At 69.3% G+C, this 57671-nt stretch carries 48 protein-coding genes (1 of these 48 running past the window's edge); 30 read left to right on the top strand and 18 right to left on the bottom strand.

Annotation, left to right across the window (positions count from 1 at the left end; genetic code table 11):
• The 6 genes from CHC08_RS17380 to CHC08_RS17355 form a co-directional block, all read left to right on the top strand.
• Positions 1–2629 carry the final stretch of a non-ribosomal peptide synthase/polyketide synthase gene (locus tag CHC08_RS17380; protein ID WP_143653250.1) on the top strand. The gene continues 21047 nt to the left of window position 1, outside the view, so the window shows 2629 of its 23676 coding nt (coding positions 21048–23676); its start codon lies off the left edge, out of view; it ends in the stop codon at positions 2627–2629.
• A gap of 123 nt (positions 2630–2752) precedes the next feature.
• Complete coding sequence (locus CHC08_RS17375) at positions 2753–2959, top strand: MbtH family protein (RefSeq protein ID WP_089208342.1); 207 nt, start codon at positions 2753–2755, stop codon at positions 2957–2959.
• A 403-nt stretch (positions 2960–3362) separates the two neighbouring features.
• Complete coding sequence (locus CHC08_RS17370; protein ID WP_089208341.1) at positions 3363–4403, top strand: cupin domain-containing protein; 1041 nt, start codon at positions 3363–3365, stop codon at positions 4401–4403.
• A gap of 217 nt (positions 4404–4620) precedes the next feature.
• Entirely contained in the window at positions 4621–6351 is a 1731-nt protein-coding gene (locus tag CHC08_RS17365; protein WP_089208340.1) for an L-aspartate oxidase, read from the top strand.
• 290 nt (positions 6352–6641) lie between these two features.
• On the top strand, positions 6642–6881 hold the full coding sequence (locus CHC08_RS17360; protein ID WP_089208339.1) for a hypothetical protein: 240 nt from the start codon (positions 6642–6644) through the stop codon (positions 6879–6881).
• An 89-nt stretch (positions 6882–6970) separates the two neighbouring features.
• A complete protein-coding gene (locus tag CHC08_RS17355) occupies positions 6971–8767 on the top strand; it encodes a ferritin-like domain-containing protein (protein ID WP_089208338.1) in 1797 nt (598 codons plus the stop codon).
• A 143-nt stretch (positions 8768–8910) separates the two neighbouring features.
• On the opposite strand, the gene CHC08_RS17350 is transcribed toward CHC08_RS17355, so the two are convergent.
• The 3 genes from CHC08_RS17350 to CHC08_RS17340 all read right to left on the bottom strand — a co-directional run bounded on the left by CHC08_RS17350 (position 8911) and on the right by CHC08_RS17340 (position 13922).
• Entirely contained in the window at positions 8911–9987 is a 1077-nt protein-coding gene (locus CHC08_RS17350) for an iron-siderophore ABC transporter substrate-binding protein (protein WP_089208337.1), read from the bottom strand.
• A 213-nt stretch (positions 9988–10200) separates the two neighbouring features.
• Positions 10201–12171, bottom strand: a complete 1971-nt coding sequence (locus CHC08_RS17345; RefSeq protein ID WP_245878377.1) for an ABC transporter ATP-binding protein — start codon at positions 12169–12171, stop codon at positions 10201–10203.
• Positions 12172–12227: 56 nt separating this feature from the next.
• Positions 12228–13922 (bottom strand): ABC transporter ATP-binding protein, encoded by a 1695-nt coding sequence (locus CHC08_RS17340; protein WP_089208336.1) that lies wholly within the window; start codon positions 13920–13922, stop codon positions 12228–12230.
• A 455-nt stretch (positions 13923–14377) separates the two neighbouring features.
• Here CHC08_RS17340 and CHC08_RS17335 point away from each other — a divergent pair, with 455 nt between their 5' ends.
• Positions 14378–15175, top strand: coding sequence for an SDR family NAD(P)-dependent oxidoreductase (locus CHC08_RS17335; protein ID WP_089208335.1), 798 nt, complete (start codon positions 14378–14380; stop codon positions 15173–15175).
• Positions 15176–15266: 91 nt separating this feature from the next.
• Here CHC08_RS17335 and CHC08_RS17330 read toward each other — a convergent pair whose 3' ends face one another.
• The 3 genes from CHC08_RS17330 to CHC08_RS17320 form a co-directional block, all read right to left on the bottom strand.
• Positions 15267–16169: a rhomboid family intramembrane serine protease gene (locus tag CHC08_RS17330; RefSeq protein WP_089208334.1), complete on the bottom strand. Its 903-nt coding sequence runs from the start codon at positions 16167–16169 to the stop codon at positions 15267–15269.
• Positions 16170–16441: 272 nt separating this feature from the next.
• On the bottom strand, positions 16442–20515 hold the full coding sequence (locus CHC08_RS17325) for a discoidin domain-containing protein (protein WP_089208333.1): 4074 nt from the start codon (positions 20513–20515) through the stop codon (positions 16442–16444).
• Between the two features lie 304 nt (positions 20516–20819).
• Entirely contained in the window at positions 20820–21704 is an 885-nt protein-coding gene (locus tag CHC08_RS17320; RefSeq protein ID WP_089208332.1) for an SMP-30/gluconolactonase/LRE family protein, read from the bottom strand.
• Between the two features lie 67 nt (positions 21705–21771).
• Here CHC08_RS17320 and CHC08_RS17315 point away from each other — a divergent pair, with 67 nt between their 5' ends.
• The 12 genes from CHC08_RS17315 (at position 21772) to CHC08_RS17255 (ending at position 33012) form a co-directional block, all read left to right on the top strand.
• Entirely contained in the window at positions 21772–22209 is a 438-nt protein-coding gene (locus tag CHC08_RS17315) for an Lrp/AsnC family transcriptional regulator (RefSeq protein ID WP_089208331.1), read from the top strand.
• 262 nt (positions 22210–22471) lie between these two features.
• A complete protein-coding gene (locus tag CHC08_RS17310; protein WP_089208410.1) occupies positions 22472–23059 on the top strand; it encodes a TetR/AcrR family transcriptional regulator in 588 nt (195 codons plus the stop codon).
• Positions 23060–23122: 63 nt separating this feature from the next.
• Positions 23123–23824 carry a M23 family metallopeptidase gene (locus CHC08_RS17305; RefSeq protein ID WP_089208330.1) on the top strand — a complete coding sequence of 234 codons (702 nt, stop codon included), beginning with the start codon at positions 23123–23125 and terminating at the stop codon, positions 23822–23824.
• Positions 23825–24176: 352 nt separating this feature from the next.
• On the top strand, positions 24177–24440 hold the full coding sequence (locus CHC08_RS17300; protein WP_143653249.1) for a hypothetical protein: 264 nt from the start codon (positions 24177–24179) through the stop codon (positions 24438–24440).
• Between the two features lie 305 nt (positions 24441–24745).
• Positions 24746–26008: a M20/M25/M40 family metallo-hydrolase gene (locus tag CHC08_RS17295; RefSeq protein WP_089208328.1), complete on the top strand. Its 1263-nt coding sequence runs from the start codon at positions 24746–24748 to the stop codon at positions 26006–26008.
• A complete protein-coding gene (locus CHC08_RS17290; RefSeq protein WP_089208327.1) occupies positions 26005–26796 on the top strand; it encodes a FadR/GntR family transcriptional regulator in 792 nt (263 codons plus the stop codon). Before CHC08_RS17295 ends, CHC08_RS17290 begins: the two co-directional genes overlap by 4 nt.
• Positions 26793–27752 carry an ABC transporter permease gene (locus CHC08_RS17285; protein ID WP_089208326.1) on the top strand — a complete coding sequence of 320 codons (960 nt, stop codon included), beginning with the start codon at positions 26793–26795 and terminating at the stop codon, positions 27750–27752. The genes CHC08_RS17290 and CHC08_RS17285 overlap by 4 nt, the downstream gene beginning before the upstream one ends.
• A gap of 2 nt (positions 27753–27754) precedes the next feature.
• Positions 27755–28609, top strand: a complete 855-nt coding sequence (locus CHC08_RS17280; RefSeq protein ID WP_089208325.1) for an ABC transporter permease — start codon at positions 27755–27757, stop codon at positions 28607–28609.
• The gene (locus CHC08_RS48295) at positions 28606–29589 is read left to right on the top strand and encodes an ABC transporter ATP-binding protein (RefSeq protein WP_179282084.1); all 984 of its coding nucleotides are present in this window, start codon (positions 28606–28608) and stop codon (positions 29587–29589) included. The genes CHC08_RS17280 and CHC08_RS48295 overlap by 4 nt, the downstream gene beginning before the upstream one ends.
• Positions 29586–30584 (top strand): ABC transporter ATP-binding protein, encoded by a 999-nt coding sequence (locus CHC08_RS17265; protein ID WP_089208324.1) that lies wholly within the window; start codon positions 29586–29588, stop codon positions 30582–30584. Before CHC08_RS48295 ends, CHC08_RS17265 begins: the two co-directional genes overlap by 4 nt.
• A gap of 12 nt (positions 30585–30596) precedes the next feature.
• Entirely contained in the window at positions 30597–31397 is an 801-nt protein-coding gene (locus CHC08_RS17260; RefSeq protein ID WP_089208323.1) for an alpha/beta fold hydrolase, read from the top strand.
• Between the two features lie 13 nt (positions 31398–31410).
• On the top strand, positions 31411–33012 hold the full coding sequence (locus CHC08_RS17255; RefSeq protein WP_089208322.1) for an ABC transporter substrate-binding protein: 1602 nt from the start codon (positions 31411–31413) through the stop codon (positions 33010–33012).
• 113 nt (positions 33013–33125) lie between these two features.
• Here CHC08_RS17255 and CHC08_RS17250 read toward each other — a convergent pair whose 3' ends face one another.
• The 3 genes from CHC08_RS17250 to CHC08_RS17240 form a co-directional block, all read right to left on the bottom strand.
• Positions 33126–34034 carry an SDR family oxidoreductase gene (locus tag CHC08_RS17250; RefSeq protein WP_089208321.1) on the bottom strand — a complete coding sequence of 303 codons (909 nt, stop codon included), beginning with the start codon at positions 34032–34034 and terminating at the stop codon, positions 33126–33128.
• Positions 34031–34639, bottom strand: coding sequence for a TetR/AcrR family transcriptional regulator (locus tag CHC08_RS17245; protein WP_089208320.1), 609 nt, complete (start codon positions 34637–34639; stop codon positions 34031–34033). The genes CHC08_RS17250 and CHC08_RS17245 overlap by 4 nt, the downstream gene beginning before the upstream one ends.
• Before the next feature lie 90 nt (positions 34640–34729).
• The gene (locus CHC08_RS17240) at positions 34730–35572 is read right to left on the bottom strand and encodes a LysR family transcriptional regulator (protein ID WP_089208319.1); all 843 of its coding nucleotides are present in this window, start codon (positions 35570–35572) and stop codon (positions 34730–34732) included.
• 72 nt (positions 35573–35644) lie between these two features.
• Between CHC08_RS17240 and CHC08_RS17235 the strand changes: the two genes are divergently transcribed.
• Complete coding sequence (locus CHC08_RS17235; protein ID WP_089208318.1) at positions 35645–36871, top strand: MFS transporter; 1227 nt, start codon at positions 35645–35647, stop codon at positions 36869–36871.
• Between the two features lie 402 nt (positions 36872–37273).
• On the opposite strand, the gene CHC08_RS17230 is transcribed toward CHC08_RS17235, so the two are convergent.
• Together CHC08_RS17230 and CHC08_RS17225 are read right to left on the bottom strand one after the other, a co-directional pair.
• On the bottom strand, positions 37274–37915 hold the full coding sequence (locus CHC08_RS17230; RefSeq protein ID WP_089208317.1) for a response regulator: 642 nt from the start codon (positions 37913–37915) through the stop codon (positions 37274–37276).
• Positions 37912–39147 (bottom strand): sensor histidine kinase, encoded by a 1236-nt coding sequence (locus CHC08_RS17225; protein WP_089208316.1) that lies wholly within the window; start codon positions 39145–39147, stop codon positions 37912–37914. Before CHC08_RS17225 ends, CHC08_RS17230 begins: the two co-directional genes overlap by 4 nt.
• Positions 39148–39360: 213 nt before the next feature.
• On the opposite strand from CHC08_RS17225, the gene CHC08_RS17220 reads away from it, so the two are divergent.
• The 4 genes from CHC08_RS17220 (at position 39361) to CHC08_RS52925 (ending at position 44384) form a co-directional block, all read left to right on the top strand.
• Positions 39361–40395, top strand: a complete 1035-nt coding sequence (locus CHC08_RS17220) for a hypothetical protein (protein WP_089208315.1) — start codon at positions 39361–39363, stop codon at positions 40393–40395.
• A 97-nt stretch (positions 40396–40492) separates the two neighbouring features.
• Positions 40493–42187: an RHS repeat domain-containing protein gene (locus tag CHC08_RS17215; protein ID WP_179282083.1), complete on the top strand. Its 1695-nt coding sequence runs from the start codon at positions 40493–40495 to the stop codon at positions 42185–42187.
• Positions 42109–44013 (top strand): polymorphic toxin-type HINT domain-containing protein, encoded by a 1905-nt coding sequence (locus CHC08_RS17210; RefSeq protein ID WP_089208313.1) that lies wholly within the window; start codon positions 42109–42111, stop codon positions 44011–44013. The genes CHC08_RS17215 and CHC08_RS17210 overlap by 79 nt, the downstream gene beginning before the upstream one ends.
• Positions 44010–44384, top strand: a complete 375-nt coding sequence (locus CHC08_RS52925; RefSeq protein WP_420823570.1) for a DUF7674 family protein — start codon at positions 44010–44012, stop codon at positions 44382–44384. Before CHC08_RS17210 ends, CHC08_RS52925 begins: the two co-directional genes overlap by 4 nt.
• Positions 44385–44782: 398 nt before the next feature.
• Here the strand turns inward: CHC08_RS52925 and CHC08_RS17205 are convergent, their stop codons facing one another.
• A complete protein-coding gene (locus CHC08_RS17205) occupies positions 44783–45211 on the bottom strand; it encodes a hypothetical protein (RefSeq protein ID WP_143653246.1) in 429 nt (142 codons plus the stop codon).
• A 64-nt stretch (positions 45212–45275) separates the two neighbouring features.
• Here CHC08_RS17205 and CHC08_RS17200 point away from each other — a divergent pair, with 64 nt between their 5' ends.
• From CHC08_RS17200 to CHC08_RS50715, 4 genes are all read left to right on the top strand, one after another.
• Positions 45276–45830: an RICIN domain-containing protein gene (locus tag CHC08_RS17200; protein ID WP_179282082.1), complete on the top strand. Its 555-nt coding sequence runs from the start codon at positions 45276–45278 to the stop codon at positions 45828–45830.
• 119 nt (positions 45831–45949) lie between these two features.
• Complete coding sequence (locus CHC08_RS17195; protein ID WP_218825346.1) at positions 45950–47305, top strand: NF041680 family putative transposase; 1356 nt, start codon at positions 45950–45952, stop codon at positions 47303–47305.
• Positions 47306–47883: 578 nt separating this feature from the next.
• Positions 47884–48387 (top strand): hypothetical protein, encoded by a 504-nt coding sequence (locus CHC08_RS17190; protein WP_218825345.1) that lies wholly within the window; start codon positions 47884–47886, stop codon positions 48385–48387.
• A gap of 448 nt (positions 48388–48835) precedes the next feature.
• Positions 48836–49006, top strand: coding sequence for an Imm49 family immunity protein (locus tag CHC08_RS50715; RefSeq protein ID WP_275937181.1), 171 nt, complete (start codon positions 48836–48838; stop codon positions 49004–49006).
• Positions 49007–49283: 277 nt separating this feature from the next.
• Here CHC08_RS50715 and efeO read toward each other — a convergent pair whose 3' ends face one another.
• The 4 genes from efeO to CHC08_RS17165 form a co-directional block, all read right to left on the bottom strand.
• Positions 49284–50426, bottom strand: a complete 1143-nt coding sequence (gene efeO / locus CHC08_RS17180) for an iron uptake system protein EfeO (RefSeq protein WP_089208309.1) — start codon at positions 50424–50426, stop codon at positions 49284–49286.
• Between the two features lie 7 nt (positions 50427–50433).
• Positions 50434–51267 carry an iron uptake transporter permease EfeU gene (efeU, locus tag CHC08_RS17175; RefSeq protein ID WP_089208407.1) on the bottom strand — a complete coding sequence of 278 codons (834 nt, stop codon included), beginning with the start codon at positions 51265–51267 and terminating at the stop codon, positions 50434–50436.
• A gap of 351 nt (positions 51268–51618) precedes the next feature.
• Positions 51619–52914 carry an endonuclease Q family protein gene (locus tag CHC08_RS17170; RefSeq protein WP_245878376.1) on the bottom strand — a complete coding sequence of 432 codons (1296 nt, stop codon included), beginning with the start codon at positions 52912–52914 and terminating at the stop codon, positions 51619–51621.
• Positions 52915–53159: 245 nt separating this feature from the next.
• Positions 53160–54011, bottom strand: coding sequence for a helix-turn-helix transcriptional regulator (locus CHC08_RS17165; protein ID WP_089208308.1), 852 nt, complete (start codon positions 54009–54011; stop codon positions 53160–53162).
• A gap of 195 nt (positions 54012–54206) precedes the next feature.
• Between CHC08_RS17165 and lgt the strand changes: the two genes are divergently transcribed.
• Positions 54207–55163: a prolipoprotein diacylglyceryl transferase gene (gene lgt, locus CHC08_RS17160; RefSeq protein ID WP_338055680.1), complete on the top strand. Its 957-nt coding sequence runs from the start codon at positions 54207–54209 to the stop codon at positions 55161–55163.
• A 114-nt stretch (positions 55164–55277) separates the two neighbouring features.
• Entirely contained in the window at positions 55278–55589 is a 312-nt protein-coding gene (locus CHC08_RS17155; protein WP_089208306.1) for a hypothetical protein, read from the top strand.
• A gap of 762 nt (positions 55590–56351) precedes the next feature.
• Here the strand turns inward: CHC08_RS17155 and CHC08_RS17150 are convergent.
• Together CHC08_RS17150 and CHC08_RS52920 are read right to left on the bottom strand one after the other, a co-directional pair.
• Entirely contained in the window at positions 56352–57200 is an 849-nt protein-coding gene (locus CHC08_RS17150) for an NAD-dependent epimerase/dehydratase family protein (protein WP_089208305.1), read from the bottom strand.
• 256 nt (positions 57201–57456) lie between these two features.
• Complete coding sequence (locus CHC08_RS52920; RefSeq protein ID WP_420823572.1) at positions 57457–57639, bottom strand: hypothetical protein; 183 nt, start codon at positions 57637–57639, stop codon at positions 57457–57459.
• Between the last annotated feature and the right edge of the window lie 32 nt (positions 57640–57671).

Raw genomic sequence — 57671 nt, 5'->3', positions numbered from 1 at the left:
CTACGGCCCCACCGAGGCCACCGTGGACGCCCTGGTCGCCCGGGTCCGCGACAGCGAGACTCCGCTGGTCGGCCGCCCGGTCGGCAACACCCGCGCCTACGTGCTCGACGCCGCCCTGCGGCCCGTTCCTCCGGGGGTCACCGGTGAGCTGTACCTCGCCGGTGCGGGCCTGGCCCGTGGTTACCTCGGCCGCCCGGGCCTGTCCGCCGAGCGGTTCGTCGCCGACCCGTTCGGGCACCTGTCCGGTGAGGCGGGCGCTCGCATGTACCGCACCGGTGACCTGGCCCGCTGGAACGCCGACGGGCAGTTGGAGTACGGCGGGCGCGCCGACGACCAGGTGAAGATCCGCGGTTACCGCATCGAGCTGGCCGAGATCGAGGCCGTACTGGACCGGCACGAGTCCGTCGCCCAGGTCGTGGTCGTCGCCCGCGAGGACCGGCCCAGGGTCAAGCAGCTGGTCGCCTACGTGGTCCCGTCCGAGGAAACCGCGTCTCCTCTCCTGACCGGGAGCGGGTCTCCGGACCCGGCCGACTGCACCGGACTTCCGGACTCGGCCGAGAACGGATCTCCGGACTTGGCCAGGGGAACCGCGTCCCCGGACCCGGCCGCTCTGCGGGTGTTCGTGGCGGCGGTCCTGCCGGACTACATGGTCCCGGCGGCGGTGGTGGTCCTGGAGAGGCTGCCGCTGCTGTCCAACGGCAAGCTCAACCGCAGGGCGCTCCCGGTGCCGGACTTCACGTCCGCCGGCGGACGCAAGCCCGCGGGCGACGTCGAACGCGCACTCTCCGCGGTCGTCGCCGAGGTGCTCGGCGTGTCCGAGGCCGGCGCCGACGACGATTTCTTCGCCCTCGGCGGTGACAGCATCGTCGCGATGCAGTTGGTCAGCCGGGCCCGCGCGGCGGGCCTGAGGATCACCCCGCGCGAGGTCTTCCAGCATCGCACGGTCGCGGCCCTGGCCGCCGTCGCCGTCACGCCGGGCTCGGACGCCGGAAGCGGGGCGCACGAGGGTACGGGCACGATCCCGCTGACCCCGATCATGCACGCCCTGCGGGAGCGCGGCGGCCCGCTCCGGGGCTACCACCAGGCGGCACTCCTGCAGACCCCCGCGGCTCTGGACGAGGCCGGGCTCAGGTCCGTGCTCCAGGCCGTGGCGGACCGGCACGACATGTTGCGGGCCCGCCTGGATCGGACCCGTACCAAAACCTCCTCCGGCGGGGACGGCGCCGAGCGGTGGTCGCTGCGGGTGCCCGCCCCGGGCGCGGTGGACGCGGCGTCCTGGCTCGTCCGGGTCGACACGTCCGCACTTGGTACGACAACCGATGCGGCCAACAAGACGGCCGATGCGACGGCCGGTGGAACAGGCGGCACCGACACGACGGCCGGCAGGGCGAGAGACGAGACGGCCGATGCGACGGTTGAGGAGACGGCAGCCAGGACGATTGACGAGGCGGCCGATGCGACGACCGGCGGAACAGGCGACAAGGCGGCCGAGGAGACGGCGCTTCGCGCGGTCATCGCCGAGCATGCTCGCGCGGCCCGGTCCCGTCTCGATCCGGAGACGGGTGACATGGTGCGGGCGGTCTGGTTCGACGCCGGCCGCGACCGTCCGGGACGGCTGCTCCTGATGATCCATCACCTGGCGGTGGACGGCGTGTCCTGGCGCATCCTGCTGCCCGACCTCGCCGCCGCCTGGCAGGACGTCGTGAACGGCAGGCCGGTGGAGCCGGCGCCGGTCGGGCTGTCGTTCCGCCGCTGGTCGGAACTGCTCGGTGAGCGGGCAACGGACCCTGTTCGCGAGGACGAGCTGCCGCTCTGGACCGCGATCCTCTCCGGTGGCGACCCGCTCCCCGTGGCGCGAGTCCTCGACCCGGAGCGGGATGTGGTCGCCACCTCGCGGCAGCTGTCCCTCACCCTGCCCGCGGACCGTACGGCGCCGCTGCTCAGCCGGGTGCCCGCCGCCTTCGGCGCGACCGTCAACGACGTGTTGCTGACCGCTCTGGCGCTGGCCGTCGCCGACTGGCGTCGCCGGGCGGACGTGGCGAGCCCCGGCAACTCGGTGCTGGTTGACCTGGAGGGCCACGGCCGCCAGGAGGAGCTGGTGGGCAACGCGGACCTGTCGCGCACGGTCGGCTGGTTCACCAGCGTCGTCCCGGTCCGCCTGGACCCGGGCGCCGTGGACCTGGCGGACGCGTTCGCCGGGGGGCCCGCGCTCGACGAGGCACTGGCCCGGATCGGGGAGCATCTGGCCGCCCTGCCGGAGGCGGGCATCGGCCACGGCCTGCTGCGGCACCTGAACCCGGTGACCGGGCCGGAGCTGGCCCGCCATGGGGAGCCGCAGATCCAGTTCAACTACCTCGGCCGCTTCGGCCTCCCCGAGGCGACCGACTGGTCGTGGGCGGCCGAATCCGAGGCGGCGGATCTCGGCGACGATCCGGAGACGCCCATGTCCCACGCCCTGACCGTCAACGCCCTGACCGAGGACCGGACCGGAGGCCCGGAGTTCGTCGCCTCCTGGTCCTACGCCTCCGGGGTGCTGACCGAGGGGGCCGTCCAGGATCTTGCCGAGACCTGGTTCCGCGTGCTGCGGGCCCTGGTGGACCGCGCCGAGGCGCTGGAGGCCGACCGCTAGACCACGCAGACAGCTAGACCACGCAGACCGCTGGACCGACACGTTTCCGTGCACGACGCTGGATCAACATATTTAGATGCAGCTAGATCAATTTATTTGAGCACAAGAGGAGAGGAAGCCGATATGAGCAACCCGTTCGAGAACCCCGACGGTGTCTACTCCGTCCTGGTCAACGACGAGGGACAGCACAGCCTGTGGCCCGAATTCGTCGAGATCCCCGCCGGCTGGACCGTCGTCCACGGCCCCGGCACCCGCCAGGAGTGCCTGGACCACATCGAGGCCAACTGGACCGACATGCGCCCGAAGAGCCTCGTGGAACAGGAGGGCTGACCGCGGAGCGCGCGTACCCGGAAAAGGGGCGCCGCGTACCAATGCCGCTGTCACCGGCGCCCATAGCCCCACCGGCGATTCGCCGGTGGGGCTTTTGGCGGGGGTGAGAGGCATCGCCCGCCGTGAGCGGCCGAGAGGCACCTGGCGGATCCGGTGCCTTCCCCTGCTCCGCGTCCCCGCCTCAGGGAAGTACTCATAAAGATTGCGAAAGGTCGGGAACGGGCGACACGCCGCAGCACAACCCCCTACAGCAGACACTTACTGCTTAACCTGGGGAAACGGGAGCAGACGAAGGTCAACTCGTATCTCACCGGCGTGGGCGTGACCCTGCGGCTCGGATGAATTTCGAGAGCGGCACGCATTCGACCATGACCGCGCGGGTTGCGGCAACGAAGGGGAAGTCATGCCCAGTACCTCGCCACACATCACCTCCCTGGCAACCGCGCCGCCCGCGTTCGAGAACGAGCTCGGATCGGTCACCTTGGTCGACGCCACCGTGCTGCCGATCCTCAACCGGCTCTCGATCAAGCGTCTCGTCCTCGAACCCGGCGCGATCCGCGAGCCGCAGTGGAACGTCAACGCCAACCAGCTCGGCTACTGCCTTTCCGGCACGGTCCTGGTATCGATCCTCGGCGACGCCGACGTCTTCTCCTCGTTTGTCGTCGGCGCCGGTCAGATGTATCACGTCGAGTCCGGCGCCGTTTATCACATCGAGAACATCGGCGCCGAGCGCGCCGAGTTCGTTCTCGCACTACGCAACGAACGCCCTCAGCATTTCTCGCTGCGCGACAGCTTCAACGCCATGACCGACGCGGTGCTCGGTAACACCTACGACCTGCCCGGCTCGGCGTTCGCCGCCTTCGACCGGTCTCCGGCGCAGCAGATCGTCCGCCGCACCGGTGCCGCCGATGTCCCGTCCACGGCCGGACTGCCCAACGCCCACCTGTTCGATGCCGAAGGCCAGCATCCGCCGCTGTCCTACGCCTACGGTGAGGCTCGCCTCGCCCGTAAGCAGTATTGGGCCGCCCTGGAGGACATCTCCATGTACTCCCTGCGCATCAGGGAGAGCGGAATGCGCGAACCGCACTGGCATCCGATCACCGGCGAGATGGGATACGTCGAAAAAGGTCATGCCCGCATGCGCGTTCTGGATCCCGACAACACCCTCGACGAGTATTTGCTCAGCCCGGGTGACGTGTATTTCGTGCCACGAGCCTTTCCGCACCACATCGAAGTCCTCGGCGAAGAAGACATTCACTTCCTCATCTTCTTCGATCAGCCCATGCCCGGCGACATCGGATACCGGGCCACCGCGTCGGCGTTCTCCCGCGAAGTTCTCGCCGCGAGTTTCGACATTTCCGAGCGCGACCTTCCCCGGTTCCCCTTCACGCCGATCGATCCCCTCATGGTCGCCCGAGCCAACCCTCGCGACCCGGTTCGCTGAGGAGCGGAGTCGCCGCGGCGAGTGCGAGCGCGGTGCACGTGAGCATCGGCGTCGGGGCGAGCCGTGCGGGCGCGCCGGAGACGCCCAGCCGACGGTCGACTCCGCGCGCGGCCCTGGGACCGGCCACTCGCACCGGTGACGGGGATGTCACAAATCATGCCGCTGTCCGGTCGTGTTTCCCGGAACTGCTTTCACTCGATGCGGCCGAAGGAACACCATGCACTCATCAGAGAAACGGATCGCCACGTCGGTCCTGGTCATCGGCACGGGAGGATCCGGGTTACGGGCCGCCATCGAACTCGCCGAACGCGGGGTCGGCGTCCTGGCGGTGGGCAAGCGGCCGAAGGCGGACGCGCACACCTCGCTCGCGGCCGGCGGCATCAACGCGGCGCTCGCCACGATGGATCCCGAGGACAGCTGGCAACAGCACGCGGCGGACACCCTCACGGAGAGCTACCTCCTTGCCAACCCCCAGACGGTGCGCATCGTCACCGAGGGGGCCGCACGGGGCATCGAAGACCTCCAGCGCTGGGGCATGCCGTTCGCACGTGAGGAGGACGGGCGGATCTCGCAGCGCTTCTTCGGCGCCCACACCTACCGGCGCACCGCCTACGCGGGGGACTACACCGGACTCGAGATCCAACGCACCCTGGTCAACCGGGCGACGCAACTCGATGTCCCGATCCTCGACACCGTGTACATCACGCGCATCCTCGTCCGCGACAACGCGGTCTTCGGCGCGTACGGTTTCGACCTGACCGACGGCAGCCGCTACGTCATCCATGCCGATGCGGTGATCCTGGCCGCCGGCGGCCACACCAGGATCTGGCGGCGCACCTCCTCCCGAAGGGACGAGAACACGGGCGACTCGTTCCGCCTCGCCGCCCTCGCCGGCTGCCGCATCCGCGACCCGGAGCTGGTGCAGTTCCACCCGTCCGGTCTCATCGCACCCGAGAACGCGGCGGGCACCCTCGTCTCCGAAGCGGCCCGGGGTGAAGGTGGAATCCTGCGCAACCAGCTCGGCGAGCGGTTCATGGCGCGGTACGACCTGGAGCGGATGGAGCTGTCCACGCGTGACCGCATCGCCCTGGCCGCCTACACCGAGATCAAAGAGGGCCGCGGGAGCCAAAACGGCGGTGTGTGGCTTGATGTGTCGCACCTGCCGAGACAGACGATCATGACGCGGTTGCCTCGCGTCTACCAGACGCTGCTGGAACTGCAGATGCTCGACATCACCAAGGACCCGATCGAGGTCGCACCGACCGCGCACTACTCGATGGGCGGGGTCTGGGTGCGACCCGAGGACCACGGCACGGGCGTCGACGGCCTGTACGCGATCGGGGAGGCGGCGAGCGGCCTGCACGGGGCGAACCGCCTGGGCGGCAACTCGCTCATCGAACTCCTCGTCTTCGGCCGCATCGTCGGACAGGCGGCGGCCGAGTACTCCGCGGGTCTCGACGCCCAGCGCCGCTCGGCCGAGGCGCTCGACGCGGCGCGGGCAGAGGTGGACGAGCTGCTCGCGGCCGACGGTCCCGAGAACGTTCGCTCACTGCAGCGAGCCCTCCGCGACATCATGACCGAGCATGCCGGCGTGGTGCGCGACGAGAGCGGCCTGCTGGAAGGCCTCGCCGAACTCACCGCGGTGGAAGCGCGCATCAACGACGTCGGCGTGCACCCGGACATCGCCGGTTTCCAGGACCTGGCCCACGCCTTCGACCTGAAGTCCGCAGCGCTCGCCGCGCGCGCGACGATCGAGACCGCGCTTGAGCGTCGCGAGACCCGCGGCTGCCACAACCGCTCCGACTACCCCGACCTCGACCCCGCGCTGCAGGTCAACCTCGTGTGGTCCGGACCCGGCTCCGTGGAGAGGGAGCCCATCCCGCCGATTCCCGTCGAGATCGCGGCGCTCATGCGCGAGGTCTCCACCGGCGGCAAGCTCGTCGAGTAGCGACCGCCGATGTGGCCGCAGGGTGGCGACGACATCGAAGCCCGAGCTCGGGGGTACGGCGGTCCAGCCCGCCGCAGGTCGATGCCACGGGTGGGCAGACATTTTGATCATTGGTGACGGCTTCATCCGCGGTGTGAAAAAGAATTTCGCGGCGGTTGTCACAAGTCTGGAGGCTGCCCTGTCTTAGTTGGCGGCCGGTCGGCGCACGGATGCCTCGGCGGACAGGAATCCCCGCCCGAATGATCCACGCGGTCTGCCGGACATCCACGCACGCCACGTATGGAGGAAAGATGAGCGCTCCGAGCGGAGAGAACGAGTTTCTGTACGAGCTCAAGATCGAGGTCGAGGAGGAAGTGATCCTGGTCGGGGAGAGCCATCTGGAGGAGGCGGCAGATCTGCCGATCACGGACTGGCTGTTCGATCCGACGGACGCCGAGCGCGAGGAAATCGGCCTTCGAGGCCTGCTCGACGCGGTCGAGGCGCTGGAGGGCGACTCCCGACCCGGCGAGCACGGCACGGCAAATGCCTGAAACACCCGTTCGGGCCCTTCTGGCGCCGGTGGAATGCGATCCTTCCGACAGCCGAGGCAAGACACGCATGAAATCGAGGCAGGACACGTATGAAACGCTCGCGACCGCAGGAGCTCGCCGTTCCTGATCCTTCGGCCCGGATCGTCACGCTCGACAGCCTTCGTGAGCATCTGCAGTGGGCGATCGAGCTGGAACACGCGACCCTGCCGCCGTATCTGTACGCACTGTACTCGCTGGATCCGGAGCGCAACCCCGAAGCCGTCGAGGTGGTGGGCGGCGTCTTCATCGAGGAGATGTTGCACCTGGCGCTGGCGGCGAACCTGCTCAACGCCGTCGGCGGCCGGCCGCGGCTGGACACCCTGCAGATGTTGCCGCCGCATCCCCGGCGGTTGCCGCATGGTGATCGCTCGCTGGAGGTGGCGCTGGTGCCGTTCGGGCCCGAGGCGCTGGAGATGTTCCTGCGCCTTGAGCGGCCGGCGCCGCCCGGCGGGCCGGCCGAGGGCGAGGACTACGAGACGATCGGGCAGTTCTACGCCGCGATCGAGCAGGGCCTGCGCCGGCTGAGTGACACGCTCGGCGAGGGCGCGGTCTTCAGTGGTGATCCGGCCCGGCAGGTGAGCGCCGCTCACTTCCGGCACACCGCCGGGCATCTGGTCGCGGTCGGTGATCTGGACTCCGCGCTGGCGGCGCTGCGGGAGATCGTCGAGCAGGGTGAGGGCAGCGCCGGCGGCGGGGTCTGGGACGGTGAGCAGGATGTCTTCCATCCCGAACGGGAGGAGGTCGCGCACTACTACCGGTTTCAGGAGCTCAAGGCCGGGCGGCGTTATCGGCGCGGTGACACCCCGCGGTCCGGGCCCACCGGGGAGCCGATTTCGGTGGACTGGGCCGGGGTCCGGCCGATGCGGCACAACCCGCGCCTGGACGACCACGCCGTGGGCAGCGCGATCCGCACCGCGCAGGAGGAGTTCAACCACACCTACTGCGCCGTCCTGCATCTGCTGGAGCAGGCGTTCAACGGCAGCCCGAACCTGCTCGCGGTCGCCACCGGCACGATGTACGCGCTCAAGGCCCAGACCCAGGCCCTGTCGCGGATGCCCGACGAGAACGGCACAACGGCCGGACCCACCTTCGACTACGTGGCACCCGAGCTGCGCCGATGGAGCGTCGGCGACCGGCGGCGGATCGTCGTGCTCCATGACGGCCCGTACGTCGTGTACGGCGGCATCCCGCTCCGGCGCAAACGCAAGATCGTCTCTGCGGAGAACGACGCGCTGACCTGGAAGACCGACGAGCCCCTGGCGACCGAGGACACCTACGCGCTGTGCCGCTGCGGCCGCTCAAGCTCCAAGCCGTTCTGCGACGGGACCCATGCCGTGGTCGGGTTCGACGGTACGGAGACCGCGAGCGAGCGGCCGTACAGGGAACTGCAGCACGTGCACGACGGGGTGGGCATCTCGGCTCAGCGGGTGGGGGAGCTGTGCATCCATGCCGCCTTCTGCGTCGGCCGTGCCAGGCCGATCGCCGCGATGCTCGCCGACACCGGCGACAGCGACGTGCGCTCCGACGTCATGGGCCGTATCGATCACTGCCCCTCCGGCTCCTACAGCTACGCCCTTCAGCGCGACGGCGAGGTGATCGAGCCCGACCTTCCGCAGGCCATCTCGGTTCTGGGAGAAGAGGACGGACTGGCCAGCGCGCTGTGGGTCACCGGTGGAGTGCCGGTCCTGCGGGCGGACGGACGGCCGCTGGAGACCCGCAACAGGATGACGCTGTGCCGCTGCGGCCATTCCGGCAACAAACCGCTGTGCGACGGGACCCACCGGGAGATCGGTTTCCGCGAGGAAACGCCGGAGGCCGCGGAGGCGGCCGGCCGTGCATCAAAATAGCTCCCGTTCACAGGTCAGAACAGCAGGAGGATCGGCAGCGAACAGCCGAGGAGGGCGACCGCCGCCGCGGCGGCGCCCGAAAATGAAAAGGGGGGCCGGGCCGCGAATCAAGTCGCGGCCCGCCCCCCTTTTTGCGTGGTACGTCAGGACGTCGGCTCCTCCACCTTCGTGGCGACGTCGCCGTCAACCGCCGCCGCGAGCTGCGGCACGAGCCGCTCGATGACGTACGGCAGGCTCAGCACGGTGACGAAGGAGAAGGCCTTGCCGTAGTCGGTGGACTCACCGATGAAGACCTCACGGCTCTGCTTCGCCACGTTCAGGTCCTTGTAGAGCTTGTCCTCGTGCAGCTTGGCCGGATCCTTGGCGGTGTCGGGGACGGTCCACACGATCGCCTTCTGGTCGAGCAGGTCACTGCGCTCCTTGCTGATGCTGGCGCCGAACTTGTCGCCGATGACCGTGTCGAGATCGGCCGGCAGCGTGAAGCCGAGCGAGGTGAGGGTGCGCGAGCGCGAGTCCTGGCTGCCGTAGACGAAGAATCCCTCGTACGGCGTGGCCACCAGGGCGCCGGCCCCGGCGAACTCGGGGTGCTCCTTCTGCGCGGCCGTGAACGTGGCCGTGACGTCCTCGACGAGCTTCCTGCCCTCGGCCTCCTTGCCGAGGGCCTTGCCGATGATCTCGGTCTGCGCCTGCCAGGGGATGCCGTAGTCGTTGTACTCCTTCGGCTGGGCCACGACCGGGGCCAGCTTCGACAGGGTCTCGTACTGTTCCTTGGTGAGACCCGAGTACAGCGCGAGGATCAGGTCCGGCGCGAGGGCGGCGATCTTCTCGACCTGCGGCCCGGTGCCGGTGTCGGTCAGCATGGTCGGCACGGCGGCGGTGCCCAGCTTGCCGGTGGCCCAGGGACCGATGGCGCCCTTGTATCCGCCGAGCCAGTCGGTGGTGCCGACCGGCACCTTGCCGAGGGCCAGTACGGCGTCCTGGTCGGTCAGCCCGACCGTGACGATTCTCTTGGGTTCGGACGCGATGGTGGTGCTGCCGAACTTGTTCTCGATCGTCACCGGGAAGGCGCCGCTCTGCGGCGCGGCGGCATCGGAGCCGGCGGCACTGGGAGCGGCGGCGGGAGAGCCGGCGTCTGTGCCGCATGCGGCGACGGTGCCGGAGAGCAGCACGAGGGAGGCGAACGCCGTGGCGAGCCGGGTGCCTCTCAGGGAGCGGAGCATAAGGGGGTCCTTCGGATCTCGTCAGATGGTGGATGCGTTGTGAGTGGGGATCGGCGATCGGTGGAGCTGCGCCGGGGGTCGGTGGGGCGGGGAAGCCGTGGAGGCCAGCGGGAGCGGTGGAGCTGTGCGGGGAGGTCAGCGAGCGGCCTGGAAGGCGAGCGAGGGGGACGGAGTTATGCGGGGAGGTCGGTGACGAGCGGAAGTCGTACCCGGTCAGTGGGGGGCGGTGGAACGGGTGTCGGACCACGCCTCCCACAGGGCGGCGTAGGGGCCGCCCGCGGCGCACAGCTCGCCGTGCCCGCCGCTCTCCACGATCCGGCCGTCGTCCATGACGACGATGCGGTCGGCGGTCGCGGCCTGGGTGAGGCGGTGAGCGACGATCAGGGCGGTGCGGCCCTCGATCGCCCGGTCGGTGGCCTTCTCCAGGAGACGGGCCCCGGTGCTGCCCGCCTCGGCCGTCGCCTCGTCGAGCACGGCGATCGGCGGGTCGGCCAGGATCAGCCGGGCGAGGGCGAGTTGCTGGGCCTGGGTGGGGGTGAGGCGGTGTCCACCCTCGCCGACGACCGTTCCCAGGCCGTCGGGCAGGGCTTCGGCCCAGGTCAGCGCGTCGACCTGGGTGAGGGCCTCGCACAGGTCGTCGTCGGTGGCGTCGGGGCGGGCCAGCCGCAGGTCGTCGGCGAGCGGCCCGGCGAAGACGTGCACCTCCTGGGTGACCAGGGCCACCGTACGGCCGCTCCCGTGCGGGTCGGCGACGGACAGCCGTACGGAACCGGTGGTCGGCCGGTGGATGCCGGCGATGAGTTTGGCGAGCGTGGTCTTGCCGGCGCCGCTGGCGCCGACCAGGGCCACGCGCTCCCCGGGCCGGAGGGTGAGGTCGATGTCGTGCAGCACGGGCCGGCCGGGTTCGTACGCGTGCCCGAGGCCGGCCACCGTCACCGCCCCCGCCGGGGGGACGACGGATCCCCGCGGCTGCTCCGCCGCCACCGTCGCCGCTGTCTCCTCCGCCACCGGCTGGTCGGCGACCCCGACCAGCCGGGCGAGGCTCGCGCCGGCCGACTGCGCGTCGTCGATCAGCACGAGCGCGGAGTTGATCGGCGTGAACAGGCTGTGGAAGTACAGCGCCGCGGCCGTCGCGGTGCCGATGGACGTGGATCCGCTGCGGACCAGGAGGAACCCGACCACCAGGACCGCGGCCAGACCGATGTACTCGCCCAGGTGCAGGCGGCTGTAGAACCGCAGCATCAGCCGGACCCCGCGCATCGTCAGCTCCACCGCCGACCAGGATCGCCGGGTGACCAGCTCGGTGTGTCCCTCCTCCAGGCGGAACGCCCGCACGGTGGAGGCGCCGCCGATGGTGTCCAGCAACTGCTGCTGCTGGGCTCCGGTGGCGATGCGCTGCTCGGCGTAGATCGAGGCGGCTCTGCGTACGTACCAGCGCGCGGTGTGCGCCTGGATCGGCACCGCGAGCAGTGCCGCGAGCATGAACCGCCAGTCGAGCACCGCCAGCGCCCCCAGGGTCAGCACGATGGCCAGCACCGAACGGACCAGCTCGGGAAGGGCGCTCCGCACCGCCCCGGCCACCAGCGAGACGTCGCCGGTGATGCGGGCGGTGAGGTCGCCCGAGCCGGCCTTCTCCAGCTGCTCCAGGGGAAGTCCCAGGGCTCGCTCGACGAACCGCTCACGCAGATGGGCGAGCACGGTCTCCCCGAGCTGCGAGATCAGCGACAGTCCGAGCGCGGTGGTGATTCCCTGCGCGACCGCGACGAGCACCAGGAACACCGCCGGCAGGGTGAGCGCGTCGACCGGGCGATGCTCGGTGACCAGGTCGACCATGTATCCCAGCAGCGGCTGCGTGAGCAGTCCCACGGTGGTGGCTCCGACCATCACGACAAACCCGCCGAGGAGCAGTCCCCGGTGCGGGCGCAGCAGCCGGCGGACGACGGCGCGGGTCCGGGCCGGGGTCGCGACGGGCAGCAGTTCCCGAGCTCCCTCCGGAGCCTGCGCCGCGTCCGTCTCCCGGTCCCGTGCCGCGCCTGTTTCTCGGCTCCGTGCCGTGCCCATCTCCTGATCCCGCGCCGCGTTCGTCTCCCGGCCCCGTATCGCGTCCGCTTCCTGGTTCTGTGCCGCGTCCGCCTCCCGGTCTCGTGCGGTGTCCGGTGTGTCGGCTCCGGCTGGATCCGGCATCTGGGGGTCCTCCGTGGTGGTCGTCGTCTCGGCCTTCTCGGTACCGGAGCCGCGGGTCACGCGAGGACCGCCGTCCGGTAGGCGGCATGGCGTCGTACCAGGTCGGCGTGCGGGGCCGTGTCGGTGATCCGGCCTCCGTCGAGGAGCACCACCCGGTCGGCGACCGCGAGCAGCGCGGGGCTGGTGGTGACCAGGATCGTCGTGCGGCCCCGGCGGATCTCACGGATCCCGGGGGCGATGCGGGCCTCGGTGACCCCGTCGACCGCGGTGGTCGGGTCATGGACCACCAGCACGGCCCGGTCGGCGGCCAGAGCCCGGGCGAGGGCCACGCGCTGGCGCTGCCCACCGGACAGCGAGTGCCCGCGCCCGCTCACCGCGGTGTCACCGCCCCGGGGCATCGCCCGGACGATCTCGTCGGCTCCGGCCGCGACCATCGCCGGTTCCGGATCGGCCGATTCGGGCGCGGCGGCGCCGACGTTGCCCCACAGGGTGCCTTCGAACAGGTCCGCGTCATGCTCGGCCACCAGCACCGCCAGGCGGAGGTCGGCCGGGTCCAGTTCGCGCAGCGACACGCCGTCCAGCTCGACCACCCCGGACTCGGGGTCGGCCTGCCGGCTCAGGCAGCGCAGCAGGGCCGCCGCGTCCGCCGGGTCGGTCGCGGCCACACCGAGCAGCTCGCCGGGTGCGACGTCCAGATCGATCTCGTGCAGCCCGTCGTGGCTGACGCCGCGCAGCCGTACCTCGCCCCGTACCGGCTGCGGCAGTCGCCCACCGCCGATCGTGACGGCCGGCGGCGTGGCCAGGACCCCGGCGATGCGCGCCGCCGACGCCCGGCCCTGGGCGAGATCGGCGTTCACCCAGGCGAACACCTCCAGCGGGCCGAGCAGGAACAGCGCGAGCCCGACCGCCGAGACCAGCTGGCCCAGGCTGATGTCCCCCTGGACGGCGAGCCGCCCGCCGACCAGCGCGACGACGGCGATGAAGCACCCGGTCAGGGCGAGCACCATGCCGTTCTGCAGGGCCTCCGCCCGCGCCGCGCGCAGGGTGGCGACCAGCGAACCGCGGCTGGTACGCCGGTAGCGGTCGACCGCGGCTTCCTCGGCGCCGATGCCCTTGAGCACCCGCAGCCCGGCCACCAGGTCGGCGGCGACGCCGGACGCGTGCGCGGCCCGTTCCTGCTCGGCCTCGCTGCGACGCTCCAGCGGCTTGCTCAGCAGGTGCCCGAGCCAGAGCAGCACCGGCGTTCCCAGCAGCACGATCAGGCCGAGCGTGAGCGAGATCCACAGCAGCACCACGGCGCCCACGAGGAGTCCCACGATCGCCGATATCCCGAACATCACCGCCAGGTTCACGGCGCCGACCCGCTTGGCGTCCTCGGTCGCGATCGTGGTCAGGGCGCCCGGCAGCCGGCCGTTCTCGGCCCCGCCGCCGGGGTGCAGCACGCGCCGTACGAGCTCCACGCGCAGCACGTGAGCGGCCTGTTCGGCGGCGCGCTCTCCGGCGCGGGCGCCGAAGCGGAAGCTGAACGACAGCCCCACGTAGACCGCGGCGAGGACCGCGAGCCAGAGCAGCAGCGCGCTCACCTCGCCCTTGGCTACGGCCTGGTCGATCACGACGCCGATCAGGACGGGGACCAGTGCCTCTCCGGCCTGGTGCCCGGCTCCCAGGAGCGAGCCGAGCGCGACGTCCCGCCGCTGCCCCCGGACCGCACGCCTCAGAACGTCTCGTCCCGACGAAGCCGCCACACCCACCCGTACTCCTCAGAACCAGCCTCATCAGGAAATTTAGGTAAGGCTAGCCTACATTGGCGGTGGCGAGCCAGTCCTGCCGTCCGGCTCCCCGTTGACGGGTCCGCGTTCCCCTGCCGGGAGCGCCGTGGTCATCGCTCGGCCCCAGCGCCGAGAACTACCCGGCGGTCCGCGTCCCCGTGTCGGGAGCGCCGCGCTTTCCGGGATCCGGACTGCTGGGTGGCGGCGCCCTCTGGCGTCAGCGCGCGTATTCGGGCCCTTTTGTCGGGGGTGGCCACCATCGGGCGGGCTCGTACGTCGTCATGGTTCAGCGGTCGGAAGGATTGGACTTGCGGGTCCAATTTTTGGCGTAAAAACTGGCCCCCATGGCCAAGCCGAGGTGGCGGGCCGTATCCGAACGCCGGGAAATCCCCGAGAAACAGAACAGACCTCGGGGGTCCGTAAAGGAGATCACCAAGATGGATTTGCAGCTCAGCGGCAAGCGGGCACTCGTGACCGGGTCGAGCAGCGGGCTCGGTGAGACGATCGTCAAGCTTCTGGCCGCCGAAGGCGCGGCCGTCGTCGTTCACGGACGAGACGAGGCAAGGACCGCGGCGGTGGCCAAGTCCATTCGTGAGGACGGCGGTGACGCCACCGTCGCCATCGGTGATCTCGGTACGGACGCCGGCGCCGACGCGGTCGAAGCCGCGGTGGCAGACGGCGGGCCGGTCGACATCCTGGTCAACAACGTCGGCGTCTACAACATGACGATGGGCTGGGCCAACTCCTCGCCCGAGGACTGGGCAGAAATCTACAATGTAAATGTCATCTCCAGCGTGCGAACGATCCAGCGCTTCGTTCCCGGCATGCGCGAGCGCGGATGGGGGCGGGTCATTCAGATCAGCAGCGTCACCGGCGAGTCACCTGCGGCGAGCCAGCCCCATTACGCCGCGACCAACGCCGCCCGGAACAACCTCGCCGCGTCCCTCTCCCGTGAGCTGAGGCATTCCGGAGTGACGTCGAACTCCGTCGCGGCGGGAGGCATTCTCACCCCCGCCGTCCAGGACTTCCTGGTGAACCTGGGCAGGCAGAACGGCTGGGGGGAGACCTGGCAGGAGATCGAGCCGAACCTTGTCAACGCACTCGGGCCCAACGACGTCGGCCGCATCGGCCGGCGGCGAGAGTACGCCGACCTCGTCGCGTTCCTCGCCAGCCCGGTGGCGGGCTACATCAACGGCGCGACCCTCCGGGCCGACGGCGGCCGGTACGACGCGTGACCCGGTGATCGAACCAGAGTTCCGGGCCGCGCCGTCGGCACACCATCCGTTGCGGGAGCGCCTTCGGTGACGGCCCGTTCCGGGCGGAGCCTCAGGCGATGACGCCGGTCAGCTGAGAGGTCTTCAGCACCACCAGGATGACCAGGAACAGGAACATCGCACCCGCCGCGGTGAAGTGCAGCCTGCGCGGCAGGTGGTTGAGGCCGAGCGCGACCACGCTACCCACCAGCAGGCCACCGAGGTGGCCCTCCCACGAGGAGATCCCCGCGGAAACGACCATCCAGATGAGGAACATCACGATGAGCCGGGTCGCTCCGACGGGGTCATGGTTGAGTCGCCTGCTGAAAAAGAAGTAGGCGGCGGCCAGGCCGAAGATCGCACCGGAGGCGCCCACGGCGGCCTGATCGGGCGAGATCAGATAGCCCATGACCGATCCGCCGAATGCGGACAGAAGGTAGAGGGCGATGAAGCGCAGCTTGCCCAGTACTTCCTCGACCACCCGGCCAAGGGTCCAGAGCCAGTACATGTTGAAGACGATGTGCAGGATCCAGAAACCGCCATCCATGACCGGCAGGTGCAGGAAGGCCGAGGTGATCAGCCGATACCATTCGCCGGAGGCGACGCCGACGGGTTCAAGGCCGGTGCCGCTTTCGAACAGGTAGTACTGGCCGTCGGTGTCCATCAGACCGAGACCCAGGCTGTCGAACCGGTCGACGATCGCAGGCCACAGCAGCTCGCCGGAGTAAGCCAGGACGTTGAGCGCGATCAGCACGTAGGTCACGACCGGTACGGCGGACACCTTGCCGCCGAACACCGTACGGGCCTGCCGTACTGTCTTGTTGCTCTCGCGCACGCACTCCACGCACTGGTGCCCGACGGCCGCGTCCCGCATGCAATCCGGGCAGATGTACCGGTCACACCGCGTACATCGGACGTAGGTCTCCTTTTTCGGGTGCCGGTAACAGGCCGGGGCCGCCGATAGCTGGTTTTCCATGAATGGGCACCTTTGGGGGGGTTGTATGTGGTCGGTCAGACTACTGGAGCCCGGCTTGTCGGATGACGCTGCTCTGAGCTGGTCGGCGAGTCGACCAGCAAGATCATAAAGCGTCATCGGAGCCAAGCCGGGTGGGTCTCGTCGCCGGTCCGGCCGTGCACGGGTGTGAACGGCCGGACGGCAGTCAGCAGAGCTGGTCGCACAGGCGTGCGCACTCGCGGGCGAAGCGGCTGCTGCGGCCGCTCGCCGCGGTGCCCGGCCCCCGGCGGTGGTTACGGCCGCGCCACGGTCCGCTCGACGTTGTACCCCTCCACCCGCACGGCGGGCCGGCCCGAGGGCAGGGACTCGGCGGGCCAGGAGAGCGTGAAGGTCCGTGACTCGCCGGGCAGCAGCCAGACGTAGTTGTCGCTGTACAGCGTCGGCAGCACGCGCTCACCGCTCCGGTCGTCCAGCAGCGACAGCCGTACCATGGCCGCGACCGCCGAACCGCGGTTGGAGACCTTCGCGGTGACCTCGCGCCGCGTTCCCGACGTGGTCACCTTCCCCGCGTCGACGGAGACCTTCACCCGCCGGACGTCGTTGAGCGCCCGCATGTCGGCGGGTTCGCGGTAGCGCCAGTAGTCGTTCCTGGACAGCACCTCGCCGTGGCCGTTCTCCAGGGTGAGCCGGAGGAGGTGGAAGTCGGGCAGGTCGTCCGTCCAGCCGGCGGTGAACGCCTGGGCCGTCGCGGACGAGGCGACGTCCACCGCCTGGCGGCGGAGGGGACCGAGGCGGCGTCCGAGGAGATCGAAGACGCCGGCCGTGACCGTCACGCCCTTGAGCGCCCGCGCGGTGTGGTTGACGGCGATGACCCGCCAGTCGTCGAGGCGGGCCTGCACGTGGACGGGCTCGCACGCCGCGCGGGCCCCGTAGTACATGCCGTTGACGTCGAAGTCGTAGTCGTACGTCTGCCAGACCGTGCTGTGCCACGCGGGATGGGACATCCACAGCATCAGGCCGGTGGCGTCCTCCCAGAGGTTGGCGTTCCACGCCTCGAACATGGCGCGGGCGTTCTCGTAGTTGACGAACTGCGCCATGCGCGCGAAGTCGTCGAGATCCCCGGCCGTGTGGAGGCGGGTCTCGATGGCCGCCTGGTAGTTCTGCGGGGCCTGGTTCCCCCTGGTGCTCCAGTCGTGGTAGTACCACGCGCCGCCGATCGGCCACTCGGGCTCCTCGCCGACGAGATTGCGCATGCTCTCGGCCGTGGACACCACGGGCATGCCGATCTCGGTGTGGAAGCCGAAGCTCTGGGTGCCGTAGGTCGTCGGGGAGTAGTAGCGCTGCGGCTCGACCCAGCCGTAGGGGCCGCCGCCGTTGACGATGCCGCCGGCCGAGTTGTTCTGGTAGAGCAGGCCCGGGGCCTGCGACTGGACGGCGTCGCGCATGCCGTCGTTGATGGCGGCGGGCGGGTTGCCCTCGTTGGCACCGCACCAGACCACCACGCAGGGGTGGATCCGGTAGCGCAGGACGGTGTCCTTCGCCAGGTCGTTGAACGCCTGGTGGTCCGGCGGGTCCATCGCCCACGCGTTGGGGAAGTCGTTCCACACCAGCAGGCCGTGCTCGTCGCAACTGGCGTAGAACTCCTCGCGGGTGCTGCTGCCGACCCAGTTGCGGATCATGGTGAAGTTCATGTCGCGGTGCATCCGCACCGCCGTGTCCATGCGGGTGGCGGGCATCCGGCGCAGCAGTTCGTCCCACCCCCAGTTGCCGCCGCGGGCGAAGACGCGGACGCCGTTGACGCTGATCTTCAGCGGCTCGGGGGTGTTGTCGACGGACTTCACGTCGGTCCAGGTGGAGCCGTCATCGGACACCTGGATCGTGTACGTCTTGGGGTGGGCCACCTCCCAGACGATGACGACCCGGTCGAAGGAGACGGGCGACCCCAGGTCCACCTGGATCCACTGGTTGTCCTCGTAAGCCGAGACCCAGCGGGTGCCTGCATCGCCGTCGGTCGCGTGGACGGCCGGGTTGGAGGTTTCCTCCGTCGAGGCGGTGGTCGTCTTGCGCAGGGCCAGGTCGGTCCCCGGCGTGGCGCTGTCGATCACGGACAGCGTCCACAGGGAGTTGCCCCAGCTGGTCGCCCGGGCGCCGCCGTTGATCCGGATGAACCGGGCGGTGCGGGCGGGGAAGTCCACGGTCTGCAGGCTCGCGTCACCCCGGTGGAAGGGCAGCGGCACGGCGGAGTTGTCCACCGCCTTGACGTCCCTCCACGTCGAGTCGTCGTCGGACACCTGCACCAGGTACGTCTTGGCATGGGCCTGCTCCCAGGTCAGATCGACCCGGTCGAAGGAGACCATCGAACCCAGGTCCACCCGGATCCACTGGTCGTCCGCGAACTCGGAGGACCAGCGGGTGCCCGCGTCGCCGTCGGTGACGTTGCCCGGCTGGTTGGCCTGGTCGTCCACGGAGGACGCGGTGGCCGGCTTGTGCAGGGCCAGGTCGGTGCCCGCGGCGGCGCTGTCGATGACCGACAGGGTCCAGAGCGAGTTGCCCCAGCCGGTGGCGCGGGTCAGGCACCTGATCCGCACGTACTGGGCCCGCTGCTCGCCCAGGTCGACCGTCTGGAGGTAGGCGTCGGCACCGCCGCCGAAGGGCAGCGGCACGTCGTACTCGTAGCCGAACTGGCGGATGCCGAAGCGGGTGGTACGCCGGTCGCTCTCCTGGCCGTTGATCGAGGCGACCAGGGTGAGGTCGTGCAGGTTGGGCTCGCCGTAGCCGTTGGGCCACCACAGTTCGGGGTCGCGCAGGCGGAGCCGGTCGTAGGCGTCGGGAGCGAAGGTGACGTCGACCGTCCCGCCCGCGGGCACGGTGACCGTCTGGGAGACGCGCACGTTGTCGAACGAGGCGGCGACCGTGACGGGCCGGGCCTCGGTGCCGGCGTTGCGCACCGGGACCACGATGGTCACGTCGGCGCTGCGGGTGTCGGGCAGGCCGGGCAGCCTGGTGTCCACCCGGGGGTCGCCGATGACGGCGTCGCCGGTCGAGCGCAGCCGCACGTGGTTCCAGATGCCGGCCACGCGGTCGCGCACGGCCGGCATCCAGTCCCATCCGGAGGCGGCGAGGTACGTCGGGGAGTTGCGGTTCATCATGGTGGCGCCGGCGTCCACGAAGGCCAGCCCCGCGGGTCCCTTGTCGCCGGGGCTGCCGGGGAGGGGCATCGGCGAGATCTGCACGGCCAGCACCTGCTCGCCCTTGGCGGTCAGCAGGTTCGTGATGTCGTGGGCGGAGCGGCCGAAGGGGTACGTCAGGTCGCCTACCCGCTGCCCGTTGAGCCAGATGTCCGCCTTGTGGTTGATGCCGTCGAACTCCAGCCAGAGGTGGCGCCCGGATCCGGTGCGCACACCGCGCGGCACGTCGAAGCTCCGCCGGTACCACCACGAGTGACGCGACAACGCCTCGGGGATGCGGAGGTTGTTGAAGCCCGTCACCGGGTCCGGCAGGTGCCCTTGCTCCACCAGCGTGGCCAGGACGGTGCCGGGCACGACGGCGGGAAGCCAGGAGCCGGTGTCCACCGCCGGCCTGGACAGGGCCGGGCCATCGCCACCCGCCCAGTCGTCCATGGTCAGCGTCCAGCCCGACTCCAGCGGCACCGTGCCGTCGGCGGCGATCTCGAGCTTGGGAGCCGTGTGCCGGTGGGTCCCCCAGTCGGTCCAGCCGGTGACCGCCGGCCGGTGGCCACGGGCCGTGCCGTACACCTCGAAGCCGTTCAGGCCGAGCGGGTTGGCGTTGGAGCGCTTGTGCACGGTCAGTCGCACCCAGCGCGCGACGGCGGGCTTGGCCAGGGTGATGTCGACGACGCCGCCGGGCCCGGAGTCGGTGCGGTGGACACCGGTCCACGAGCGGTTGTCGCGAGAGGTCTCGACGACGAAGTCGACGGCGTAGCTCGACAGGATCTCCTGGCCGGTCGTGCTGTCGCGCGGGTTGCCGCTGATGGAGGGGACGAAGACCGGGTCGTTCGCCGTGGCTTCGAAGGTCAGGCGGAGGGACGTGACCTCGCAGTCCCCCTGCAGGTCCACGGAGATCCACTGGGGGTCGCCGTCGGCGGCACGCCAACCGGTGCCCCGCACTCCGACGGAGCTGATCCGGTCCACCACGAACTCGCCGGGCGTGGGCGCGTAGTCCGTGGACGACACCGTGATCGGGCGGTATACGGCTAGTCCTTCCCGAGCGGTGGTACCGCCGGGCACGGCGCGCCCGTCCGCCCGGGCGGTGGCGGGAAACCCGACTCCCAGGCCGAACCCGGCGAGGAGGGTCGCGCCTGTGACGACGACCGACCGGCGTGAGAGGGGAGGGGGCTGGTTCGACATGTAAGGCAAGTCCAATCACAGGTGAGCCGGTTCCGGCTCAACGTCAACCCGATGACAACGTTGTCATGTTCGGCACTGGCCCGGTTTATGGCAAGGGTGGAGGCCCATTCTGTTTCCGAAGAGACACCTGCGAAGCCGTCGTCCTGGCATCCTGTGCCAGGAATTTTTGTATGATTTGGCGGGGTTCGCCGATTTTTGCCGGGATGTCACCGGGGGCACGGCGGTCTGCCGGGAGACCCGGCCGCCGGCCGACGGTGAGCGCGGGCTCGTGGAGGTCGGCTGACCGGTGATCAGGCGGGAGGGTTCACCTCGCGCCCGCGAAGGTCACGCGAATGGAGTAGAGGTCTCCGGCCGAGTTGGTGATGAACAGGTTGTTTCGCTTGATTCCGCCGAAGGTCAGGTTGCTGGCCGCCTCGGGCAGCCGCAGCTTGCCGATCAACGTGCCGTCGGGGTCGTAGCAGTGCAGCCCGTCGAGGGCCGCGGCCCAGATCCGTCCGTAACAGTCGAGCCGTATGCCGTCGAACCAGGCCTCCGCGAACACCCGGCCACCTTTGAGGCCGTCGCCGGCGACGTCGAACACCCGCAGGTGCCGCTTGCGGGTGTCGACGACGTAGAGCCGCGACTCGTCGGGGGAGAAGGCCAGGCCGTTGGGGCGGACGAAGTCGTCGGCGACGACGGTCGGTTCTCCGGTGCCGGGGTCGAGACGATAGACGTGGTCCGCGCCGATCTCGCTCTCGGCGGGTGATCCCTCGTAGTAGCCGGTGATCCCGTACCGGGGATCGGTGAACCAGATGGAGCCGTCCGACCTGACCACGACGTCGTTGGGGCTGTTGAGCCTCTTGCCCCGGTAGTTGTCGGCCAGGACGGTGACGGCGCCGTTGTGCTCGGTCCGCGTGAGGCGGCGGGCGCCCTGCTCGCAGGTGATCAGTCGTCCCTCGCGATCGACGGTGTTGCCGTTGGCGTTGCCTGACGGGCAGCGGAAGACCCCGACCGCGCCGGTGGTCTCGTCCCAGCGCAGCAGGCGGTCGTTGGGGATGTCGCTCCACACCAGGTAGCGGCCGGCGGGGAAGTAGGCGGGTCCTTCGGTCTTCCTGCTCCCGCTGTGCAGCACCTCGACGTGGGTGTCTCCGTCGTAACCCGTGAACCGCTCGTCGAGCGCCTGGAACTCCACCCTGAAACGATCCGTCATCAAATTTCCTTCAGTCATGTAGAATTTCTACCGAATGACATCAGGTTATGACAAGACTGGACCGAACATGGATCAGATCGACCGTGCGCTGATCGCACAGTTGCAGCGAGACGCGACCCAGTCCTACGCCGCGCTGGGGCAGAGCGTCGGTCTGTCCGCGGGCGCCGTTCACGAGCGGGTGCGGAAGCTGCGCGAGCGGGGGGCGATCCGTGCCACGACCGTGGACGTGGACCCGAAGGCGCTGGGCCTGGGGGTGCTGTCCTACGTCATGGTCGACTCGAACGCCTGGATGGGCGACACGGCGGCGGCCTTCGCCGCCCTGCCTGAGGTGCAGGAGGCGCACGTCATCGCCGGCGCCGCCTCGGTTCTGCTGAAGGTCCGTACCCCGACGACCGAGCAGTTGCAGGACGTGCTCCGCCGGATCTACGACATCTCCGGCGTCTCCGGCACACAGGCGATCGTCGTGCTGGAGACCTTCTTCGAGCGTCCGATCGCCGTCGGCTGATCGCCGGGGGGCCCCGGGAATCCGGCGGGTGGCGACCTTGGGCCCTCGGAGATCTGGTCAGGTGTCTCGACGCGGACGTTGTCGAAGGCGGCGATGAGGTCCTTCCGTGAGGGCCGTCCCTGGGTAGGGAGCAGGGTGCTGGTGCGCCTGCGCGCAGTGGTGTGGTTCGGCGGGTGAAGCCGGTGGACGGCGCCGTCCGGCGTCCGGAGCCGAGTTCGGATTCGAGGAAGTCAAACCATCTGGTTGTTTTAGGGTGGTGGCCATGAGCTACGACTCCTCCGCCACCCGCGCGCGGCTGCTGGCCGCGGCGTACGACGAGTTCGTCCGTGTCGGATTCGCCGGGGCCCGGGTCGACCGCATCGCAACCGCCGCCTCGGCGAACAAGCAGGCGATCTACGCCTACTTCGGTTCCAAGGAAGCCCTGTTCGACGCGGTCCTGGCCGACCGGCTCCGCGTCCTGGCCGACGTCGTACCGTTCACGCCCGACGACCTGGCCGGCTACACCGGCGCGCTGTTCGACGAACTGACGGCCGACCCGGGGCTGCAACGCCTCACCCAGTGGAAGATGCTGGAACGCCCCGAGGCATCGGACCAGGAGCGGGAGGCACACCTGTCCAAAGCCGGTGCCATCGCCGAGCGCTACGGCGTCGAGGTGACGACCGCGATGGACGCGATGATGATCGCGCTGGCAGCGGCCCAGAGCTGGAACATGACGGCCTTGGTGATCCGCAACCCCCTGGACGAGGATCCCGGCAAGCGTCTCGCCAACCACCGAGCCGCCATCGTCACCGCGGTCGCGGCCGTCACCACCGCACTACTGGACGGGCCGGGACCCGGCGGGCGGAAGTGACCAGGGGCGGGCACCGACGACTTCCCGCGATCGTTGAGCGGGGAAAGAGACGGAGGCCGTTCGATGATTCGGGAGGTCGTGCTCTCGCTGCCGTTCGAGGGTCTGTGGTTGGCGAGGAACAGTCCGGCCCGGCGGGTCCCGAGTCACGGGACCGACCTGTTGGGCGAGCGGTATGCCATCGACTTCATCGGTGTGGACCATCGTCACCGGACCGCGGACCGCCGTGACTGGCGGACCTTCCTCGCCACCGAACCGGCGGAGCGGTTCTTCGCCTATGGCCGGCCGATCCTGGCACCGGCCGACGGCGTTGTCGTCGGGGTGCACGACGGCGAGATCGATCACGTGGGGCGGCGGTCACAGCTGACCCTGGTGCCCTATGCACTGGGTCAGGTGGCGCGGCTCCGGCAGGGAATCGCGGCGATCGCCGGCAACTATCTGATCATCGCGCTGCGCGACGGCGGCGCGTTCGTCGCCCTGGTGCATCTGCGGGCCGGCTCCGTTCGCGTCGCCCTCGGCGAGGAGGTGACGACGGGGCAGCCGATCGCGGAGTGTGGCAACTCCGGCAACTCGACCCAGCCGCACGTGCACGTGCAGGTCATGGACAGCCCGGACCTGTCCGTCGCCCAAGGCATCCCGATGGCGTTTCGGCGCTTCCGCGAACGGCCTCGCGGCGCGAGACATCCCCAGATCAGGGAGTCCGGCCTTCCCGGCGAGGGCGCGGTCGTCGAACCGTTGCCCGTACCGGAACCTTTCGAGGCCCCGTGATGTAGGGGGATCCATGAGACATCGGTTCCCCATCCTGGTCGTCGCGCTGGTTCTCGTGACGGCCGGCTGCAGCGCGAGTCCCGCTCCACCGGCCGAAAGCGGGCATGGAAACGCCGGATCGGATCCCGGAGCGCAGCTGCGTCGCCCGTGGGCGGTTGAGCGTCATCAACCGGGAACGCGATGTCCGGTCACCACCGAAACCACACGACCCGACGAGGACACGGGGACGGTTCAGGGTGGATGGCCGGCCGGGCCGATAGGGCTGGAGGACGGCCGCCTCGACTACTCCGCCCCCGACCCCGGCGGCGCGTGGGCAGACCCTACCTGGGCTGCTCAGAAAGTGGCGTGGGCGGTGAATCCCACGCTGACCACACCGGTTCTGGTGCGCGGCCGGCAACTCGACGGGCCTGGTGAGGTCAGGTTCGGCGACCCTGCCGTCGAGGAACTCCTCCTGGATCCGGCCGAGGACGCGCTGCCCGGCGGCTGGCGGGAGTATCCATCCCTGACCCGATTGCGCGCTCCCGGTTGTTACGTCTACCAGATCGATGTGGCAGCGGGCTCTTTCACTGTCGTCTTCCGTGCCTTCGGCCCGGTGGTGGCCTCCACGCACAGCTGAGGCTCGGGCCGGGACCACGGGCCCGATCGAGGTTGTGAACAGCGACTTCCCCGGGACCGCGATGACGGTTCCCCGAGACCGCGATGGCGCATCGCGTCGCGGGCAAGGAATCCGGAGCGATACGAGGATTCTCTCGCCGCCCACCACGAGCTGATCGCTCTCTGCTGCGAGATCGACGACCGGCAGCACCTTATGACCGCTTGGCGTAAACGACTAGAAGGTGTCTGACCTGTGGACATCCGATAGATGTCCCGTTACCATCCCTTTTATGGTCTATGGTCTGAACCATAAACCTTGGAGGTGGAATGTTCAGCGGAGAGGCCATCGATGGCGCAGTGGAGGCATTGGCGGAGGACGCCTTCGCCTTTCTCGAGCGGCTCGTCGCGGCGCGGAGCACGGTCGGTAATGAATCCGCGGCCTGTGACGTGCTCAGCGCGGAACTCGCGGTCTCCGGCTTCGACGTCGAGTCGCTGCCGATCCCGGAGGACATCGTCTCCGACCCCCTCGCCGGGGTGAGGCAGGTCCCGTACGCCGGGCGGGCCAACGTGCTGGGGAGCCGGGGCGCTGAAGGCGGCCGTTCCCTGCTGCTGAACGGCCATCTCGACGTGGTGCCGGCCGACACCCCCGAGCTGTGGACCAGCCCCCCGTTCCGGCCGGCCCGTCGTGACGGGCGGCTCTACGGGCGCGGCGCCGGCGACATGAAGTGCGGGTTCGCCATGGGGCTGCTCGCCGTACGGGCTCTCGACGAGGTGGCGCCGGGGTTCGACACCGGCCGCCTGATGCTCCTCGGCGCGATCGAGGAGGAGTGCACGGGCAACGGCACCCTGTCGGCCGCCCGGGCCGGGGTCCTCGCCGACGCCGCCGTCGTTCTCGAACCCACCGACCTGGGGATCCTCACGGGCGGGGTCGGCGTGCTCTGGCTCGACGTGCGCGTGGTGGGCCGTTCCGCGCACGCGGAGTCGGCGCACCTGGCCGTCAACCCGGTCGATCTCTGTTCGGTCCTGGCGCGGGGACTCCGCGACTGGTGCGACCGGCTGCCGGACGAGGTGCCCGACGAGGCCTTCGCCGAGCTCGCCAGCCCGTACAACGTGAACGTCGGCCAGATCTCAGCCGGTGACTGGCCGTCCAGCGTGCCGACGGAGGCGCTGCTGCGGCTGCGCGTGGGCTTCCCGCGGGGCTGGTCGGCCGACGAGGCGGAAAAGCGGGTTCGCGCCGCCATCGACGACATCGTGGCGGGTGACGACCGCTTCCCCTCCGCGCCGCTGGTGACGCTTACCGGGTTCCGGGCGGCCGGGTACGCCCTCGCGGACGGGCACCCGCTGACCGCGGCGGTGGCCGAGGCCCACCGCGAGGTTCACGGCGCCGACCCGCGGACCTACGTCATCGGGGCCACCACCGACGCCCGCTTCTACGTCAACGACTTCGACGTCCCCGCTCTCTGCTACGGCCCGCGGGTGTTCGACATGCACGGGATCGACGAGAGCGTCGACCTGGGGAGCATCGTCGACGGCGCCAAGGTCCTCGCCCGGTTCATCCATCGGTGGTTCCAGCCGGTGAGTTACGGATGAGCGAGTCCTTCGAGCCACCCCTGCTGACCGAGTTGCAGCGCGACAGCACCGATCCGCTGGCCGGTCCCATCGTGGTGCGCAACGCCCCGGAGCAGATCGTGGAACGCCTGGTCACCGCGGTCGCGCTGGGAGTGTACGTGCCCGGCCAGGCACTTCCCCCCGAGCGCGAGCTCGCGTCGTTGCTCGGCGTCTCCCGGGCCACCGTGCGCGAGGCCCTGCGCCGGATGACGGAGAGCGGCTACATCGAGCAGCGGCGCGGCCGTACCGGCGGCTCTTTTGTGCTGGAGGGCTGGAGGCCCTCCTCGGCCGACCTGATCCGGCGCCACCTGCTGCCCAACTGGTCGCGGTTCGAGGCACTGTTCGACGCCCGCCGGCTCCTGGAGCCCGTGATCGCGGCGACGGCCGCCCGCCGCCGCGACGACGGCGACGTGGCGTCCCTGTCGCAGGCCCTCGTCGACTACCGCGAGGCCGGCGACCGCGAGGAGTCCCGCGTCGCCGACGAGCGGCTGCACCGGGCGGTGGCCGAGTCGACGCACAATCCGGTCCTCGTCGGCATCAGCGCCCAGATCCGCACCAGCATCAGCCTCGACCTCGGCGCGGAGCCCTACACGCCCGAGATCCGCCGCATCGCCGCGATCCAGCACGGCGAACTCGCCGACGCCGTGATCGAGCAGGACCCCGACCGCGCCTCGGCGATCGCCCTGGAGCACTTCGGCCTCACCGAGAAGCTCATCCGCGACCTGGTGGTGCGGGTGGGCGAGGCGGCGACGACGGAGGCCGGCGGATGAGCCCGCGACTGCGCTTCGTGCTCCGGCGGCTCGCCCTGACGATCCCCGTGCTGTTCGTGATGAGCGTCTTCATCTTCCTCATCATCCGGCTGGTGCCGGGAGACCCCGTGCGCACCATGCTCGGCTTCCGGGCCACCCCCGCCAACGTGGCCCAGGTACGGGCGCAGCTGCACCTCGACGACCCGCTGTGGACGCAGTACCGCGACTGGATCACGGGCGTCCTGCACGGGCAGTTCGGTCAGGACTTCATCAGCAAGGCGCCGCTGGGCGAACTGCTCGCGCAGCGGATTCCCGTCACCCTGGAGCTGACGCTGCTGTCGATGCTCCTCGCCGTCGCCGTCGGGGTGCCGCTGGGAGTCCGTGCGGCGGTCGGGGGCCGGTGGGCGCGCCGCCTGACCGAGGGGTTCGTCGTCTTCGGGATCAGCGTCCCGGACTTCTGGCTCGGCATCATGCTCGTGCTGTTCTTCTCCGGCACGATGATGTGGCTGCCGCCGTCGGGCTTCATCTCCTTCGCCGAGGACCCGGGCGGCAACCTGCACTACATGATCCTCCCGGTTCTCACGCTGGCCGTCGCCGAGGCGGCGTACATCGTCCGGACGACGCGCGGGTCCATGCTCGGGGTGATGGGCCGTCCCTTCATCGTCTATCTCAGGGCGAAGGGCACACGGGAACGTTCCATTGTCTACCGTCACGCCCTGCGCAACGCGGCGGCTCCGATCGCCACGGTGATCGGGATCCAGTTCGGCGTCCTGCTGGGCGGCGCGATCGTCGTGGAGACGCTGTTCGCCCTGCCCGGCGTGGGCCGCCTGATCGTCACGGGCATCAACCAGCGCAACTATCCGGTGGTGCAGGCGGGGCTGCTCGTGGTCGCCACGTTCTTCATCCTGATCAGCCTGATCACCGACGTGGTGGTCGGTTTCATCGACCCGCGGGTCTCCGACAGGGGGCAGTCGTGACCATGACCATGGCGTCGGGCGCGCGCCGGAGCCGATCGGCCGTCGCGGCCCTGCCGCGTTCGGCACGGATCGGCGCGCTCATCCTGGTGGTGCTGGTGGTCGTCGCGGTCCTCGCGCCGCTGCTCGCCCCGCACGACCCCAACGCCATCGACTCCTCCCGGGTCCTCGGTGCGCCCGACCTGGGGCATCCCTTCGGGTCCGACGCCCTCGGCCGGGACGTGCTCAGCCGTACGATCTACGCCTTCCGCACCAGCCTGGCGATCGTCTTCGGGGCCGTGGCCGTCGCCTCCCTCATCGCCCTGCCGCTGGGGACGCTGGCCGGTTACTTCGGAGGGTGGGTGGACCAGGTCATCTCGCGCCCGTTGGACATGCTGCTCGTGCTTCCCGCGCTCCTGCTGGCGATCAGCCTCATCGCCATCGTCGGGCCCGGCAGTCTCGTGGCGGCGCTGGCGATCGCGCTGATCTACCTGCCGATCCTCGCGCGGGTGCAACGCGCGTCGTCCCTGGTGGTCTCGCAGTCGGGCTTCGTCGAGGGCGGCCGGGCCCGGGGCTGGTCGTCGGCCGCGGTGCTGCGTCGTCACGTGATCCCGAACGCGCTGGGGCCGCTGCTGGTGCAGGCGGCGATCCTGGCGGGCTTCGCGGTGCAGATCGAGGCCGCGCTGAGCTTTCTCGGCCTGGGCACGCAGCCGCCGACCGCCTCGCTCGGGCTCATGCTCTCCGAAGGCCGCGACGTGCTCACCCAGGCGCCCTGGGTCGAGATCTTCCCCGGGCTGGCCATCGCGGTCATCGTCCTCGCCTTCAATCTGCTCGGCGACGGACTGCGCCGCCACCTCGACCCGCAAGGGGTGGTCTCGTGACCGGCGCCGTGCTCCAGATCGAAGACCTGCGGGTGCGCATCCCGGTGCCCGGAGGCCGCTGGGTGGGAGCCGTCGACGGGGTCACCCTGGCCGTCGGCTCGGGGGAGATCGTCGGACTGGTCGGCGAGTCGGGATGCGGGAAGTCGACGCTCGGCGGCGCGGTCATGGGCCTGCTGCCCGGCGGGTCGGAGGTCTCCGGCCGGGTGCTGCTGGACGAGGAGGACCTGCGTGGCCTCACCGACGAGCAGTACCGGCGGATCCGGGGTGACGACATCGCCCTGGTCAGCCAGGACCCGGCGTCCAGCCTGGACCCGACGTTCTCGGTGGGAGCCCAGGTGGCCGAGGCGATTCGCAACCACCGCGACGTCAGCCGGCGAGCGGCGCGGGAACGCGCCGTGGAGTTGCTGGGCATCGTCGGGATCCCCGACCCGCGCGCCCGTTACGCCGACCCGCCGCACCGGTTCTCCGGCGGCATGAAGCAACGCGTGGTGATAGCGGCGGCCCTGGCCAACGACCCGGCCGTGCTCATCGCCGACGAGCCGACCACCGCGCTGGACGTGACCATCCAGGCCCAGATCCTGCACCTGCTGCGCGACCTCACCGTCCGCAGCGGCACCGGGGTCCTGCTGATCACTCACGACCTCGGCGTCGTCGCCCAGGTCTGCGACCGCGTCGCCGTGATGTACGCGGGGCAGGTGGTCGAGCAGGGCACGGTCCGCGACCTCTTCGCCCGGCCGCTGCACCCGTACACCCGTGCGCTGCTCGACTCCCAGCCGGCCGCCCACCACCGGTCGGGCGACCTTCCCGTGATCCCCGGCAGGGTGCCCGATCTCACCGAACCACCGGCCGGCTGCCGGTTCGCGTCCCGGTGCGCCCACGTGCACGACCGCTGTGCTACGGCCCCTCCCGTGATCGGCATGCCGAACGGCGGACAGGTGGCCTGCTGGTTGCACCAGGCCGTGACCGAGGAGGTCCGATGACGGCTCTGCTCGACGTGCGAGGGCTCGTCGTCACCTTCCCGGCTCCCGACGCGGGGCTGCGCCGCCGGCGCGTGCACGCGCTGTCGGGCGTTGACCTCAGCGTGGGGCGTGGCCGGACCCACGGGCTGGTCGGTGAGTCGGGCAGCGGGAAGAGCACGCTGGCGCGCTGCGTCCTCGGGCTGCAACGGCCCGACGAGGGGTCGGTCGTCTTCGACGGCACCGAGATCGTCGGGCTCCGGGGCAGGGCGCTGCGCGAGGTCCGCCGGCGGATCCAGCCCGTGTTCCAGGACCCCCTGGGCAGCCTGGACCCCCGGTGGACCGTCGGCCGCAGCGTGCGGGAGTCCCTGGACGCCTTCGGCGTGGGCTCCGCCCTCGACCGGGACCGGCGGGTCCGCGAGCTGCTCGACCTGGTGGGCCTGTCACCCGACCACGCCGACCGCCATCCCGCGGCGCTGTCCGGCGGCCAGCGGCAGCGCGTGGGGATCGCCGCGGCGCTGGCCAGCGAGCCCGAACTCATCGTGGCCGACGAGCCGGTGAGCGCCCTCGACGTCAGCGTGCAGGCGCAGATCCTGAACCTGGTGGCGAAGCTGCAGCGCGAGCTCGGTGTCGCCGTGCTCTTCGTCAGCCACGATCTCGGCGTCGTCGAGCACGTCAGCCACGAGGTCAGCGTCATGTATCTGGGCGGCATCGTGGAGACCGCGGCCCGGGCGGAGCTGTTCGCCGACCCGGTGCACCCGTACACGCGGGCGCTGCTGGCCGCGATCCCGGTGCCCGAGCCGGACGCCCGCCTGGTCCACGTCCCGCTGTCCGGCGACATTCCCAGCCCGATCAACCCCCCGACCGGCTGCCGGTTCCACCCCCGCTGCCCGCTCCGGGTCGACTCGTGCTCACGCGAACGTCCCGTCCTGCAGCCCGTCACGGCTGCCCACCACGTCGCCTGCCCGGTCGCCCTCGGCGCCCGGCCGCAGTCGGACCCAGCGCCCGCGCAGAACTGATCCGGAGGTCCCGTGCCCACCGCTCACGTCAACGACATCACCATCAACTACCAGCTCGAAGGCGATGGTCCCGAGACCATCGTGCTCATCAACGGCCTGGCCGACGACCTGGCGTCGTGGGACTTCCAGGTGCCCGCGCTGCTGGAGGCCGGACTGCGGGTCCTGCGCTTCGACAACCGGGGGATCGGCGCGACGGACAAGCCCGCCGGGCCGTACACCTCCCGGCTGCTCGCCGACGACGCGAAGGCACTGGTCGACCACCTGGGCCTGACCGACGTGCACCTGATGGGCGTGTCGATGGGCGGGATGATCGCCCAGGAGTACGCCCTGGCCTACCCGGACGGTCTGAAGTCCCTGACGCTGGCGTGCACGTACGCCGCGCCCGGGGAGTTCTGCTCCCGGATGTTCTCGCTCTGGGCCGACATGGCCCGGGACCTGGGCGTCCCCGCCGTCATGCGGGACGTCACGCTCTGGGCCTTCACCGTGCCGTTCTTCGAGGAGCGCACCGAGGAGGCGGAGGAGTTCGAGGCGGCCATGGCCGCGCTGGACCAGCCCCTCGGCGCCTACCTGGCCCAGCTCAGCGTGATCCAGACCCACGACACCGTCGAGCGGCTGGAGCGGATCACGACTCCGACGCTCGTGCTCGCGGGCGAGGAGGACATCCTCATCCCGGTCCGGCTGTCGCGGCGCCTGCACGCCGCCGTCCCGGACGCCGAGTGGGCCACCGTGCCCGGCGGTCACGCCTGCCTGTGGGAGACCCCCGAGCCGTTCAACACGACCCTCATCGACTTCGTCCGCGCCCACGCCGGCTGACCAGGAGACCTCCATGACCAACAATCCGGGCCCGGGCCTGCCGCGGCGATCCTTCCTGCGGCGCGCCGGCCTCCTCGGGCTCGCCGTGGCCGGCGCCGGCAGCGCCGGCAGCCTGCTCGCGGCCTGCGCCCCGAGCGCCTCCTCGACCGCGGCGGGCGGATCGTCCGGCTCGGCGCCGAAGGCGGGCGGCATCCTGAAGGCCGCGCTCACCGGCGAGCCCGACAGCCTCGACCCCGCGGTGTCCTCGGTCTACACCGGCGCCCAGGTGTATGACGGCATCTTCAGCAAGCTGATCGACATCGGCCCCAACGGGGACCTCGTCGCGCGGCTGGCCACCAGGTGGACGTCCCAGGACGCCAAGACGTGGACCTTCGACCTCGTCGACAACGCGTACTTCCACAACGGCGAGAAGTTCACCGGCAACGACGTCAAGTACACCTTCGAGCGGATCCTCGACCCCAAGACCGCGAGTGCCTACGCCCCGCTGTACGCGCCCATCGACGCCGTCGAGGTCGTCTCGCCCACGCAGGTGACGTTCCATCTGAAGGCGTCGTTTGGACCGTTCCTCACCAATCTCGCCAACAACGGCGAGATCGTCAACCAGAAGGCGATCGAGTCCAAGGACCCGGCCCGCAACCCGGTCGGCACCGGACCCTTCCAGTTCGTCGAGTGGGTCCAGGGCGACCACATCACCCTGAAGAAGTGGGACAAGTACTTCCGCAGCGGACGCCCCTACCTGGACGAGGTCGACTTCCGGTTCCTGCTGGTCGACCAGAGCCGCGTCGACGCCCTGTCGGCGGGGGAGATCAACTGGGCCGACGCCGTCCCCCTGCAGCAGCTGCCCACGCTGAGCAAGGACCCTCGCTTCAGCTACGAGACCAGCCCCGTGGCCGGCATCCCCGACTTCCTGGCGATGAACGTCGCCAAGGCGCCCTTCGACAAGAAGGAGGTGCGCCAGGCCATCGCCTGGGCCATCGACCGCAAGGCGATCCGTCAGATCGCCTACTTCGGATCGGGCGAGGTCGGCGTGCAGGAGATCGCCAGCGGCTCGCCGTGGTTCGACGGCGTCGACCCCTACGCCGCCGGGCCCGACCTCGCCAAGGCCAAGCAGCTGCTCGCCGACGCCGGCTACCCGAACGGCCTGACGATCCGCTATCTCGGCCTGCCGCAGTATCCGGAGCTGCTGAAGACCGGCGAGATCGTCGCCGAGCAGCTCAAGCAGGTCGGCATCACGATGCAGATCGAGCAGGTCGACGTCTCGGTCTGGTTCGACCGGTACTCCAAGGGCGACTACGAGATCAGCAGCGCCTACCAGGAGCGCACCATCGACCCGGACAACTTCTACTCCCTCGTGGTGAAGACCGGCGGCTCCATCAACGCGATGAAGTACTCCAACCCGAAGGTCGACCAGCTCATCGACAAGGCCGCCGAGTCCACCGACATGGAGACCCGCAAGGGGCTCTACAGCCAGATCCGGGCGATCGTCCAGGACGAATGTCCTCTGATCTTCGTCCACTACGAGACGCTGAACTATCTGATGCAGAAGAACGTGACCGGCTCCACCGTGGGCTCCACGCTGGAGCTCGGCCTGGAGGACGTCGCCTTCACCGGTTGAGGCGAACGCGTGGCCGGAGGCGTCCGGCGAAGCCCGTGGTGACCGGGGGAGCGCCGCCGGGGACACCGGCGCCGCGACGAGCGCTCCCGGCGGCGACCGGTTTCAGCCGTGCGTCATCGATAGTCCTCCGGGACGGCGTCGCTCTGGCGCTGGGTCGCGCCGAAGTAGCCGCCCCAGTCCGGACGGGAGCCGTCGGCGTCGGTGAAGCCGTACTCCTTGGCCAGTTGCCAGGTCGCCAGCGACTGCCCGCTCCAGCGGTCCACCTTCGGGTCGGCGGCGAGTGCGGCCACCGCGCGGCCGAGGTAGACGGGTGTCTCCGACATCGCGAAGTAGGGATCGGTGGCGATGCCGTCCCGCCAGGTGTCCTCGGTGACGCCGAAGTGGTCGAGCATCGCCTCCGACCGGAGGAATCCGGGGGTGAGCGCGACGGCGGTGACGCCGTGCGGTCGCAGGTCGCCCGCCTGTGCCTGCGCCATCCGGATGACGCCGGCCTTGGCCAGGTCGTAGAAGAAGGTGCCCCGGTAACCCTGGTCGGCGGTGCCGTCGGTGACCTCCACGACCAGGCCGCGACGGCGGGCCACCAGCAACGGCAGGGCGTGCCAGCTGGTGATGATGTGCGTGTGCACCGCCTGCCGCTGCAGCAGCAGGCCGTCCTCGAGTGGCTGCTCCCACAGCGGCTTGTCCCACACCGTCAGCGGATCTCCGCCCCAGACGTTGTTGACCAGGATGTCGAGCCTGCCGTGCTGCTCGGCGTCGATCCGCGCCACCAGCTCGCGGACCCGATCGACGTCCAGGTGGTCGGTGGGCACCGAGATGCCGTGACCGCCGGCGGCGGTGACCAGTTCGGCGGTCTCCTCGATGGTCTCGGGGCGGTTCATCGGTGATCGTGAGGCCGTCGTGCTGCGGCCGGTGACGTACACGGTCGCCCCGGCCGCACCGAGCTGGACGGCTATTCCCCGGCCCCCGCCACGGGTGGCTCCGCTCACGAGGGCGACCTGTCCCGTCAGTGGTCTATCTGTCACTGGTCCTCCTTGGTGCACCGGTACGGTTCGAGCAGGGTGCTCAGGTCACGGCGGAGCGCCTCGGCGAGTGGTTGCGATCTGGTCATCGCCCAGGTGATCTGGGTGCCGTTGCGGATGGAGTCGACGGCGGCGGCGAGCGCGTCGGCATCGGCGCTCGCCACCAGGTGCCCGAGCGTCACCGCCGCCCGCAGGTAATCGGCCAGCTCGGCGCGGACCGCCGCGTCGTGTTCGCCCAGGAGCGCGCGGAACTCGGGGTCGGCCAGCTCCAGGTGAAGGAACGCCAGGTTGTTGGCGAACTCCTCCGGCTCCGTGTCGGGCCCCGCGCTGCGCACCACCGCTCGGATCAGCCCCTCGACGGAGTCGGGAGCCGTCTCGAACGCGGCCCGCATCGGCCGGATGAACGCCTTCTCCGACAGGCCCCATCGGACGAATCCGAGCAGCAGCTCACGCTTGCTGCCGTACCGCCCGACGAGCACACCCGTCGACACTCCGGCTTCCCGCGCGACGTCGGCCAATGTCAACCGGCTCGGCCCCACCCGCCCGACCGCCGCGGCGAGTGCGGCCATGATGCGCTCCTCGCTGATCGTGCGCGGTCGTCCCGCCATGATCCCTCCCCATTACATAATGAACAGTCATTATTTATAGCACGCGGCAGCGACCCCTGGCCGTTGCACTCGGGTCGTCAGGTGTGCGGCTCAGATCATCCGCCGCAGGGCGGTCTCCACAGCGTCGATGAGCGCGTCGCCTTCGGTACCGGGGTGGCGGGCAAGGCCGAGTTCGACATCCGGCAGAGTGGGCAACGCGGCCGCGTCGTGGCAGGCCATGGCCGGCTCGAGGTTGGCGGGCAGGAGCGCCGCGACTCCGAGCCCGGCCCGTAGCGCGGCGAGCACTCCGGCGAGGCTGTTGCTTTCGAACGCCACCCGCCAGCGGCGCCCCGTGCCCTCCATCGCCTCCAGCACCGACGTTCGCCAGGCGCACGTGTTCGAGAACAGCACCACCGGCAGCGGATCGGCGTCGGTGGCGACACCCTGCCCGACCGCCCAGACCAGCGGCAGCCGCACCGTCCAGCGCGGCGGCCAGGGAAGGTCCGAGACCTCGTCGAGCACGAGTTGGACGCGGCCCGTGTCGTAGGCCTCCCGCATCGCCGCGCTGGAAAGACTGAGCACCTCCAGCGTCGCGTCGGGGTGCAGCCGCGCGAGGTCGGCGAGTGCCTGAGAAAGGCGGGAAGCGGCGAGATCTTCGAGGAGTCCCACCCCGCAATGCCCGGTGAGCGCACGTCCCGTTTCGGAGAGTGCCTGCGCCGACAGCGCGAGAATGCGCTCGGCGTAGGGCAGCAGCTCCTCGCCCGCCCGGGTCGGCGAGACGCCGGACGGCGCCCGGTGCAGCAACGGGCTGCCGACGGCCTTCTCGAGCTTGCGCAACTGCTGGCTGAGCGCGGGCTGGGTGCGGCCGAGCGTCGCCGCCGCCCGGCTGATGCTGCCCGCCCGCACGGCGGTGACGAACGACCGCAGCAACGCGGTCTCGAGGTCGTGTGCCATAAGTATTCATTATGCCTGGTCCAACAAATTGGCGACTTCCTATGGCGCTCCGGTTGACCTAGCGTCAAAACAATGACCAGATTTCGACAGGTGCTCGCGGTGCCGGGGATGACGCCGTTGCTGGGCATTTCACTGCTCGCTCGTACCGCGATCACGGCGGACGCGATGGCGTTGACGATGTACGTCGTCATCGCCCTCGAGATGAGTTACGCGGCGGCGGGAGCCGTGGTGGCGGCGCTCACCGCCGGTGTCGCGCTGGGCGGGCCGCTGCTGGGCCGGATGATCGACCGGCGGGGCCTGCGTACCGTGCTGCTGGCCACGGTCGTGTCGCAGCTCGTGTTCTGGCTGACCGTGCCGGCGCTGCCGTACGTGATCTTGCTGGGCGCCTCCTTCGCCGCCGGTCTGCTGATGGTGCCGATCCAATCGGTCACCAGGCAGGCGATCGCCGCGATGACGACGGCAGGCCAGCGGCGGGCGGCGTTCGCGCTGGAGTCGGTGGCGGGCGAGCTGTCGTACATGGTGGGGCCGGCGGTGGTGATCCTGTGCGCGGCGAAGGTGTCCCCCGGCGTGGTGGCATGGGGAGTGGGCGCCGCGATCGTCGTCGGCGGGGCAGGGATCGCCCTGCTCAACCCGCCGCTGCGGTCCGAGGACGAGGCGGACGGCGAGGCGGCGGGCCGGCCCCGGCGCCGGGAGTGGCTGGGATCGCGCATGGTCGCCGTTCTGACGATGGGGTTCGGCGTCGCGATGCTGCTCAGCGGCGTTGACCTGGCCATCGTCGCCACCCTTCGAGAAGTCGGCCAGGTCTCGTGGGCGGCCGTGGTCATCGCCGTGTTCGGGGTGACGTCCGTCGTGGGCGGCCTGGTGTACGGGGCGCTGACCCGGCCGATGCCCACCTGGCTGCTGCTCGGCCTGCTCGGGCTGGTGACGATTCCGGCCGGACTCGCCCATGACTGGCGCTGGCTGTGTGTGGCCGTCATCGGCGCCGGGCTGCTCACCGCACCGACCCTTTCCACGGTCTCCGACGCGGTGAGCCGGCTGACGCCGGCCGGCGTGCGAGGCGAGGCGACCGGCCTGCAGGCCTCGGCGGCGAGCGCGGGGTTCGCGCTCGGTGCCCCGGTCGTGGGAGTGGCGATCGACGCGTCCGTGCCGGCGGGCGGCTTCGCGGCGGCCGGCCTGGCCGGCCTGCTCGCCGCACTGACGGGATACCTGCTCTCGCGCCGGTCACCCGCCGCCGCGCCGTCTCCATCGCCCTCGTCGCAGGCACGCGAGCCCTGCGACGCCGTCGCGCCGACCCCATGACGTCAGCCCGGGTTGAAACCTTGCCTGTCCCGGCGTCCGGTCCGTGGCTGAAGCCCGGCGAAGCCATCGGGTCTGTCCGCGCGGTGCGACCGGCTCGCGCGTTCCCCATCCACGCGGTCTGGAGAACTTCGACGGGTGGCTGCTGGAGGAACACGCGACCGACCATGCCCGCATCCCGTGGGGCGGGTCGGTCGATCTCAAGCTTTGAGGATCTCACGCATGCTTGTGGAGGTCGCTTTCAAGACGGCGGGCCCTTGGGTGGGAGCGGGCCAAATTTGCAAGTAGTGGTCGTCGGGGGCACAGCGTTCCTCGTCCATCCCCCGAAGGTGGTAGCGCAGGCGGTAGGTGCCAGGGCCGGCTGGGAGCGGGGGAAGGTGGAGCTTCGGCCGGTCAGTGCCCGAGTTACCGGTAGCCGGTCTCCCAAGCCCACGCGGCGATGCCGACCCGGTTGCGCGCGCCGAGCTTGCGCTGGATGTGGGCCAGATGGGTCTTGACGGTTCCGGCGGTGATGTACAGCTCCGCGCCGATCTCCGCGTTGGTCCGGCCGTCGGCGACCAGTGCGACGATGTCCAGCTCCCGGTCGGTCAGCGGCTGCGCCCGCCCCGGCTCCTCGTGTCGGCCGGACAGCTCACGCAGCAGCCGTACCGTCACTGACGGGCTGATCAGGGCGTCGCCGGCCATCGCGGCGCGCACCGCCTCGATCAGCAGCCCAGCACCCGAGTGCTTGAGCAGGAAGCCGCAGGCACCATGGCGCAGCGCGGTGTGCACGTAGGCGTCCAGGTCGTAGGTGGTGACCACCACCACGCGCGCGCCGACCTGCGCGCCCGGGGAGCAGAGGATCCGGGTCAGTTCCAGCCCGTCCATCCGCGGCATCCGGATGTCGGCGATCACCACGTCGGGCCGGAACCGCCTGGTCAGATCCAGGGCCTCGGCGCCGTCGGCGGCCTGGCCGACCACCTCGATGTCCGGCGCGGTGCCGAGAATGGTGCGGAACCCGGACCTGACCTGCTCCTGGTCGTCGGCGATGAGTACCCGGATGGTCACGGCACCGGCTCCACGAGAGCGCCGGGAAGCTCGGCGCGGACCTGCCAGCCCGCCGGAGGCATGGGCTGGGCGGTGAAGACGCCGCCGAGCGCCTCGATCCGCTCGGCCAGGCCGGCCAGCCCCACTCCGCCGTGGCGCCGGCCCGTGAGGTCGCGTGGTGCCTGGCCGGTGTCGCCCGCCTGGTCGGTGACCGTGAGAACGACGCCGCCTTCTGCGGACTCGGCCAGTTCGACGGCGACCGCGGTGCCGGGGCGGGCGTGCCGACGTACGTTCGTAAGCGCCTCGACCACCACGCGGTACACGGTCGTGCTCGCCTCCTGATGCAGCGCCCGGTCCAGCCCCGAGGCCATGTCCAGTTCGATCGGGCCCGCGCCGCTGCCCGCGTAGCGCGCGATCAGCTCGGGCAGCTCGGTGGCGCCGGGCGACGTCGTAGGGCCGGTGCCCGCGCCGTACTCCAGCTCGCGCAACATCCGGATCGTCCGGTCCATCGAGGCGAGTGCGCGGGTGCCGTCCGACTCGATCCGCCGCAGCACCCTCGCGGCCTCGTCGGTATCGCCGCGAAGCAGCACCTGGGCGGCCTGGGCCTGGACGACCATGGCGCTGACGTCATGAGCCACGAAGTCGTGCAGGTCGGTGGCGAGCTGGACGCGCTGCGCCCGGCGGGCCTGCTGTACCGCCTGGACCCTGCGGGCGTCCAGCCAGCGCAGGTAACCGCCGGCCGCGGCGCCCACGAGCGCGGGCAGCGACCAGAACGCGCAGATCGCGATGGGCTCCCACCAGATTCCCCGCGGCGGGCCGGTGACCGGGAGGCCGAGCGCCGCCGAGGCGAGCACGGTCAGCGTGCCCGCGGCGACGGCCTCCCGGACCGGTGACCACCGGCACGCCAGCGCGACCAAGGCCATCAGCGCCGCGGTGTGCAGCAGCGACCACGAGGCGCCGGGGCCCAGCGGCGGGTGGGTGAACCACACGGTGATGCAGGCGAGCGAGATGAGGCAGACGATGCCGACGGCCATGCCGAGGACCCGCCGGGTACGGGGCCACCCCGCGACCAGCACTCCCAGCGTGCCGAGCGTCAGCGCGGCGGGCACTGCCAGGAGCGGGCTTGTGCCGGGGTGCAGCGCCCCGGCCAGGGCGAGGGCGGCAACCAGTGGGGCGGCGGTCAGGAGCACGCGTGCGGCGAGGCGTTCGACGCCCCCTCGCTCCGGCTCGGCGGTGACCGTACTTCTCAGCACGAACCCACCATAGAGCGGGCCGGGCGCGCTCCGCGTCTGCCGATCGGCAGATATCGGGACCGCCGGGGCGGCTGCGAGTCTCCAGACTGCGTGCCGCTCACAGGGGCGGCGCCAGACTCCAGGAGGAGAGATGACCCATTCGAATCCGCCCGCACCGCGGAACGGGGCGTGCCGTCCCGGCGATCCGCGCGGCACTCGGTTCGGAGGACGTCGATGACCGCGGCCGAGGTGGTGACCGCGCGGTACGGCGGCCGCATGGTGGAGCGGCTGTGGGGGCTGGTCCCCTACGCGGCCGCCCTGTGGTGCCTGGGCTACGGTGCCCTCGCCGTGTACTGGGCGTCCGGCGGTGCCGGGTTCCCCTTCGGCGCCGGCGACCCCAAGGGCATGGAGATGGGAAACCTGCTGGCCACCGCCGAGCCGCGAACGGCCGGCGTGGTCATCGCCTTCGGTTGCGCGGCCGGTCTGGTCGCCGCGCTGGCCGGGCGGTCGCCGTGGGCGCGGTGGATCCCGCACCGGGCGGCGGCCGTGGTGCTCCTCGTGGTGGCGGCACCGCTACTGCTGGCGATCCCCGACGTCCGGGTGCTCCAGAACATGGCTTACGGGCTGCACGGACACGCCCTGGTGGACTGGCCGTTGACGAACCAGCTGCTGTGCGCCCTCGGCGGCGCGCTGCTCGCCGGTACGGCGGCATCACTGCTGCGCGACCCGCGCTGCCCGCGGTGCGACCGGACACGCGCCGAACCGGGTACGGCGGCGCGCTGGGCCCGGATCGGCCGCTGGGCGACCGCGGTGGCGGTGGTGGCGCCGCTGCCGTACGCGGTGCAGCGGGCAGCGTGGAACCTCGGCATCCCGCTGGGCGTGGACCAGCAGTTCGTCCGGGGCCTGGCGGCCGACATGGCCGCGAAGGGGATCGGACCGCTGGTCGAGTACAGCCTGCCGCTGTCGGCCGTGGGCGGTGCGCTGCTCACGCTCGGGCTGTCCATGCGCTGGGGCACGGTCCTGCCGGGATGGGTGCCCTACCTGGGCGGCCGGCGCGTGCCCGTGGCACTGGCCGTGGTCCCCGCCACGGTCGTGACCGTCGCCGTCATCGCGGCCGGACTGGTGATTTACCGGCTGTTCATTTTTGACGGCCTGCCCATCACTGGCAGCGGCGCGCCCGGCCTGCTGTGGCTACCGTGGGGAATCGGGCTGGGCCTGGCCACGCTGGCCTACCATCGGCGCAGGCGGGCGACCTGCTCCGGTTGCTGACCCCGCGTCCCGCAGGACCACGCCGAAGCTCGCCGCCGCTATGCTTTACTACGGTTTGACCAGGCCGGACCGTCCTTTCCCTGGGCTCAACAAACGGTTGGAAATCGACTACGACGCGCTGGGCCGGACCACCGCCTTGTGGGGTCCAGGCGAGCCGCGCAGTGGTGGCACCCCGACCGCGACCGTTGCCTACGACGTCTCGGCCAGCGCAGCGGCCAAGACGACGATGCGCAAGTTGTTGTCGGGCACCGGAACGAGCGCGAAGTATGTGACCAGTTACTCTTACGACGACGGTCTCGGCCGGACAAGGGAAACTCAGGTAGCTTCCCCGGCGGGCGGGCGGATCGTTGCCGCTACCGTCTATGACGGCCGGGGGCTGACCCGGGCCGCCACTCAGCCGGCCTACAACGCTGGCGCGCCGGGCAGCGGATTACTCAACCCTGTGCTGGCGACCCTGCCGCAGTGGACCGAAACGCTGTATGACACCTTGCAGCGGCCGACCGCGGTGATCGAGCGCAGCCTGGCTGCCGAACTGCGCCGCACCACCACCGCCTACCCGGGCGCCGACCGCGTCGAGGTCACCCCGCCGGTCGGCGGCAAGACCGCCACCGTGATGGATGCGGCCGGGCGGACGGTGAAGACCGAGGAGTGGAAGGACACGGTCGTCCACCACGACACCGCCTACGGATACAACGTGTCAGGACAGCTGGCCAAGGTCACCGACGCCAGTGGCAACGTCCGCACCTTCACCTATGACTGGCTGGACCGCCGCACCGCGACCACCGACCCCGACGCGGGCACCTCGACCAACGGCTATGACGCGATGGGCCGGGCCTTGTGGGGCATTGACGGCAACGGCTCGAAGATCTCCTACAGCTACGATGACCTCGGCCGACGCACCGCCCAGTGGGTCGGCGAGGTGAGCACCGGCACCAAGGCCGCCGAATGGACCTACGACACCCTGGCAAAGGGCCAGCCGACGTCAGCCACCCGCTACGTCGGCGTCAACGCCTATACCGACACCGTCACCGGCTACGACGACTCCTACCGACCGACTGGTACCAAGCTCACCATCCCCACCGCCGAAGGCGCTCTAGCCGGCGACTACGCCTTCACCGCCGCCTACGACCGGGCCGGCAACCCCATCGAACAGGCCATGCCCGCCGCTGGCGGCCTGGCGGCCGAAACGCTCGCGCTGTCCTACACCGATCTTGGCCTGCCCAAGGCGCTGACCTCGAATTACGGCGGCGGCGCCACCTACGTCAAGGACACTCTCTACTCCCAGACCGCACGGCTGTCGGAGCGGCACTACGGCGCGAACGCCCAGGTGAAGCGATCTTTCACCTGGGACACGGTGACCGGTTGGCTGTCGCGGCTGACCACCACCGCCAAGGCCGACACCGCCACCCCGCAGATCGCCCAGGACGACCAGGTCACCTACAACAGCGCCGGTGATATCACCCGGATCCTGGACGCCGCCTCCGCCATCCCCGGCACCACCCCGGGTCAGTCCGAGTGCTTCACCTACGACGGCCTGACTCGGCTGAGCGCGGCGTTCACCACCACCGCCTCCTCCTGTGCGACCGGGCCCGCCACCGGGGGCATCGACCCCTACAACCACAGCTACACCTACGACGCAGTCGGCAACCTCACCAACCTGACCGACGGCACAGCCACCGCCACTTACACCTACCCGCTCCGGGCGCGGCGGCGGTGCGGCCCAACGCGGTCACCGCCATCACCCGCACCGGCGGCACCGACACCTACGGCTACGACAACGCCGGTCAGCTGACGGCCCGCACCGTCGGCGGCAAGCAGGGCACCTTCACCTGGAACCCGCTCGGCCAGATGGACAAAGCCATCATCGACGGCCAGGAAACCTCCATGGTCTACGACGCCGACGGCGAACGGCTGATCCGCCGCGAACCCGACGGCACCGCCACCCTCTACCTGGGCGCGATGGAGCTGGAGCTGTCCGCCGGCACGGTCAAGGCCACTCGCTACTACACCGGCCCGGACGGCTCCGCCGTCGCGCTGCGCACCACCGCCGGCATCAAGTGGCTGGCCTCCGGCTTGCACGGCTCCACCCAGCTGGCCGTCGACGACGCCACCGGCCAAGTCGCCCGTGAACGCTACCTGCCCTACGGCAAGCGTCGCGGCTCCGATGACCTGCCCTTCACCGACCGCGGCTTCCTCGGCAAGATCGAAGATGACTCCACCGGCCTGAACTATCTCTCGGCCCGCTACTACGACCCCTCCATCGCCAAGTTCGTCTCCACCGACCCGCTACTCAGCCTCGACAAACCGCAATGGCTCAACCCCTACAGCTACGGCGGCAACAACCCAATCGGGGCCTCCGATCCCACCGGCCTTCGCCCCGCACCAGATGCCGGCAAGGCAGACCCGTGTGTCAAACCCAGTAGCAAGGCCTGCAAGCTCCAGCGCAAGAATCTGGCCGAGGCCAACGCCGCCGCTCTGAAGGTCGAAGTCGACCGGCAGTTCAAGCTGATACTCAACGCGATCTTGGCCCTGGCCAAAATCGCCGCCGACGAACTCGGCATCACCGCCGGCATCCAGTGCTTCACCACCGGCAACCTCGGCGCGTGCGGCGAAACGGCGCTCAACGTCCTCGGCTCACTCGCCGGCGGCCTCGCCGGAAAACTAGCCACCAAGTACGCCCTTCCCTGGAAGTGGAAGAAAGCCTACGAGGTCGGCCAGAAACTCTGGAAACACGCGGGCGACGCCATCGGCGCCTTCAAGAACTGGATCGCGACCAAAGACAAACTCAAGGTCGCCGAAAAGGCCCGGGAAACCGCACAAAAGGCCTTCGCGGCCTGTACGCGACCGAACAGCTTCATCCCCGGCACCAAGGTGGCGATGGCCGACGGCACCGAAAAACCCATCGAACAGGTCAAGGTCGGCGACAATGTCATCGCCACCGACCCCAAGACGGGCACCACGACGGCGAAACCCGTCATCGCACTAATCACCAGCCATGGCGCCAAGAACCTCGTGCAGATCACCGTCGACACCGACGGTGATCGGGGCACCGCCACCGACGTCATCATTGCCACCGACCAGCACCCCTTCTGGGTCAACGATCAGCGTGCCTGGGTACAGGCCACCAAACTCCAGTCCGGGGCATGGTTGCAGACCAGCGCCGGTGACCGGCTCCAGGTCGTGGGGATCGCGAAGTGGACCACCGGCCACCAATGTGTTCACAACCTCACAGTTGCTGACATTCACACGTACTATGTGCTGGCGGGTACCACACCTGTTTTGGTCCATAATTCAAACGGACCGTGTGGAGTCTTGCCGACACCTCAGGTGTCGGATAGTAAACTTCAGAACCTCGCCAACTACCTTTATAAGGGGACTGGTAATCCTAATCTCATCGGCGACGGAACCACCATGAGCGCTGCGCAGCATGAGCTGAGCGGTGGAAGCCTGGTACAAGGGCGAGGTCACGTCAAGAAGGCAGAGGAAGCGATCCGCGCCTTGGCGAACTGGATGAATAAAAACCCGGATGCAAGCAAACACGACATGCTTGTTGCTCGCACGCTGCAGAGGTCGTTGCAAGACTCTCTCAGAGGTCGATACATGGACGGTACTGGGTGACACTCTCAACTGGATGGCTCGTTGACGAGCTTGTCCTCAGAGTTCCTGAGCTGCGCGAATTGTACGCGGAGCATCTTCAGGACAATGGAGAGATTCTTCCGCATGTGCTGTTCTGGGATTTTACGCAATCTATCGTCTCTGCGTATCAAGGAGAGTTGTCACCTCCCCTCGACTGGCGTACTGCGATTGAGTTCATTGAGAGCGCCTTTGGCGTTGTCGATGAATATGCTCAAGGCGTGATATCGGCCTCGTTTCTGTCGTCTCTTCCGTATCCGGGAGAGCCTGGTGCGGGAATAATTGAGCAGTTGGGCCCAGTCCTCCGAGAAGAATTAGCGATAGCTAGGGGTCCGAGTTCCGAAAGCGCGTCCTGAGAGAATTTCAAGAGGATCCCAGTAGCCCCACCGAAGACGCTGCCATCGGCCGCTGCGGCCACCTCCGGCGCCCATCATTCTTATCCGGGGAGTTTTTCCGGCGCTAGCTCCGAGCCCGGATCGCTGTTATCCGGGGAGATACTACTCATACTCCCCGGATAATGGCACTTATCCGGGGAGTAGTGGCCAGACGGCGTGAAGAGCCCGGAGCGCGGGGCGAACCAGGAGCTCCAAGGGAACGCGGGAGAGCGGGCAACCGGGCCAGCAACTCGGTCGTCTCACAGGCGCCCTGTCACTTCACCTTGGGGAGCGCTCCTTACTCAAACGCCTGCTCGTCTCCGCCGCCCTGGTCGCCGGCGCGGTTCGCGATCGCGTCGGCCCAGGTCGGTGTCCGGCCGTCATCTCGGATGGGCGCTCAGCCGGTAGGCACGCGCGTTGACTGCTGCCCGCAGCCGCCAGGGCAGCAGCCGGGTCACGAGCCTGTCGACGAGCCAGGCGTCGGGTGCCAGGTGGTATTTGAACCGTGGTCTCGGCCTGTCGACGATGCGATGGAGCTTGACGGCGACCTGTTCGGCGCTCACCAGGAAACGCGCGTTGTGCGAGTTCGCGCTCATCGTCGCGTAGTGATCCAGCACGTCCCGGTATCGTTCGCGGCCGGCGGCGGGCATCTGGTTCAGGCTCTCGATTCCCCCGCTCGTCGTCTTTTTCAGCATCGGCGTCTTGGTGATGCCGGGGACCGCCAGCACAGTGTGGGCTGCCGTAACAAGGGAAAAGTTCCTCATTTTGACATATTGACTGTGTGGATCATCAATGACACCGTCGATCATGTGCCCAAAGTGACACGAACAAGGGCGTACCGATTTAACGTCGTTCGACAAGGAGAAATTCATCGTGAGCACGACTTCAGTGAAACGCGGCGCGGCCGCGATTGCTGTCGCCCTGAGTCTCATCACAACTAACGGTGCCGCTGCAGTAGCGGAGAGCACAGCTCCAACCGCCACCGACGCGAAGCAGCAGCTATCCGCAGGAGCGTTCGCTGCCGCGACTTCTCGGCTCCAGAACCTGAACAGCCTGAAATGCCTGCTCATCCAAGGCACGGCCAACGACGCCCCCGCCGTGCAGTATAACTGCACTGATTATGCCGACGAAAAATGGACGTTCGAGTATGTAGGATTAGAGGTATCTCGTCAATACTGGAGGATCCGAAACGTCAACAGCGGGAAGTGCCTGGTCGCGCGGGGATATTTCGATGATGCCGTCCAGTCTGCATGCGCTAACTATGCTGACCAGCATTGGTTCATCGATTACGACGAGTACCAGCCCTACGTCCGGTTGATCAATCGGAATAGCCGCTTCTGTCTCACCGCAAAGGGAACGGCGAACGGTACACGCGTCGGGCAAAGCTACTGCGACGAATTCGCCGATGAGTGGTGGTACATGGTGTGACGGGGACGCTTCGGTAACAACTGCCTAAGCTTCGCTTTTAACCCGGTGGCGGGTGGTTCTCGACGTGGAACGGCCACCGCGCGATGCTCCGAGTACGACCAAGTGCCCGGAGGTGTGTGGTGGCCGTCGTTTCGAGTGTGCTCCTACCGAACCCATCTCGCCAAGGGCTGGCCTGCCTGGCGGTGTTCCGGCAGGAGCTGATGGGCTGCTTCACCCGTCGCTCGGATGCGCTGTTCGAGCTCACCGATGCCGTGCTGGCCGCCGGGCCGGTGGTCTCGTTGCCGCACCTGTCGCTGGATCCGCTGTATCGCCGCGGACACGGCAGCGTGTATGCCGCACTGGCCAAAGGGCAGATCAACACCGGCATCCTGCGGAATCTGCTGGCCAGACAGTTGGCTCAGCGGCCTGCGGTGTTCGCCATCGACGTCAGCTGCTGGGCGCGCAGCGACGCCGAATGCTCACCCAGTCGCGGGTTCTACTACCACCCCACACGGCACTCAGCGGGCAAACCGATCATCGCCGGGTGGGCGTTCTCCTGGTTAGCCGGCCTGGAGCTGACGACCAACTCCTGGACTGCTCCACTCGATGCGGTGCGCCTGCTGCCGGGCACGAACATCAACGATGCCGCGGCCGCCCAGATCCTCCAGCTGCTGCCGCGCCTGCCCGATGCCAGCGGGCGGCTCTCGCTGTTTGTTTTCGACGGCGGCTACGACCCGGTCCGGCTGGCCCTTGCCCTGGCGGCCACGCCGGCGCAACTGCTGGTGCGGATCCGTTCCGATCGCTGCTTCTACGCCGATCCGCCGCCCGCCGAGGTGGGCGCCCTGGGCCGACCGCGCCGACACGGTAGGAAGTTCGCCTGCGCCGACTCGAGCACGTGGCCGACCCCAACGGCCGCTCTCACCACGACAGATACGCAGTACGGCACCGTGACCGTGCACGCCTGGAGCGGGCTGCATGCCAAAACCCAGCAGCATGACGGGCACGGCAGTCGCGGTCCGCGCCCGATCGTGGCCGGCACCGTGGTCCGGCTCACCGTCACCGCGCTCCCCGGCCGCACCCGCAAGCCCGCCACTTTGTGGCTGTGGTGGCACGGCCCCACCGGTTGCCCCGTGGACCTGGATCTGCTGTGGCGCTCTTATGTGCGGCGGTTCGACCTGGAGCACACCTTCCGCTTTTGCAAGCAGACCCTGAACTGGACGCTGCCCCGGCCTCGCACTCCCGAACAGGCCGATCGATGGACCTGGCTCATCCTCGCCGCCTACACCCAGCTGCGCCTGCCCTGGGAAAAACCGCTACCCGCCAACCGATTAACGCCCGGACGGGTGCGGCGCGCATTTCGCTCCGTTCACGCGGTGCTAGGCACTCCCGCCAGCGCGCCACAACCCTGCGGGCACTCCCCGGGTCGCCCACGCGGCACCACCCGCGGACCTGCTCCCCGCCACTTGGCCATCAAAACGACCAGCCGGACGGCCTGACATCCGCCACCGGGTTAAAAGCGAAGCTTAGAAGAGTCGGGGTGGCCGGGCCCTTCTACCTACGGGGGTGCTCAGGGGTTCGAGCCAGTCGGCGATCCAGCGCAGGAGACGGAAGACGTGCTCGCTGAGACGGTCCGAAACCGAACAGCGCGGAGGTCAGAACGGTGAGCCCGGCGGCGGTCTCCAGTCCGGCGATGAGGATGCTCAGCGCGGAGTGGGCGGTCCAGCATTCGGGAGCGCTCCTTGCTCAAACGCCTGCTCGTCTCCGCCGCCCTGGGTCGCACTGGCCGTAGTCGGCCCGGTCCACGCTTCTACCGTTGCCGCGGCGTCGGCGTCCGCGGGAGCTCGACGGCCGCGTGCAGCTATCACCGCGACGGCCTCATGTGTCGATCGTCACCCCGGGTGCGTACTGTCCGAAGGCGGCTCACACCAAGTACGGTATGCGAAGATCACTGACCGCAGATACAAGCGCTCGGCATACAGCAACTGCCGATGGTGCTGGAAGCGCCTCTAACCTCCCCACCTGATCAACGCCTCGCTTGGTGCAATGACCAGGCGAGGCCGGATTACCGTGTCCATTGCGCACTGATGAAGAGGTTCATCTCACGCTCGCCGGCATCGGCCACCTTGGAGTCGCCGGTCCGAATGACTTCCATCTGCCCTGCCATCTATTAGCACGTGGAGACCTCGTCGTGACCGACTCCCTGTTGTCAGCCCTGATCGGCGAAGAGATGTCGTCTGTGATCTTCATCCGCGACTACGTCCAGTTGGACTTCGACGGGCCGAAGCTCTCTCTGTTCAGCTGGCCACAGATCGCCGTGGATTCCACGGTCCGGTTGATGGGTGATCCGGGGTACAGGGACACACTGTGCGCCTTGATCGGGCATGCCGTCCTGGCAGCGACGGAGGACACTGATACGGGACTTGTTGTCGACTTCGGGCTTGGTTCGGTGGTGGTCAAACCGGAGCCCTCCCAGGTGGAAGGGCCGGAGATCGCATTGCTCATGGGATTCACCGATCGTGCGGACTGGATGGTGTGGCGCCCGGGCGAATACCCCTTCGACGGCCCAGAGTGGTCTTGACGTCGCCAGTACCAACGCACCCCGCCGGATCCGCGACTACAGGTGAAGCGGCCGATGGACCCGCTGACGGGCGTCAGTTCTGGCGTGTTTGGCTGATCGCCTTTCGTGATCTTTTGGTGGGACTGATGATGTCGGCATGGTGGCGCGTGTGGTGAAGTGGGCGGGCCGCGACGGGGTGCCGTACTCGCCGCTGGAGTCGCGCTCGGATCCGGAGGGTCTCGCGGAGATGGATGCGTTGTGCGTCTACCTGACCAAGGCATGCGGGCACGTGCCCCGAGAACGGCCCTCTGTGACACTGCGCAAGCCGGATGCCGAAGAACACGTTGAGGCGGTTCGGCGTTTGGATGCCCTCGGTGCGCTCCCCGCCGGATCAGCAGCTGCTCCGTATGCTCCAGGAGGATGAGCAGCCGGCCTTCGAACGGGCCCTGGCCGGTCGTCTCGTTCAGCACTGCGAAAGCGCACCAGCCGGCGCGGCCCCCGAAGTCTGTTGCCGATCGGCATGATCGCTCTCGCCGCACTGGCTGTCCGGGTGCACGGGTGGGAGCCGGGCATCAGATCCGGCTATCTACCGGAAGGCCTGCTGCATGTCCCGGAGGGCGCCCCGCAGGTCGGCGGCTGACGCCGACGTGGTGGCCCGCGGCTGCCGGCCTCGCCCGGGCACGGTGAACCAGGCGAGGGGGATGGGGCTCGTCGGTGCCCCACCGGCTGCTCCGGGCGATCGCGCCGTACAACCTGCTGTTCAGACGACTGCTCGCGGTGCCGAGTGGTGTCGATGGTGACCGCCGGTTCTCCCGCGCGTGCGGGAAACGCCCACGCCGATGTCAGCGATTCCGCTGGGCCGGCAGCCGTTTACGCTGCCCGCGCTCCGCCCGTACGGCGGGCGCGGGCCTCGCGGCTTATTTCACGACGACGGCGGCGATCTTGCTGATCGGCTCGGCCAGCGCGTTGATCGCGTCGGACAGCTTCTTCAGCTCGTCCTTGGACAGTTCGTTGTGCAGCTGCCAGCCATCGCCCTTCTGGTGCGCGCCCAGCGCGTCCTCGGCGGCGGTGAACTTCTCGTCGAGCGTCTTGACCAGGTCGGGGGCGCGCTCCTCCAGCACCGGGCGCAGCGACTGGACGGCGGCCTTGGATCCCTGCAGGTTGGCGTCGAAGTCCCACAGGTCGGTGTGCGACCAGGTGTCCTCCTCACCGGTGATCTTCCCGGTGGCCACCTCGTCGAGCAGCTCCTTGGCGCCGTTGGCCAGCTGGACGGGGGAGAGCTCCGCGGTGTTGGACTTGTCCACGATGGTCTTGACGTCGGTCATGAGCTTGTCGGCGATCGGACCGTCCTTGGAGACGTCCTTCTTGATCCACAGATCCTTTTCGATCTTGTGGTAGCCGGTCCACTCCTGACCCTCCTCAAGGTCGGCCTCGCGCGCGTCGATGGCCGGGTCGAGGTCGCCGAAGATCTCCGCGACGGGCTCGATGCGCTCCCAGTAGGTGCGCGCGACCGGGAAGAGGGCCTTGGCCTTGTCGATGTCGCCGGCCTTGACGGCGTCGACGAACTCCTGGGTCTTGACCAGCAGCGTGTCGCTCTGCGACTTGATGTAGCGCTTGTAGCTCGCGGTGGCGTCCGCCAGCTTGGCGTCATCGGTCAGCGGCGTGTGCTCACCGCTGACCGTCAGCGGGTTGCGGATGCCATTGCCGATCATGCCCGGCTTGCAGGCGGCCTCGTAGGTGCCGGCCGGCAGCTCGACGATGACGTCGCGGGTCAGGCCGGGCACGATGTTCTCCACCTCGCCCATCACGCGGTCACCCGGCGCGTAGACGTAGAACTCGGTGACCTTGGAACCGGCGTTGGTGATGGCGAACGTGGAGGTGCCGGCGTTCACCTCGCTGACCGCGACCTTGCACTCGGTGTCGTTCGCCGCAACGGCGATCTTGCTGTCCTTGGCGGGGCCGGGGCTCGCCGCGGTGCCCGCCTGCTGGGGTTCGCTCGAGCAGGCGGACAGCGCGGCCAGGGCCAGCCCGACGGCGACGAGAGTGATGGACGTACGCATGGTTCTCCTATTGAGCAGGGGTGGTGACGGCGGGCGCCGGGCGCTTGGACTGCGGGCGGAGGAAGAGAATCAGCGTGGGCACCGCGTAGACGATCCAGGCGATGGTCTCCAGCACGCTCGGCTGCGGGGTGATGTTGAACATTCCGGCGACCAGGGCGCCCCACCAGGAGTCGGGGGGGAGGACGGCGCTGATGTCGAACGCCTGGGTGGAGAGGCCCGGCAGGATGTTGGCCTCCTGCAGGTCGTGCACGCCGTACTTGAAGATGCCGGCGGCGACCAAGATCAGCAGCAGTCCCGTCCAGGTGAAGAACGTGGTGAGATTGATCTTCATGGCGCTCTTGTAGATGCCCCAGCCGAGCACGATCGAGGTGAGGATGCCCAGGCTGATGCCGATCAGCGGGGTGGCACTCGTGGTCGCGCCCTGTACGGAGGCGAAGAACAGCAGTGAGGTCTCCAGGCCCTCGCGGACCACGGCCAGGAACGCCATGATGGCCACGGCGGTCGAGCCGAGCTGGAGCGCGTCGTTGAGCTTGGTGCGCAGCTCGCCGGAGAGCGAGCGGGCGGCCCGGCGCATCCAGAAGATCATCCAGGTGACGAAGACGGTGGCGAGCAGCGAGGTGATCGCGTCGAACAGCTCCTGCTGCTGGTGCCCGAGGTGAGCCGCGGTGAAGGTGAGCAGCGCACCGAACCCGACGGAGAGCGCCACCGCGGCGATCACTCCGGCCCACACGAGGGGAAGGCGATCCTTGCGGTCGCCTTTGACCAGGAACGCGACGAGAACGGAGACCACGAGGGTGGCCTCGAGTCCCTCGCGCAGGCCGATGAGGTAACTGGCGAACACCGTCACTCCAGGGTCAATGGAAGGCTTGCCTAAACTAGGGCAGGCAAACCTTACTTGATAGGACCTCAAGTTTCTTTCACGGGGTGTGTGGAGTCAAAAATGACGCGGCGTCCCCTGAGCTGGGATCTTGGTGAGGGGCCGGGCCGGGCGTGATCGTCATCCGTGCCGGCGTGACAGCGGGACTGGAGAACGGCCGGCCCGCAAGAGCAGTGGGCCTGCAAGGGCAGTGGGCCTGCAAGGGCAGTGGGCCTGCAAGGGCAGTGGGCCTGCAAGGGCAGTGGGCTCGGAAAAGCGGCGGGCCTGCAAGGGTGGCGAGCCTAGAAAAGCGGCGGGCCTGCAAGGGTGGCGAGCCTAGAAAAGCGGCGGGGTGACGGCCGTGTCCGCCGGGATCGCCTCACCGGGCTCGAAGAGCCGGATCACCCCGTACTCACCGTCGTATCCGGGGTCCCGGACCACCTCGCCGCGGCGCAGCCGGCGGATGGCCTCGGCCAGCGGCAGGGAGCGGATCGCGATGTCGTCGACCGGAACGTCCTCCAGGATCGCCAGCTCCGGCCCCAGGGCGGCGACGAGCTCGTCGACCTCCGCGAGCACCTTCTTGCTCGTCGGTCCCACGCCGAGGACCTCGCCCACGATCTCCGGGAGGGGGACGAGGCTGCGGAAACCGGCGGCGCCGTCCGGCCGTACGCCCTTCTTACGGTCGGCCAGCTCCTCGACCCGGCTCAGTACGCCCACGGTGAGCGGCTTGCCGCACACCGGGCAGATCCCGTCGCGCCTGCGCGTCTCCTCCGGGGTCATCCGGATGCCGCACTTGCGATGCCCGTCCAGGTGGTACCGGCCCTCCTCGGGGAAGAACTCGACCGTCCCCTCGTGCCCGGCGCCGGTCCGCAGCGCGCGCAGGATCGCGAAATAGTCGAGGTCGACGTCGAAGACCGTCGTCTCGCGGCCGATCCTGGGCGGCGAGTGCGCGTCGGAGTAGCTCACCATCCGGTAGCCGTCCAGGCCGGAGACCCGCCAGTTCATCTCGGGATCGCTGGACAGTCCGGTCTCCAGCGCGAAGATGTGGTCGGCCAGCTCGCCGTAGCACTCCTCGATCGTGTCGAATCCGGACTTGGAGCCGAACACGCCGAACCACGGCGTCCAGACGTGCGCCGGCACCAGGTAGGCGCCGTCGCCGCAGTTCAGGGTGATCTGCAGCAGATCGCGGGAGTCCAGGCCGAGGATGGGCCGGCCGTCCGAGCTCAGGTCGCCGACCTGTGCGAGCCTGCGGTTGAACGCCTCCGCCGCGTCGAAGTCGGGCAGGTACACCAGGTGGTGGATCTTGCGAGTGCGCCCGGCACGCCGGTAGACCGTGGAGACCTCCACCGACAGCATGAACCGCACCGGGGCGGCGGCCACGCTGGGCGGCAGCTCGCGGGCGATGTCCTCGTCCAGCTCCGCGCGCAGCCGGAACAACCCGGGCTCCGCCGGTACGAGGGCCTCGCGGAGCCGGCCGAACCACGCCGGATGCGTGAAGTCGCCGGTGCCCATCACGGTGACGCCCTTGCGCCGCGCCCACAACGTCAGATGCTCCAGGTCGCTGTTCTTGCTACAGGCCCTGGAGTATTTCGAGTGCATGTGCAGATCGGTATGAAAGCGCACCTGTGACATTTTGTCACAGGCCGAACACGAAAGCCCTGAAGAGCGCCTGAACCCAACCCGTGGCGCCGATCCGGGATGTCAGCCGCTCCAGCGCGCGGCCATGCCGGGCTTCCCACCAATCAAAACCGAGATACACCCTTAACTGGACAGGTCCCGCCGACGAAGCGGAAGGCCCCGCGCACTGCGCTGAGGGCCAGGTGTTCCACGATCAAGACGATTTATGAACACGAGGTCACGGAGTCCGCCACCGTTGGTCATGGAAAGGATGAGCTCTTCTGGCCCATGCGGCCCAGCCGTTCCAGGGCGGAGGCGGACAGGGATCCCTGTGCAGCGGTGCAGACGAACAGGAACTGCTCGAGGTCTCCGGGGAGACGCAGAAGCTGGTAGTTGGTAGAGAAGTCCCCGACTATCGGATGGTGAAAGGAAATCGTTCCCGAGGCGCGCTCATATACATGCTGAGAAGCCCATATTCTCCTGAAGTCCTCGTTTTCCAGTAACTCCCCGATCAGCTCGTTGATCCTCGGCTCGTCGGGATGACGCCCGAGGGCAAAATGGAGCATGGCGGTGACGTCGGTCGCCACGTGCTCCCAGTCGAGATACAGCGTGCGTGAGTTCGGGTCCAGGAAGAAGAATCTCGGGAGGCTGTTGTCTCGCGCCGGTCTGTCGTCCTGCCACATGTGCAGGGCATTGAACGGCCGGTTGGCGGCCAGGATGTCCAGGCAATGGCTGAATACGCACGCCGGGATGTCGGCGTGCTCCAGTGCATCGAGCAGTTCGTGGGTCACGGGTGGTACCCGTTGCCAGATACCTGCGTGACGGACGGGATTGATGATGGGACTGGCCAGCGTAAACAGGTGATCACGCTCGCTCTGGTTGAGCCGGAGCGCGCGGGCGATCGAGTCGAGGACTACCGGAGAGGCGCTCTTGCTGCGGCCCTGCTCCAGCCGGGTGTAGTAGTCGACGCTGACGCCGGCGAGTCGTGCGAGCTCCTCGCGACGTAGCCCTGGAACACGTCTTTGCCCTACGCCCTCCATCCCGACGTCTTCAGGATTGATGCGGGCCCGGCGAGAGCGGAGGAAGTCCCCTAGTCCCACGAGGCGTTCCATTTGTCCAGTATATTCCCTTCTCGACCCAGGACCGCTGTCGTTCTGGCGACCTTTGATCGGGGGCTCTACCGGTGAGCGGGGGGCCGGACTTCCATCGGTGGTAATAGGTAGTCCACGTCACGGGGGGCTGTGCCCAACCCAGATGAGGGCCGATTTCCACCGAAGCCGGGAAGAGCGTCGACGTCGCATCTGAGAATGTTTGCGATCAGGTCACGAAGGCGGCCAAGTGGCCTCATGTTGACTAGCCTCACCGGCATGCCCCTTGCCTCGATTCCAAGCCCTTCCGAAGGGGTCTGGTATATCGGATTTATCCCGATTCGGGCCTACGCATTGTGCTTCGTCGTCGCGATCATCTTCGGCATCTGGTTCAGCGAGCGCCGCTGGCGCGCTCGCGGCGGCGAGAAGGGCACGATCAGCGAGATCGCGGTCCCCGGAGTGATCTTCGGCCTGATCGGCGCTCGCCTCTACCACGTCATCACCGACTGGCAGACCTACTTCGGCCCGCGCGCGATCAAGGAGCCCTACCGGGCGCTGTTCATCTGGGAAGGCGGGCTCAGCATCTGGGGCGCGATTGCCCTGGGAGGCGTGGGCATGTGGCTGGCCTGCCGTCGCCGGGGGCTGTCTCTGGGCGCCGTGGCCGACACGGTCGCGCCCAGCATCGCGTTCGGGCAGGCGATCGCCCGCTGGGGCAACTGGTTCAACCAGGAGCTGTACGGCAGTCCAACCACGTTGCCGTGGGGCCTGGAGATCGACCAGGCGCACGGCGGTGAGCCAGGCGTGCTCTACCACCCGACGTTCCTGTACGAGTCGTTGTGGGACGCGGCGCTCGGTTTTGCACTGATCCTGGCCGGTAGGCGGTTCACGCTGCGCCACGGCCGCCTGTTCGCCCTCTACGTCGCCGGCTACACGTTCGGGCGGTTCTGGATCGAGGGGCTGCGGATCGACCCGGTGGGCGGAGTGGACCACGCGGTGACGCTCCTGGGGCTGCGGATCAACCAGTGGACCTCGATCGTGCTGTTCATCGGCGCGCTGGTCTATCTCTGGGTGACTCGTAACAAGGGCACCGAACAGATCGTGGTGCCGGTCTCACAGCACAAGGCCTCGCACGAGGAGAACGGCGGGCAGGCTTCCGATCCGATCGAGAGCACCTGACACGACCAACCATCTGCCACGATCTCATCGCTGGCGCCGCCGCCCTCGGGACCGAGATCGATCACCTGGGACCTGGCCGCCGGCCGGTTCCGTCCCGGGCTGCAGGTCGAGGGGATGACTGCCCGCTGGAGGCGCTACAGCGAGGACGGCGCGATGCTGGTCGCCTCCGACCGGGCCAGCCTGGGCGTATGGGAGCTGTCTGGCACCGCCCCCATCCTCTACTACAAGCTGGCCGACACCATGAACAAGCCGCTGGCCCGACTCAGTCCCGACCACACTCGGGTCGTCTACCTGACAGGGCGAGGCTCCGTGGTCACCCTCGACCTGGGGCACGACCTGCGGCCGCTGAAGGCGGCACGGGCGGCGGAGGGGGCGGCGTTCGGCCGGGCGCGCGGATCGCCGCCGTCGAAGGCGACGGCGGGCTGACGTTGTGGGACGTCGACCGCCGGCGGGCGCTCGGCCCGCTGCGCGGCGGACCCGTCTCGTCCGTGCTGGCCTTCAGCCCGGACGGCCGATGGCTGGCGGCCGGCGCGGCCGACTCCCGGCGGGCTGACGTTGTGGGACGTCGGCCGCCGCGCCTCCGCCGGGACCATCCGCCTGGCTGACGGCGACTCGGTGGACGGCCTGGTGTTCAGCCCCGATGGACGGGTGCCGGCAGCCTCGCCCGATGAGGGCCCCGCCGAGTTGTGGGACGTCGCGAGCCAGACCCGGCTCCGCATCCTGCCCGGTGACGGCGACCGTGCCATGGCCTTCCGCCCCGACGGCGGCGCCCTGGTCATCGGGGGTCTCAACAGCGCCCTGGTGGACCTGCGCGACGACGCCGTCGTGGACAAGCCCTTCGGTGGCAGCCTCGACGGCGTCCGGTCCATCGCGTACGCGGGATCCTGGGTCGCCACCGGCTTCCACCAGTTCGGCGTCGATCTGTGGAACGCCTCCGGCGGCCCGTCCCAGGGCCGTTTGTGGCCGGATCCCGCCGAGTTCGACACCGTCGTCGCGCGGGCGTTCACCGCCGGAGGAACGCTGCTGGCGACGGGCGGGACCAGCGGCGCGGTACGCCTGTGGGGACCGGCCGGCCGGTCCCCATCGGGGAGTCCTACCAGGCGCACGTCCACGAGGTGCTCGCCCTGGCCTACACCGGCGACGGCCACCGGCTACGAAGCGTGGGCGCGGACCACAAAGCGGTGGCGTTCAGTTCGCGGCCAGTTCCTCGAGCACGGTGGGCCGGCTCGGGCTCCACCCGAACCGCTGCTTGGCCCGCGTACCCTGCGCCTGCTGATCGAGCAAGAGCGCGTCGGCGAACAGTTCGCCCAATCGTGCGCGGGTCTCGTCGGCGGACTCCGGCGCCAGGGTGCCCTCGGGGCCGACCGCCGCCTGTGCCATCTCCCGCACGGTGGGGTTGACGCCGGAGGCCGCGATGTAGAGCTCCCCGCCGGGAGCGCGTTCGTACACGTCGACGTAGAGTTCCGCGAGATCCTCGACGTGGACCGTGGACCAGCGCTGTTCTCCAGAGCCGATGAGCCGCAACGCTCCATCCTCGCTCCGAGGCCCGTAAGTGAACATCCCGGCCGGAATGCCCTTGCCGTGGCCGTACACCACCGACGGCGAGATCACCGAGGCCTTGAGGCCCGACTCGAGAACCCGCCGCTGCCGCTCAACGCGCCATGCGGTGAGAGCGGCGGACATCTGATCGCTCTCCTCCGTGATATCTGGATTGTCGCCCCAGGTCCAGATACCGCCGGTGTAGACGAACGGCTTGTCGGTGCCCCCGAATGCCGCCAGCACGGCAGCGATCAACGCGTCGTCACCGTCCTGGCCGAGCGCGGCGAGGTGGATCGCGCCGTCCGCGCCGCGCACCTGCCCGGTCAGCCACGCCACGTCGGTCACGTCACCGACGACCGCCTCGGCGCCGGCGTCGGTCACCGCCTTCGCCGACTCGTCGCTGCGGACGACCGCACGAACCAGGTGTCCACGCGAGCGAAGGACCTGAAGGACGAAAGCACCGATGTATCCGGTGCCACCAGTGATCAAAACGTTCACGCTAGTCCCCTTTTCGAAGCTTCAACTGATGTACGGCCGGCCCGCCTGCTTGAAACGTCACGCCAGCTGTGATCTGCGCCGTTTCGGATGGCGCTCATCGGCCGGCTCAACTCAACGCTTCCAGCCGGCGCAGTCGGCATCCAGGCCCAACAAGTGCCTGGCTCGTCCGACGGCCCACGCAGCGCGGTGACCGAGAACTGCCCGGCCATGGTGCTTGGGCCCGATAGCGTCCGCGTTGTCCGTCCACACGCCGATGTCATGGCGGCAGGTACTGGCGAGAATGCCCTGGCCTTCGGCGATCGCGGTCTTGTCCCACGGATGGCGTTGCTGGTCGGCGAGAGGTATGAGTCGCGTCGGTGTCGGTGCGGGCTTCCTGGTGTGCGTCGGTGGGCAGCATGAGTGCGAGTAGCCCGGCGACCTCGGCTTCGCTGGGTAACAAGCGATGCAGCAACCGGGTGAGCCGGATTACCG

The organism is Streptosporangium subroseum (assembly GCF_900188345.1).
Lineage (GTDB): Bacteria > Actinomycetota > Actinomycetes > Streptosporangiales > Streptosporangiaceae > Streptosporangium > Streptosporangium subroseum.
This window is presented reverse-complemented; position numbering and strand designations above follow the sequence as displayed.

Bases quoted from the DNA above. Each gene is read 5' to 3' on its own strand.
- CHC08_RS17375 (WP_089208342.1), top strand. From the start codon at position 2,753: ATGAGCAACCCGTTCGAGAACCCCGACGGTGTCTACTCCGTCCTGGTC.
- CHC08_RS17370 (WP_089208341.1), top strand. From the start codon at position 3,363: ATGCCCAGTACCTCGCCACACATCACCTCCCTGGCAACCGCGCCGCCC.
- CHC08_RS17365 (WP_089208340.1), top strand. From the start codon at position 4,621: ATGCACTCATCAGAGAAACGGATCGCCACGTCGGTCCTGGTCATCGGC.
- CHC08_RS17360 (WP_089208339.1), top strand. From the start codon at position 6,642: ATGAGCGCTCCGAGCGGAGAGAACGAGTTTCTGTACGAGCTCAAGATC.
- CHC08_RS17355 (WP_089208338.1), top strand. From the start codon at position 6,971: ATGAAACGCTCGCGACCGCAGGAGCTCGCCGTTCCTGATCCTTCGGCC.
- CHC08_RS17350 (WP_089208337.1), bottom strand. From the start codon at position 9,987: ATGCTCCGCTCCCTGAGAGGCACCCGGCTCGCCACGGCGTTCGCCTCC.
- CHC08_RS17345 (WP_245878377.1), bottom strand. From the start codon at position 12,171: ATGCCGGATCCAGCCGGAGCCGACACACCGGACACCGCACGAGACCGG.
- CHC08_RS17335 (WP_089208335.1), top strand. From the start codon at position 14,378: ATGGATTTGCAGCTCAGCGGCAAGCGGGCACTCGTGACCGGGTCGAGC.
- CHC08_RS17330 (WP_089208334.1), bottom strand. From the start codon at position 16,169: ATGGAAAACCAGCTATCGGCGGCCCCGGCCTGTTACCGGCACCCGAAA.
- CHC08_RS17325 (WP_089208333.1), bottom strand. From the start codon at position 20,515: ATGTCGAACCAGCCCCCTCCCCTCTCACGCCGGTCGGTCGTCGTCACA.
- CHC08_RS17320 (WP_089208332.1), bottom strand. From the start codon at position 21,704: ATGACGGATCGTTTCAGGGTGGAGTTCCAGGCGCTCGACGAGCGGTTC.
- CHC08_RS17315 (WP_089208331.1), top strand. From the start codon at position 21,772: ATGGATCAGATCGACCGTGCGCTGATCGCACAGTTGCAGCGAGACGCG.
- CHC08_RS17310 (WP_089208410.1), top strand. From the start codon at position 22,472: ATGAGCTACGACTCCTCCGCCACCCGCGCGCGGCTGCTGGCCGCGGCG.
- CHC08_RS17305 (WP_089208330.1), top strand. From the start codon at position 23,123: ATGATTCGGGAGGTCGTGCTCTCGCTGCCGTTCGAGGGTCTGTGGTTG.
- CHC08_RS17295 (WP_089208328.1), top strand. From the start codon at position 24,746: ATGTTCAGCGGAGAGGCCATCGATGGCGCAGTGGAGGCATTGGCGGAG.
- CHC08_RS17290 (WP_089208327.1), top strand. From the start codon at position 26,005: ATGAGCGAGTCCTTCGAGCCACCCCTGCTGACCGAGTTGCAGCGCGAC.
- CHC08_RS17285 (WP_089208326.1), top strand. From the start codon at position 26,793: ATGAGCCCGCGACTGCGCTTCGTGCTCCGGCGGCTCGCCCTGACGATC.
- CHC08_RS17280 (WP_089208325.1), top strand. From the start codon at position 27,755: ATGACCATGGCGTCGGGCGCGCGCCGGAGCCGATCGGCCGTCGCGGCC.
- CHC08_RS17265 (WP_089208324.1), top strand. From the start codon at position 29,586: ATGACGGCTCTGCTCGACGTGCGAGGGCTCGTCGTCACCTTCCCGGCT.
- CHC08_RS17255 (WP_089208322.1), top strand. From the start codon at position 31,411: ATGACCAACAATCCGGGCCCGGGCCTGCCGCGGCGATCCTTCCTGCGG.
- CHC08_RS17245 (WP_089208320.1), bottom strand. From the start codon at position 34,639: ATGGCGGGACGACCGCGCACGATCAGCGAGGAGCGCATCATGGCCGCA.
- CHC08_RS17240 (WP_089208319.1), bottom strand. From the start codon at position 35,572: ATGGCACACGACCTCGAGACCGCGTTGCTGCGGTCGTTCGTCACCGCC.
- CHC08_RS17235 (WP_089208318.1), top strand. From the start codon at position 35,645: ATGACCAGATTTCGACAGGTGCTCGCGGTGCCGGGGATGACGCCGTTG.
- CHC08_RS17220 (WP_089208315.1), top strand. From the start codon at position 39,361: ATGACCGCGGCCGAGGTGGTGACCGCGCGGTACGGCGGCCGCATGGTG.
- CHC08_RS17205 (WP_143653246.1), bottom strand. From the start codon at position 45,211: ATGATCGACGGTGTCATTGATGATCCACACAGTCAATATGTCAAAATG.
- efeO (WP_089208309.1), bottom strand. From the start codon at position 50,426: ATGCGTACGTCCATCACTCTCGTCGCCGTCGGGCTGGCCCTGGCCGCG.
- CHC08_RS17170 (WP_245878376.1), bottom strand. From the start codon at position 52,914: ATGTCACAGGTGCGCTTTCATACCGATCTGCACATGCACTCGAAATAC.
- CHC08_RS17165 (WP_089208308.1), bottom strand. From the start codon at position 54,011: ATGGAACGCCTCGTGGGACTAGGGGACTTCCTCCGCTCTCGCCGGGCC.
- lgt (WP_338055680.1), top strand. From the start codon at position 54,207: ATGTTTGCGATCAGGTCACGAAGGCGGCCAAGTGGCCTCATGTTGACT.
- CHC08_RS17155 (WP_089208306.1), top strand. From the start codon at position 55,278: ATGACTGCCCGCTGGAGGCGCTACAGCGAGGACGGCGCGATGCTGGTC.